Below are 57,671 nucleotides of genomic sequence, written 5' to 3' on the forward strand. Positions count from 1 at the left end.
AGCATCGACAGCCAGGGCGCGCTCGACGCCGGCACCGACCTGACCCTGCACAGCCAGGACGCGTTGCGCCTGGCCGGCATCGCCCAGGGCGGCAACGATGTGCTGCTGACCGCCGCCGGTGCGTTCGACAACAGCGCCCGCGTGGTGGCCGGGCGCGATCTGCAGGTGCAAGCGGCGAGCGCGGTCAACCGCGCTGCCGGCACGCTGGCCGCCGGCCGCGGGCTGGATCTGCACGTCGATGGATTGCTCGACAACGCCGGCCTGCTGCGCGGCGAACAATCGCTGCAACTGCAGGCGGGCAGTCTGCAGCACAGCGGCACGCTCTCCACCGGCCAGGCGCTGACGCTGCGCAGCAGCGGCGCGATGGACAACCGAGGCAACGTGATCGCCGGTGGCGACCTGCTGGTGGACGTGGGCAGCCTCAGCAGCAGCGGCCAGCTCGGCAGCCAGAACGGACAGGTCACGCTCACCAGCCAGGGCGACCTGCAATTGGGCGGCAGCGTGATCGCCGCGCAGGCCTTGAACGCCACCGCGCTGGGCGACCTGCGCCTGGATGGCGTGGCCAAGGCGCGCGCGATCGCCCTGAGCGGGCGCGATGTCGGCGTCGCCGGTGCGTTGCAGAGCGCGACCAACGCCACGCTGCAGGCGCAGCGCGCGCTGCGCATCGATGGTCAGGCCCTGACCAGCGGCGATCTGCAACTGCAAGGCGCCAGCGTCGCCACCGGCAATGCGGCGGTGCTGCAGAGCACGGCCGGCGCCATCACCCTGCAAGGCGGCAGCCTCGACAGCCGCGGCACGCTCGACGCCGCCACCGATCTGGCGCTGCGCAGCGATGGCGCCCTGGCCGTGGCCGGCGTGGCCCAGGCCGGGCGCGACGTCGCGCTCACCGCTGGCACCCAGCTGACCAATGCCGCGCAAGTGCTGGCCGGCCGCGACCTCAGCGTCGCCGCTTCCGGCATCGCCAATGCCCAAGGCGGCAGCCTCGCCGCGAAGGGCGCGCTGGCCCTCACCACTGCCGGCACCCTCGCCAACGCCGGCACCCTGCAGTCCGGCCAGGCCATGACCCTGCAGGTCGGCGACCTGCAACACAGCGGCCAGGCCTACGCCGGCGACACGCTGAGCCTGCGCGCCAGCGGCGCCATCGACAGCCAGGGCGAGCTGATCGCCAAGCGCGACCTGCAGCTCGACGCCGCGCGCATCGCCAGCACCGGCCAGCTCGGCAGCCAGAGCGGCCAGGTGGCGCTGACCAGCCAGGGCGACCTGACGCTGGGCGGCACCGTCGCCGCCGCCAGCGGACTCAGCGCGCAAGCGCAGGGCGATCTGCTGCAGACCGGCACGCTCAGCGCGCAGGCGCTGGAGCTGCGCGCCGCGCGCGACCTGTCGCTGGGCGGGCAACTCGCCACCACACAGGAACTGCAAGCGCAGGCGCAGCGCGACCTGCAGGTGAACGGCAGCGTCAGCGCCGGCCGGGACGCCACCCTGCAGGCCGGCGGCACCCTGCGCGGCGGCAGCCAGAGCGTGCTGCACAGCGCCGGCGCGCTGCAATTGAACGGCGCGGCCATCGACAGCCAGGGCACCGTCGACGCCGGCACCACCCTGGCGATGACCAGCACGGGCGATCTCGTCCTCGGCGGCCTGGTGCAGGCCGCATCGACCATCGACCTGCGTGCCACCGGCGCGCTCACCAACGCCGCCCAGCTGGTCGCCGGCAGCGACCTGAGCCTCACCGCCGCCAGTGCCACCAACAGCGGCAGCGGCACTCTTGCCGCCCTCGGCAACGCCACCTTCACCGTGAGCGGCCTGCTCAGCAACGCCGGCGCGCTGCGTGCGCGCCAGCGCCTGCAGTTGGACGTCGGTTCGCTGCAGCAGACCGGGCGCAGCTACGGCGTGCAGCGCCTGGCGCTGACCGCCAATGGCGCCGTCGACAACCGCGGCGACCTGATCGCCGGCAGCGCCTTGCGTGTGCAGGCAGCCAGCGTCGCCAGCAGCGGCCAGCTCGGCAGCGAAACCGGCGACGTGGCCCTGGTCAGCCAGGGCGATCTGAACCTGGGCGGCACCCTGGCCTCAGCCGGCGGGTTCAGCGCACAGGCCGGCGGCGCGCTCAACCAGAGCGGCGCCTTGAGCGCGGCGACTACGCTGCAACTGCAGGCGCACGGCGACCTGACCGTGACCGGCACCCTCAACGCCAACCAGGTCGTGCTCGGCAGCGACGCCAGCGTGCTCCAGCACGGCACCGTCAGTGGCGCGGACGTCGCGCTGCAGGGCCAGCGCATCGACAACGCCGGGCAGACCCTGTCCAGCGGCAACCTGCGCCTGAGCGGCGGCAACGTCTCCATCGGCGGCGTGGCCGCGGCCGGCGTGCGCGCCGATGGCAGCCTCGGCAACAGTGGCGCGCTGACCCTGCATGCCGATGGCACGCTCAGCGCCAGCGGCCGCCTGATCGCCGCCGGCAACCTCGCCGCCGATGCCGCGCAACTCGCGCTGGCCGGCAGCACCGCCCGCGTCGGCGGCAACGCCACGCTGACCGCCAGCGGCGACGTCGACCATCGCGGCGCCGACCTGCTGGCCGGCGGCCTGCTCACCGTGCGCGCCGGTGGCGCGCTGGACAACAGCGCGCTCAACGGCGTCGGCGGCACGCTGCAGGCGGCGGGCCTGGACCTGGGCGCGGCGACGCTGCGCAACGGCAGCGGCAGCCTGGTGCAGAGCGGCAGCGGCACCACCCGTATCGCCGTCACCGGCGCGTTCGACAATGGCAGCGGCCGCCTGGTCAGCAACGGCGGCGACCTGCAACTGGGCGCGGCGTCGATCAACAACGCGCAAGGGCGCATCGAACACGCCGGCAGCGGCACGCTCACGGTCAGCAGCAGCGGCGCCCTCGGCAATGCCGGCGGTCGCATCCTCACCCAGGGCCAGCTGCAGCTCAGCACCGGCAACACGCTCGATAACCAGGGCGGCGCCATCGCCGCCGCCGGCGATGCCAGCGTCACCGCGGCCGGCCTGGGCAACATCGGCGGCAGCGTGTCCGCACGCGGCTTGAATGTGCAACTGGGCAACGGCGCGCTCGACAATCGCCTCGGCGTGGTGCAGGCCACCGGCGGCAGCCTGGTATTGCGCGCCGACAGCCTCGAAAACCGCGGCGGCACCATGCAGGCGCTGAGCAGCGGTGGTGCGGGTGGCGACCTGCGCGTGGATCTGGCGCATACGTTGAACAACGACGCGGGCGTGATCGGCGCCAGCACCGATCTGACGCTGAACGCGGAGAACGCGAGCAACAGTGGCGGTACCTTGCAAGCCGGGCGCGACCTGGCGTTGACCGCGCGCGGCCAGCTCGACAATCACCAGAGCGGCCGCATCGGCGCCGCCCGCGACCTCAGCGTCGCCGTCACCGGGGCGCTGCTCAACAGCGGCGGCCAGCTCGACAGCGGCAACGCCATGACCCTGTCCGGCGGCCGCATCGACAACAGCCAGGGCAGCGTCGTCAACAACGGCGGCGGCCTGACCCGGCTCACCACCGGCGGCGACCTGCGCAACGTCGGCGGCAGCCTGGGCGGGCGCGGCAGCGTCGTGCTCGACGCCGCCAGCATCGCCAACGGCAGCGGGCAACTGGTGGCCGGCGGCGACCTGGTCGCCAACACCAATGCGCTCGACAACCAGGGCGGCAGCGTCTACGCCGGCGCCAGCATGCTGTTGCAGCGGAGCGGCGCCACGCTCCACAACCGCAACGGCAGGATCAAGGCCGAACAGGCGGTGCGCCTGACCCTGCAGAGCCTGAGCAACAGCGGCGGGCAGATCGGCGCCGGCAGCGGCGCCGGCGGCGCGGGCGACGTGGTGATCGACACCGTCGGCTTCGACGGCGGCGGCAGCATCCTCGGCCAGAACCTGCTCGACCTGACCATCCGCAGCGATTACACCCATCGCGCCGGTGCCGACATCACCAGCAACGGCGACTTCCGCCTGGCGGTGGGCGGCAACTTCGTCAACGCCTCGGCGCTGCAGGCCGGACGCAGCCTGGGCATCAATGCCAGCAGCATCAACAACGTGGCCGGCGCCAGCATGCGCTCGGGCAACGTGCAGTTGAACACCGGCGGCAGCGTCACCAACGCCGGCGACCTCTCCGCCAGCGGCAACCTGCAGGTCACCGCGGGGTCGGTGTCCAACACCGGCAGCCTGGTCGGCGGCAACGTGCTGGTGGACACCGGCACCCTGGTCAACGGCGCCGACCTGGGCGGCGCCACCGACAACGCCGCCTACGGCAGCGCGCTGATCGGCGCCACCAGCGGCATGACCCTGCTGGTGCGCGACCAGTTGGTCAACCGCGATGCGAAGATCTTCAGCCTGGGCAACATCGCCATCGGCGCCGCGCGCGACGGCAACGGCACGCTCACCGCGCGCACCGGCACGCTGGACAACGTCTCCGGCAGCATCGAGGCCGATGGCAGCATCCTGATTGCGGCGAACCAGATCAACAATCGGCGACGGGTGCTGAGTACGCAGACCGGCCCGCTATCGGATGCGGACAAGGCAGCGGCCAATGCGGCGATGCCGAGCGAACTGATCGAAGGCAGAGGGATCATCTATCCCAACCAGCCCTACTACATTCGCGTCCCTTACCAAGGGCCAAGCCCCGGCGTCTACCGAGAGTACTCGGTCGAACAACGCGAGCGGTTGATCGCGGCCAGCGCCGAAGGGCGCATCGCGGCGGGCGGCAACATCGCCCTTTCCGGCAGCGTGACCAACAACGCCTCGACGATTGCCGCCGCTGGTGCGCTGATGGTCAATCAACGCGGTGTCGCTGGCCTGTACGACGGCATGGTCACTGGCAGCGAGTCTGTGGCGAACCAGGCGCTGGCGTTGAAGCAGCAAGTGGTACAGCGCGATGTCGAGCACAAGGTCATCGCGTACATCGACGACTGTGCGATGACGCAAGTCTCCGGACCCAACGCACGCAAGAGTCCGATCTGCGGCTACAACCGCGAGAACAACGTGCTGTCGACCACAACGGTCGACTCCAGCTACATCGCCCTCGCCGCCAACATGACCGGCGGCCAGGGTGTCTCCATCAGCGGCGCCACCATCAGCAACGGCGCAGTCGGCAGCGACGGCCGCAGCATCGGCGGCGCCGCCTTCAACGCCACCCAAGGCGGAGCCCTGAACCGGTACGGCACGATGAGCGCCGACGGCGCCGGCGGTATCGCCGTGCAGGCGCAGACCGCTGCGACGCCGACCAAGGCCAACGTCGGCAACCGCATCGCCACCGCCAGCCTGGGTGCCATCCGCATCGACGACGGCCAGGCCACCCTGGCAGACGGCAGCAGCGTCACTGCGTCCCAGGTCCAGGCCAGCGGCGTGCAGGCCCAGCTCGGCGGCGCCGGCAGCGGCAGCCGCAGCCAGGTCCAGGCCGGCACCGCGCAGGCGGTGCTGACCGCCGGCAGCGTTCCCGGCCAGTACCAGCAGATCGACCCAGGTACCGGCCAAGTGCCGCAGGTGGTCGGTGGCGTCGGCGCGCCGTTGGGCAACATCGTGCTGCCGATGGGCGGGCTGTACCGCCTGGTCGGCAGCAACGGCGCCAGCGTCAACACGCTGGGTCGCGCCGCCAACGGCCTGGGCGGGGTCAAGGCCAATAACAGCGCCCCCGGCCGTCGCTACCTGATCGAAACCGATCCGCGCTTCGTCGACTACAACAATTTCATCAGCAGCGATTACCTGCTCGACAAGCTCGGTGTGGATCCGCAGTGGACCCAGACCCGCCTGGGCGACGGCTTCTACGAACAGCGCCTGGTCCTGGACCAGATCACCCAGCTCACCGGCCGCCGCTACCTGGGCAACTACGCCGACGGCGTGGCCCAGTACCGCGCGCTGCTCGATGGCGGCGTCGCCGAGGCCGGCACCCTGCACCTGAGCGTGGGCGTGGCGCTGACCGCCGACCAGGTCGCCGCGCTGACCCACGACATCGTGTGGATGGTGGAACAGGAATACCAGGGCCAGAAGGTGCTGGTGCCGGTGGTGTACCTGGCGTCGAAGACGGCGCTGACCCTGCGCAGCGACGGCGCGCTGCTGGCCAGCGACAACGGCGACGTCTCGCTCAACGCCACGGCCGGCCTGAGCAACACCGGCACCATCGGCGGCGCCAATGTCAGCGCCACCGCCGGTAACCTGCTCAACCAGGGCCGCATCGTGTCCAGCGGCACGGTGGCGTTGCAGGCCAATCAGGACCTGCTCAACCTCGGCGGCCAGATCGCCGGCCGCGACGTGCTGCTCAGCGCCGGTCGCGACCTCACCAGCACCATCCGCGACGCCCTCGCCGGCGGCGACCTGCGTTCGGGCATCACTGCCGGCAACAACCTGCTGCTGCAGGCCGGCCGCGACCTCAGCCTCACCGGCACCACCGTGCAGGCCGGCAACAGCGCCGCGCTGCTGGCGGGCAACAACCTCACGCTGCAGCCGACCGCCCTGCGCAACGAGTCCGGCCTGACCCGCGGCGGCGATGGCACCAGCCTGACCGTCGGCAACAACCTGTCCCTGCAGGCCGGCAACGACCTGCAATTGCACGGCGTAGCGATCGCCGCCGGCGGCAACGCCGCCCTGCAGGCCGGGCACGACCTGTCGCTGACCCCGGTCACCGACGCCAACGGCAAGGTCACGGTGCGTACCAGCATCGCCACCGGCGGCAGCCTGCAACTGGCCGCCGGCAACGACCTCACCATCAGCCAGGCGCAGGTCAAGGCCGATGGCAACCTGATCGCCGCGGCCGGGCACGATCTCAACGTGACCTCGGTGCTGGGCGACAGCCGCACCGTCACCGACCAGAGCCGCCAGGGCAAGACCAAGGTCGTCACCACCACGACCACCCAGGACATCGACCAGCAGGCACTCACCGCCGGCGGCAACCTGGTGCTCAGCGCCGGCCACGACGTCAACCTGACCGCCGCCAAGCTCGATGCTGGCAACGGTCTCGCGGTGATCGCCGGCAACGACCTCAACAGCACCACGCTGACCACGGTCGACAGCAGCACCACCCTGGAGACGCGCAAGCGCTTCAAGCAGACCACCAGCACCCGCGACGAGACCGTCCACGGCAGCGAGTTCACCGCCGGCGGCGACATCGCCCTGCAGTCCGGCCACGACGTGAACCTGACCGCGGCCAACGTGTTCACCGACAAGGGGGCCTTGGCCGTGTCCGCCGGCAACGACGTCAACCTGCTCGCCGAGCAGGAGCAGCACGACGCCGTGCAGGACATGCAGAAGAAGAAAAAGGGCTTCCTGTCCAGCAAGACCACGACGACGCATGACGAGTGGCACGACAGCCTGGCCGTCGGCACCTCGCTGGACGCTGGCAGCGTGCAGATCAAGGCAGGCAACGACATCGCCGTGGTCGGCTCGACCGTGCTGGCCCAGCAGGACGCGCGTCTGGTGGCCGGCAACGATGTGGCTATCGTCTCGGCGCAGGACCAGAGCAGCGAGGCGCACAGCAGCGCCCAGAAGAAATCCGGCTTCAGCGCCAGCTTCTCCGGCGGCGTGGCCAGCCTTGGCTACGGCAAGTCGCGCAGCAGCAGCGACAGCAGCACCGAGAGCACCACCCAGGTGGCCTCGGCGGTCGGTGCCAAGAACGGCAATCTGCTGATCAGTGCCGGCGATCAACTGACCATCGGTGCCTCCGACGTCGCCGCTGGCAAGGACCTGACCCTGGCGGCCAAGGACATCGCGCTGCTCGCGGCACAGGACACGGTGGACAACCAGTCCAATCAGTCGAGCAAGTCCAGCGGCTTCTCCATCGGCGTGACCTACGACCCGGCCGCGGCGTATCGCAGCGCACGCGATTCGGCGACCAGCAACATGCCCGACAGCGGCTCGACCATGGGCAAGCTCAGCCGGCGCGCCGAGGGCGATACGGCCGGCACCGCGGCCGCGCTGACGCCGGTGGTGATCCAGGCCGGTTCGCACCGCTCCAACGCCAACCAGAACGACAGCACCAGCACCGCGCGGGTGAGCCAGGTCAGCGCCGGCGGCAACCTGACCCTGCTCGCCAGCGACGGCTCGATCACCAGCCAGGGCACGCAACTGTCGGCCGAGGGCAACGCGCTGTTGCTGGCGAGCCAGAACATCGACCTGGGCGTGGCGCATACCACCGAGTCCAGCGGCAACGACAGCCGCGGCAAGGGCTGGAGCTTCAACAATGCGGCGGGCCTGCCGTTCGGCAACTACAACCAGAAGGGCAACGGCAACGGCCAGACCGACACCATCACCGGCACGCAACTGTCGGTGGGCGGCAACGCCAACCTGAGCACGACCCAGGGCGACATCACGCTGACCGCGAGCAACATCGCGGCACAGGGCGATGTAACCATGCACGCCGCCGGCGACCTGACCATCCAGAGTGGGCAGGACACCGCCGGCAACGCCAACGTCTCGGACAACAAGGCGATCGGCACGGTAGTCATCTCCGACACCGAGCGCTTCTCCGGTTATCACACCGAGAAGCACCGCGACGACAACGCCACGGTGACGCAGGTGGCCAGCAGCGTCGGCAGCCTGGGCGGCAACGTCAATCTGAGTGCGGGCGGCACCTATACGCAGAGCGCCAGCAACGTGGTCGCGGCCAAAGACGTGGACGTGACTGCCGCGTCGATCCAGTTGCTCACCGCCAACGACAGCCACGCCGCGTCCTCGCAGGACGACACGCTGAAAATCGGCGCGTTCGCGCGGGTGAAATCGCCACTGATCGACCTGATCAACAACGTCGATGCGGCACGCAACTCCGACGGCAGGCTGTCGGCGATGCAGGGCATGGCGGCAGTGGCCAACGGCTATCAGACCGCCAGTGCGATCAGCAGCATCGCGCAAAACGGTGGCAGCGGCGCGCTGGTCAGCGTGGAAGCGGGCGTGGGCTACGCCACCAGTACGGAGAAGTACAAGGCCGGCAGCCAGACCGCGCAAGGTTCGACCATCAGCGGCGGCGGCAACGTCAGCCTGACCAGCACAAGCGGCGACCTGCATGTGGTGCAGGGCAACCTGAAGGCCGGCGACACCCTGAGCCTGGATGCGGCACGCGACCTGGTACTGGAAGCAGGCAAGTCCTCGGGCTCGGAACAGAGCAAGGGCAGCAACGCCGGATTGGAAGTGGGTGTGGGCGCCTCGGTCGGCGCGCAGACCGGCGTCTATGCCTATGTGCAGGCCAGCGTCGGCAGCCATTCCTCCAACGCCGACAGCGCGACATGGAAGAACACGGAGCTGGCGGCGCAGAACATCTCCCTTACCTCGAAGGGCGATACCACGTTGCGTGGCGCAGTAGCCAAGGCCGACCGCATCGATGTGCAGACCGGCGGCGACCTGACCATCGAGTCGCTGCAGGACACCTCGAACATCCAGTCCAAGGAGAGCGGCTATGGCGGCCGCATCCAGGTGTCCTTTGGTACCGCGTGGGATGCCAGCGGCTACGCCAGCACGGCCAAGGCCAACGGCACCTCCACCGGCGTGACCGAGCAATCGGGCCTGTTCGCCGGCAAGGGCGGCTACCACGTCGACGCGGGCAACGTGAACCTGATCGGCGGCGCGATCGCCAGCACCAATGCGGACAACAGCGACCTGACTGCCAACTCGCTGACCTTCAGCGACCTGCAGAACCGGATGGGCTACTCGGCCAGCTCCGGCAGTCTCGCTGGCGGGTTCGGTAGTAGCGGCACGCCGGCCACCGATGCCAACGGCAACCCGGTGGCAGTGAGCGCGGGCGACCAGGCCAAGAACATCGGCAGCAACATCGCCAATGGGAACTATGGCGCAGCCAACAGCGGCGGGCTGGGCGGCGGACTGCCGATGTCCCAGAGCGGCAACGACAGCACGACCACGCGCGCCACGTTGACCGAAGGCAACATCACGATCGGCGGCAAGCGCACCACGGCGGCTGAGACGGGCATCAACACCGATGCCAGCAAGGCGAACGAAGCGCTGGCGACGCTGCCGGACGTGCGCAAGGTACTGGCCGAGCAGCAGGCGATGGGCGCGGCAGCCGGGACGGTGCTGGAGACCAGCCGGCAGGTGGCAGGTGACATCGCAGCCAACGCGGCACAAAAGACTGCCGAGGCGCGCGATGCCTACCTGAAAGGCCTCAATAGCGATGAGCAAGAGGCATTCGCAAAGCTGGATGCGACGGCGCAGCAGAACGTGCTGCTTAGTCAGAGCACGGCTTACAGCGACGCTTACGCCAAAGAAAAGCAATGGGGCACGGGTGGCGAATACAACCGTGCCTTGCAGGCAGTTACCACTGCACTGGTCGGTGGCGTGTCCGGTCAGAGCGGCACGCAGGTGGCGAGTAATGCGCTGGCACCGTATGCGGCGCAACTGATCGGGCAGACCTTCGACGCCAACCATGGCAGCGATCCGAACAAGTCGCTGCAGTTGCTGTCGCACGCGCTGCTGGGTGCGGTGTTGGCCGAGGCAAATGGAAGTTCCGCCGTAGGCGGTGCACTTACTGGAGCGGGTGGCGAAGCTGCAGCGCAATACCTGACCAAGACGCTCTATGGCGCCGACACCAAGCCGAGCGATCTATCCGAGCAGGACAAGCAGACGATCCTGGCGTTGTCGCAGGCGGTCGGTGCGTTGGTCGGTGGAATGACGGGCGGGAGCTTGAGTGACGCGGCGGTGGGAAGCACGGTCGCCAAGAATGCCGTTGAGAATAATTTCCTAGGTGATGAGCAAAAGAAGCAGCTTGAGGCGCTTCGTGCAAAGGCCAAGTCGGGCGAACTGACCGCGCAGGAAGCAAGAGATCTCGTCATCCTCGATGTCAGCGACCAAGTCAGCGATGGTTTGTTGCAGAAGTATCGTTCGGGAGAGCAACTAACCCCAGCACAGACGCAGGATCTGCGGATCTATCTCGGCGCATATGCGGCACAGAATGGCGCCGACGCAGCGTGGGGACTCATCAAAAATGGCTCGAATCCAAATTATGGATTTCCGTATGCGGGTTTGAGCGCAGACGAGCGCGCGTATGGCGATGCAAATTTCACTTGGAGAGACACGCTATTCGGGCACGACAAGAGCAGCAATGAACAAGCGTTTGTTGACGCGCGAAACAAGTCAGGCCTGTATTACAACACCGCTCCGAATGAGAGCTTGACTCCTAGCGGCCTGCAGTTCTCAAGCAATATGGCAATTCTCGATACGCTCGGGAACAGTGTAGCGGCGGGCTTAGCTTACATCGGCGCAAGCTATTTCGGAGCGAGTGATAGGACTCGCGATGCATTGACATTTACCGTTGGGCAGCTAGCTGAGATTGGCTCCTCTTTCGTGCTGCCGAAGACCGGCATATCACCTATTTTCGGTCAAACATCTATCGATGCATTGCCCATAAAAAATCTACCGCCGATTAGCGCAGTTGTTGATGATGAGATCGGGTCCCTGAATCGTATAGGACAGAATAATACAAACGCTTGGGCAAATTACTTCCATCAGCGAATTAATGAGCGCGCCAACGATGTGCCACTTCAGACTAGAACAACTAATGGCGTCGACCTGGATTATCGTCTGCCTGATCCTGCTGCAGGCTTGGATTATACGCCAAAGTTGTTGAGTTCCAATAATCCAAACATTGCAAATTCGCATCAGAATGGTTATGTGGAAGAACTGCGTTTGGCTAATACTGTTGCTAATCTGCCGGATCAAGTTGTAGTCAAATATGGTGATGCCGTTGGTGCGCATGGTGCCGATGTTGTTTCCGTAAATGTAGCAACAGGCGAGGTTACTTTGTGGGATAATAAGTTTCGTAGTAGCTCAAGTAGAGTTGGTTCTTCGCCTACTTTTTCGGAAGATTCAACTGCTTTAAATAAGGCGGTTGAGGGTGCTAGGATGGATATCATTAAATCTAATTTGCCTGATGAAATAAAGGAAAAGGCGATCCAAAATTTAGATAGTAGAAATTTTACCTCCAATACAGTTGGATCCGGTTCCGCGACAAATTCGACAATAGTTAAATTTCAAAATGGTCAAGTTATTAGCGGAGGGCGGAAATGATTTTTGATCCGGTTAAGTTAAGGGTCAATGGTTTTGGGCCTGGAATGCTTAAATTTTATCTAAAGACTGATGTTGAGGAGGGAGCGCCAATAGGGAATATAGCGGTTGGTAAAATATCAATAGTTGTGAATGCATGGTTGGTAGGCCTTCATCAGGAGGTAGGACCTATCATTCACTCTGCTAATCAATGGATAAATAGTGCGATTGAGAGCAAGGAAGAAAAGCGTTTTGGGCGTGATCCAAATATGCACAGGACCACGTTGCATTGGGGGCGTGCTATTGGAGAGTGGCTGGAAAAGAGTAATAATAATACGCGCTTGTGGGATGTAGCGCGCGTCTCAGAGGAAGCTCGTTGGTACTACAAAGAGCGCCCTTGGTCGGTGAAAGAAGTCCTCCAGCATGGTTTGGACGACTATATGGCGTTTGCCTGTCAGTGCGGCGAATTTCAAGCGGCGATCGAGATGTATGAGAGATGGAAGGAGATGCATGCCCCCATGTTGCTCTCCAAGGTGATAAAACCGGCCGACTTTGCTTATGCACTATGTCTTCACAAGACAGGAATGCAAAAGTTCTCAGATGAGGATTTATTTAAGGCGGGTCTAAAAATATTGCGGACGCATTTGCAGGAGAAATGGCTTGGAGGCGGTCAGTTCATACGTGCGGCGACGTGGCTAAAGATAGTGTATTGGGATAAGGATCAAAGTTTAAGCCCTCTATCGACAGTGTTGAAGGCTTATGAAAATATGCCGAAGGTTAAAAAGCCTGAATTTGTTAAATTAGAAGAATAGTTTTGCAACTAATTAATAGAATGTATCAAAGCGGGTGAAGTGCAATCACAGTTGCTATCTGTTCTTGGAAAATTAGAGTGCAAGTTCAACCGTCGTGCTGAGGACGTCGGCGGCGCCTGACTCTGCTTCGCCAGCGATGGCTCGATTACCAGCCAGGGCAAGCAACTGTCGGTGGGCGGCAACGCCAACCTGAGCACGACCCAGGGCGACATCACCCTGACCGCGAGCAACATCGCGGCACAGGGCGATGTGACCATGCACGCCGCCGGCGACCTGACCATCCAGAGCGGGCAGGACACCGCCGGCAACGCCAACGTCTCGGACAACAAGGCCATCGGCACGGTAGTCATCTCCGACACCGAGCGCTTCTCCGGCTATCACACCGAGAAGCACCGCGACGACAACGCCACGGTGACGCAGGTGGCCAGCAGCGTCGGCAGCCTGGGCGGCAACGTCAATCTGAGTGCGGGCGGCACCTACACGCAGAGCGCCAGCAACGTGGTCGCGGCCAAGGACGTGGACGTGACTGCCGCGTCCATCCAGTTGCTCACCGCCAACGACAGCCACGCCGCGTCCTCGCAGGACGACACGCTGAAAATCGGCGCGTTCGCGCGGGTGAAATCGCCACTGATCGACCTGATCAACAACGTCGATGCGGCGCGCAACTCCGACGGCAGGCTGTCGGCGATGCAGGGCATGGCGGCAGTGGCCAACGGCTATCAAGCGGCCAGCGCCATCAGCAGCATGGCCGGCGGCGCCGGCAGCGGCGCGCTGGTCAGCGTGGAAGCGGGCATGGGCTACGCCACCAGCACGGAGAAGTACAAGGCCGGCAGCCAGACCGCGCAAGGGTCGACCATCAGCGGCGGCGGCAACGTCAGCCTGACCAGCACCAGCGGCGACCTGACCATCGAGTCGCTGCAGGACACCTCGAACATCCAGTCCAAGGAGAGCGGCTATGGCGGCCGCATCCAGGTGTCCTTCGGTACCGCGTGGGACGCCAGCGGCTACGCCAGCACGGCCAAGGCCAACGGCACCTCCACCGGCGTGACCGAGCAGTCGGGCCTGTTCGCGGGCAAGGGCGGCTACCACGTCGATGCGGGGAACGTGAACCTGATCGGCGGCGCCATCGCCAGCACCAATGCGGACAACAGCGACCTGACTGCCAACTCGCTGACCTTCAGCGACCTGCAGAACCGGATGGGCTACTCGGCCAGCTCCGGCAGTCTCGCCGGCGGGTTCGGCTACAGCGGCACGCCGGCCACCGATGCCAATGGCAACCCGGTGGCAGTGAGCGCGGGCGACCAGGCCAAGAACATCGGCAGCAATATCGCCAATGGGAACTATGGCGCAGCCAACAGCGGCGGGCTGGGCGGCGGACTGCCGATGTCCCAGAGCGGCAACGACAGCACGACCACGCGCGCCACGCTGACCGAAGGCAACATCACGATCGGCGGCAAGCGCACCACGGCCGCAGAGACGGGCATCAACACCGATGCCAGCAAGGCGAACGAGGCGCTGGCGACGCTGCCGGACGTGCGCAAGGTACTGGCCGAGCAGCAGGCGATGGGCGCGGCAGCTGGGCCGGATGGGCTACTCGGCCAGCTCCGGCAGTCTCGCTGGCGGGTTCGGTAGTAGCGGCACGCCGGCCACCGATGCCAATGGCAACCCGGTGGCAGTGAGCGCGGGCGACCAGGCCAAGAACATCAGCAGCAACATCGCCAATGGGAACTATGGTGCAGCCAACAGCGGCGGGCTGGGCGGTGGACTGCCGATGTCCCAGAGCGGCAACGACAGCACGACCACGCGCGCCAAGCTGACCGAAGGCAACATCACGATCGGCGGCAAGCGCACCACGGCGGCTGAGACGGGCATCAACACCGATGCCAGCAAGGCGAACGAGGCGTTGGCGACGCTGCCGGACGTGCGCAAGGTACTGGCCGAGCAGCAGGCGATGGGTGCGGCGGCCGGGACGGTGCTGGAGACCAGTCGGCAGGTGGCTGGCGACATCGCGGCCAGTGCAGCGAAGAAGACTGCCGAGGCGCGCGATGCCTACCTGAAAGGCCTCAATAGCGATGAGCAAGAGGCATTCGCAAAGCTGGATGCGACGGCGCAGCAGAACGTGCTGCTTAGTCAGAGCACGGCTTACAGCGACGCTTACGCCAAAGAAAAGCAATGGGGCACGGGGGGCGAATACAACCGCGCCTTGCAGGCAGTTACCACTGCACTGGTCGGTGGCGTGTCCGGTCAGAGCGGCACGCAGGTGGCGAGCAATGCGCTGGCGCCGTATGCGGCGCAACTGATCGGGCAGACCTTCGACGCCAACCATGGCAGCGATCCGAACGCGGCCGCGCAACTGCTCTCGCATGCGCTGCTGGGTGCTGTGCTGGCCGAAGCCAACGGGAGTTCAGGCGCAGGCGGTGCGTTGGCTGGAGCGGGCGGCGAAGCTGCAGCGCAATACCTGACCAAGACGCTCTATGGCGCCGATGCCAAGCCCAGCGATCTATCCGAGCAAGACAAGCAGACGATCCTAGCGTTGTCGCAAGCGGTCGGTGCGCTTGTCGGCGGGATGACGGGGGGCAGCTTGAGCGATGCGGTGGTGGGAAGCTCAGTTGCGCGGAATGCAGTGGAAAACAACTGGTTGAAGGAGAACGAGAATGAACTGAAAAAGGTTGCGCAGGCGGAATGCGCCGCCGCGAACAAGCGGTCTTGTGAGATCGTTGATGCCATCAACGAGCTAGATAAAGCACGCGATGCCGACTACGCGATCAACGTGGATTTGGCCAACGCATTGATGGATGAGGAAGGAGGAAAACACACGCTGCAGCGGTTCGACCAACTGATGTCGGACTACTGGGCGGCAAACGGTGTAGATCCAGAGGATGCCATTTTCGCTAGCACGGTGTCCCGTACATTCCCCACGAATGGGCAGAAGCTCTACAACGCACTCGATAAAATCCCAGGCGGCGTGCCTGGCATGGGCATATTTGGGATGATGCTTCCAGGGATTCTGGATCAAACTGGAACCACCGTCGCCGCATGGCAAGATCTTTATAAGCCTGGTCAGGCAACTAACTACTTCACTGGTGCATCGGTATCGGGCACGTCTGCATTCGATGAGCGATTCCTCGGTGCTGCCACTGTCGCCGAGATCCTTCTGACATCGGGCGCAAGCACTGTTGCGCGGACGGGACTCAAAGAGGTTGCTGAAACAGCAGGTGGCACAGGAGAGAAATGGGTTATTCGCTCGGTTGATGGTACTGCTACGGCGAATGTGGTGGCAGATGTTTCGAAAGGCAACGCCATTGATACAGCTGTTTTGAATGGCTTTCCTGAACTCCCTCCGGGCTACGGTACCTTGAAGTCAGCTGGAGCGGGTGCCAATGAAACGGGTCAGCTGCCGAATGGATTTAGACGTATAGTTAACCCTGATGGCGAAACGGTTATACAGGGTCCTGCTGGTGAAATTTATGCGTCCGAGGAGACCCTTGAAGCTCTAAGGAGTTCTGCTGCACTTGGTAACGCACAGTCGGCTGATGAGGCGGTAAAGCTAACTTTTGACAAGGCAACTCGGACTTGGACCACCCCAGCAGGACTCGAATATGGACAAGGATCCGTACATGGAAATAGAATTAAACATGTTTTAGATCATGCGGTCCCCAACCCGAATAAAACTACTCATAGCGTTTTCAATGTAGATCGAAAACAAGTCTTGGGATTAATTGATCAGGCTTGGTTAACAAAAGGAAGCCCTGTCCCTGGAGATCCAGGTGCTTATATCGTCCCGATGGGACGCGTTGTTGGAACCTCTGGCGAACAAAACATCAAAATAATTGTACGCCCGGGAACAAATAAGGTAATAACTGCCTATCCTGTCAAGTAGGGTTAGAGATGCTCTGTCCAAGATGTGAACAAGGCGATATTTGCACAGCAAAAATTAAATCCACTGGGAGATTGCTGTACATCTGCCAAGAATGTGAAGCTACATGGTTCTCGTCTGAGGCTGTAGGACTCGAGCCATTCGTGGATTTCGGAACATACATGGAAACCCTAGGGCTTCCACCACTGTGGAGTTCGCTGGATGTAGTATCTGATTGTTGAAAGAGGCGAGTTTGTTGATATTGGAATTACTACTAAAAAGCAGTTCCAAGATTTTATTGAAAATATAGTCGCCGACCCCGCGGTTGAACGTCGCCAAGCGGTTGACGGGACGACTTATTATCGTGATTACTCAACAAAAACTATTGTAACGCGCGGGCGTAGAGGCGAAGCTACTGCATTTAGGCCAGATGTAGGTGGTGTTGGCTGGGAAAAATATTTAAAAACTCAGGTGTCTAATAAATGAAAGATAGCATCAATAATCCTGTTGAAATTAATATTTTTTGTCACCGAAAGAGAGCTTAGGTATTTTATATTTTGTGGAATAGCTTTAATTCAAAACGTACCGGAGGATTCACTTCCAACTTATTGCGGGCTTAGTAAAAATGAAATTATAGATGTATCTATGAGGCTTCGGGAGTTTGCGGACAGGAAGGGCACAGAAATTTAAGTTTTATATTTAGTTTTAAGTTTCGAGGGTGCTGTTCAATGCAAAAAGCGATTTGGCCAGCGGCGGCGTCTTACTCAGCAATAGATATATGTAGCTCAATCATGAGTGAGGCTTTAGATAGGATCTATATTTGGCGCTATCAAAATCGAAGATGACAGATGGATGAGCGTTTAGCGGGAGCCGATGCAATGAGGCGATTGCTAGGGATTAAGGCCGCCTTGTAGATCGGCCACGACCTGTCGCTGACCTCGGGCACCGATGCCAACGGCAAGGCCACGGTGCGCACCAGCATCGATACCGGCGGCAGCCTGCAATTGGCCGCCGGCAACGACCTCACCATCCGCCAGGCGCAGGTCAGCGCTGACGGCAAACTGATCGCCGCGGCCGGGCACGATCTCAACGTGACCTCGGTGCTGGGCGATAGCCGCACCGTCACCGACCAGACCCGCCAGGGCAAGACCAGGCTCGTCACCACCACGACCACCCAGGACATCGACCAGCAGGCGCTCACCGCTGGCAACGACGTCAACCTGCTCGCCGAGCAGGAGCAGCACGACGCCGTGCAGGACATGCAGAAGAAGAAAAAGGGCTTCCTGTCCAGCAAGACCACCACCACGCACGACGAGTGGCACGACAGCACCACCGTGGCGACCACGCTCAGCGGCGACACCGTGCAGATCGCCGCGGGCCATGATCTGCTCTCGCAAGGCGCGCAGGTTGCAGGCACCGGCAACGTGGTGGTGGCCTTCAGCAACGATCTGACGCTGGAGACGGAGTAGAACACGCATAGCGAAGAGCACGAGAAAAAAACCAAGAAGTCGGGCATGTTCGGCAGTTGCGAGCGTGATGCTAGGCAGACTGCTGTTGGCAAAGAGGGTCGCTCAACAGACGTCGGTGGACATATTCAAGGATGACAGTTCGGCGGAACTTGCCATAGGTTCAATCTTTTGCCCAAGACGAGAAGTTTAACAATTCTACTTGAAGTAAGTGGGAGAATGAAATTAGATGAGATATAAAACTATGATAATATCGGTTTGGTAAAGGTTATTTTTTAAAGGGACGCCCCGAAATCAGCAAGGCCTGATGCATTAACTATTGATTGCTCCGTAAATGGTGGGTGATGCGCAAAAATTTCAGAAGTGAGCCCGGAGGTTGAGTGTGGATAGAGAGATTTATATTCTGAATAAGATTGTTCGGCTGATGCAAGATTCCGCTCCTGATGATTATGTCGAGGCGATTTGCGAGTTTTCATACGAAAAGTATGATGACAGCTGGGCTGTAGGTTCTAAATACTCTTTTGTGAGAGAAGGAATTTACTTTGGCGAGTTATTGGATGATCCAGATGATGAGATTTCTGGTTTGGTCCGTGAGTTGCACCAAGCAATGAAGGGAAAAAACCGCAGAGGTTGGGAAAAATTCACGGTTAAATTAATTTCATCCGGAGTGGCAAAGGTGAATTTCTTCTATAATTCAAGTAAAAACCAGGAAATAATTTTGCCATAAAATCAATGCAAAAATCTTTAAACAGGGGTGCTGGGGTTATTAAATGAAATTAAATTGGGAAAAGTTTTCTTTAGCTCTCGGATGCGCAGCCGATAGTCCTGAAATGGCTGAATTGCTCACTGAAATAAATGAGCGACCTATTTCTTCTTCTGATCCTGATGGGTATGGCGATTCGAACTTAAGGACTGATTATTGGCAGTTTTTTCATAGCGGCATGGAATTTGGGTTCCGCTGCAATACTTTGAGTTTTATTCATTTCTTCATAGAAGAACAGGATGAATTTTCCTTTTACCAGGGAGATTTGTTCGGAATGAGTAGCAAAAGTTGGGCTGAATCTTCAATTCTTGACAAGTTTGGGCTCCCGAATGATTTTGGAGGAGGTGGATACGATGCTTTACTTGGGCATGTTAAAAGATGGATAAAATATGACGTTGATGGCCATGGAGTGCGATTTGAAATCTTATCAGATGGCGGAGTTGGAAAAGTAACCCTAATAGCGTAGCGATGCCGGAAAGATCCATTGGGGAAAGTAATTCTAGCCCTATTAAAGCGGATGCTCATAATTGAATCGCAAAGTAGAGAAATGTTTTGATCGTATGCCTGGAAGGGGGGGTAATTTTTGCTTTGATGGGTTACTGAGATTTTTCTTAGCAGGCGATATAAATTGGACTTCAGCTTGGTCTTCTTGCAGTGGCCTGAATTTTGATTGGTCTGAAGCAATTGCTTATGACATATTTGGGACTGTCTACGCGGTTGATGATTCCGGTCAAGTCTATGTTTTTAGTTTAGATTCTGGCGACAAGTCTTATTTGGAAGTCGACCTTGATGGTTTTTTTAGTGCCATCGAATATGATCCAATATCGACAATTAGAAGCAACGTGTATGAAGAAGCTATACTGCGGCTGGGCAGGCTAAATTATTTTGAAAATTACGCATTGAAAGTAGAAGAGGCTTTAGGTGGCGAATTTTGTGTCGATAACATGTATATCTGTGAAAGAGTAAAGCACGCATCGATTTTGGGTGGAATAGCTCGTCAAATCAGAAACTTGCCTGTAGGAACGCGGTTGATTCCGCGAGATTGAATTTTTCAATCGTTTATCGAGTGATACGGGTTGGAGTTTATTTTAAAATTATTATTGCTGTTCTGACGCAATTTGCTTGCGGGTAATGGTATCCCCGGCAGCCGCTATTTGATCGAGACCGATCTGCGCTTCGTCGACTACAACAATTTCATCAGCAGCGACTACCCGCTCGACAAGCTTGGCGTGGATCCGCAGTGGACCCAGACCCGCATGGGCGCTGCAGGCCGGCCGGGATCTCAGCCCCTCACCGGCACCACTATGCAGGCCGGCAACAGCGCCGCGCTGCTGGCGGGCAACAACCTTACGCTACAGCCAACCGCACTATGAGACGAGTCCGGCCTGATGCGTGGTGGCGATGGCACCAGCCTGACCGTTGGCAACAACCTGTCAAGCAAGACACCAAGATCGGTACGGCAGCAGCCCGCAGAGCCGAAACTCTCAAGCAGTATGCTTCGCCCCTGACCAGTAAGAAGCCAATACCATGACCGACACCGCCGCCGTTCCCGTTCTCTCCGCCATCGAAGCCCGCGCCCTCGGCTGCCTGATCGAGAAAGAGGCGACCACGCCGGATGCGTATCCGCTCACGGTCAATGCGACGGTGGTGGCGGCCAATCAGAAGACCTCGCGCGAGCCGGTGATGACCTTGAGTCCGGGCGATGTGCAGCATGCGCTGCGGCAACTGGAGGGGCGCGGGTTGGTGCGGCAGCAGTTCTCTTCGCGCGCCGAGCGCTACGAGCATCGGCTGGCGTCGGCGCTGGACCTGACCCAGCAACAGGTGGCCCTGCTCGGCCTGCTGCTGTTGCGCGGTCCGCAGACCGCCAACGAGTTGCTGACGCGTGCCGAGCGCATGGCGCGCTTCGCCGATGCGGATGACGTCCGCCATCAGTTGGAACGGCTGGCGCAGCGGCAGTTGGCGGTGCAGTTGCCGCGTGCCAGCGGGCAGCGCGAGGACCGTTACATGCACTTGCTTGCCGGTCCGGTGGACGCGGAGGCACTGGCCGCCACGTTCAAGGCGCGGCCGACCGCCTCGGGCAACGATGAGTTGGAAGGGCGGGTGCAGGCGCTGGAGGCCGAGGTGGCGGAGCTGCGCGAGATCGTGGCGCAGTTGCAGGCGCAGCTCGCGCACGAGTGACGCTGCGTGGATGGGCTTCTAAACGAAGCCTCTGGTTAACCAAAGAACGCTCATGTAGGAGCGGCGGCAGACCCCCCGCAAAACCGCGGCAAGGCGCGTTACTACAGGTGCCCTAAACATCAAGGCACGCACCAAGCGCAGCGCCCCGCGATCGCAGGATCACTCCACCTCCACCTGCGGAATCACCGCCAGCATATCGGTGACACCGACATCGGCACCCGCCTGGCTCAGCAGGGTGGTGGCCTGGCCGCGATGGTGGGTCTGGTGGTTGAAGAAATGCAGCAGCAGGTCGCCGAAGCGCCGGCCGTGCGATTCGCCACGGGTGTTGCGATAGCGCAGCGCCACGTCGAGGTCGTCGGCACGCAGTTGCGACATCCACTCGGCGATCGTCGCATCCAGGGACTCGCGTTGCGTCCGCAGGTCCGCCAGGCAGTCGGCCTGCGGCGCATCCAGGGCGGTGGGGACCGGCGTGGCGGCGATGGCCTGCAGCGCCGGGTGCCGTGCCGGATGCTGGGCGAAGCGCTGCAGCCAGATCGTATCGGCCACCACCAAATGGTTGAGCGTGCCCAGCAGCGACCCGAAGAAGGCGCCGCGCGGCTCGGTGATCGCGGCGTCCGGCAGGGTCGCTGCCGCGGCGTAGAGACGCTGGTTCATCCATTGGCTGTAGTTGGCGAACAGCCGCAGTGTGTGCAAGGTGTCCATGCTCAGGCGTGCTCCTCGGGTGCATCCAACTCGCAATGATACAGTTCGACCTCGGCCGCCTCCGGACTCAGGCGCACCCGCCCCTGGGCGACGAAGCCCAGCGCGGCGAGCAGCCGCAGCGAGCGCGCATTGCCCGGAGCCACGATGGCGTAGACGCGCGGCAGCGCGAGCACGGTGCGCGCGTAATCCAGCACCGCGCGCGCCGCCTCGCTGGCGTAGCCCTGGCCCGCATAGGGTTGCAGCAGGGCATAGCCCAGATCAGGGCCGGGAAGGGTCGGTCGCAGCACCAGCCCCGCCACACCAAGCCAGGCGCCGTCGTCGCGACGCTCCACCGCATACAGGCCGAAGCCGTGCTCGGCGTAGCTGCGCACCGACCCATCGGCGAGATAGCGGCTGGCCTGCGTTTCGTCCCGCACGCCGCGGTCGCCGATGTGCGCCAGGAAGCCGGGGTCGTTGAGCAGGGCCAGCATCGGCGCGGCGTCGCTTTCGGGGTCCAGTCGGCGCAGTACGAGGCGCGCGGTGGCGATCACGGTGGACATGCGGCGTTCCTGCGGGTCGAGGCGTCAGCGTGGCGCCGTCGCCGTGGCTTGGCAAGGGCGCAGGCGCAGCGCGGTTCCCGGCGTAGACGCTCCGAATGCCGTGACTCCGGAAAGCACGAATGCCCCTACGCAAATGCCGTGCACCCGACATCCCGGTCACATGTAACAAACGTCTAGTTAACAGCTTCACATGGGGTGCCGGTATTCTGACGCCCATGCGACCCATCCCCCGTCTCGCCACCTTCCTGTCCCTGCTCTCCCTGGCCGGCCTCGCCGAGGCCCGTGGCGTCATCGAAAAGGTGCAGATCCAGGGCCTGAACAAGGACGAGGACGCGGCGATGATCGAGAACATCCAGGTCTCGCTGTCGCTGTACGACGCCATCGGCAAGGACCAGGGCGAGTCGCGCCTGGAGTACCTGCTGAGCCAGGCCGAACGGCAGACCAGGCAGGCGCTGGAGCCGTTCGGCTACTTCACTCCCAAGATCACCGTCGACGCGCCACGCCAGGACGACAGGCTGACCGTGGTGGTGCATGTGGACAAGGGCGAGCCGGTGCGGGTGCGCAATTTCCAGGTGGGCATCACTGGCCCGGCCGAGGACGACCGCTACCTGGGCGAGGACCTGAAGAACTTCCGGCCGCGCAAGGGCGACATCTTCGTCAGCAGCGTCTACGAGACCAGCAAGGTCACCATCACCCGGCGCCTGGCCGAGCGCGGCTACTTCGATGCCGACTTCACCCAGCGCAAGGTCGAGGTGACCCGCGCCGACCACGCCGCCGACATCGACCTGAGCTGGGACAGCGGCCGCCGCTACAACATGGGTCCGATCCGCTTCCACCAGGACTACTTCAACCAGAAGCTGTTCGATCCGCTGGTGTACTGGAAGGAAGGCAGTTACTACCACGAGGGCAAGCTCGACCGCCTGCGCGAGTCGCTGGTCAAGCTCGACTACTTCAGCGTGATCGACATCCAGCCCAAGCCGGAAGAAGCCGACGCCAACGGCGACGTGCCGGTGGACGTCAATCTCACCCGCGCCAAGCGCAGCATCTACACCGCCGGCCTCAGCTACGGCAGCGAGAGCGGCGCCGGCGTGCGCCTGGGCGTGGACCGCCGCTACGTCAACGCGCGCGGGCACAAGCTCAGCACGCAGCTGGACTACGCGCAGAAGCGCAAGAGCTTCATCACCAGCTACCGGATCCCGGCGTTCCGCTGGCTCGACGGCTGGTACACCACCTCGCTGCGCGTCTACGACGAGCAGACCGACTACATCGACCTGCGCAACGTCAAGCTCACCGGCAGCCGCAGCGGCCAGATCAACGAGCACTGGACCGCGATCGCCTCGATCAACGCGCTGCGCGAACGCTGGCGCTACGCCACCGATGAGGTGTTCGACGGTGCGCTGTACCAGACCTCGACGCTGTTCTATCCGCAGATCGAAGCCGACTACGTCGGAGTCGACGACAAGGTGTTCCCGCGCAAGGGCTTCAGCGGCAACATCAGCCTGCGCGGTGGCGCCGAGGGTGTGGGCTCGGATGCCAGCTTCGTGCAGGCGCACATGCGGGTGAACTGGTTCCACGGCATCGGCGACAACGACCGCCTGATCCTGCGCGGCGAAGCCGGCAGCACCTGGACCGACGCGCTGGTGGCGATGCCGCCGAGCCTGCGGTTCTTCGCCGGCGGCGACAACAGCATCCGCGGCTATGCGTTCCGAGAAGTCGGCCCGCGCACGCCGCGGCCGGACCGTTTCGCGCTCGGCGCCAAGCACATTCTCACCGGCAGCGCCGAGTACGAGCATTACTTCAAGGGCGGCCCGTGGGGTGGTGCGGTGTTCGTCGACAGCGGCAGCGCCTTCGACGACACGCCGGACTGGCACACCGGCGTCGGCTTCGGCCTGCGCTGGCGCTCGCCGGTCGGCCCGGTGCGGGTGGACATCGCCCATGGCTTGAACGATCCCGACTCGCAGTTCCAGCTCTATCTCAACATCGGAGCCAACCTGTGAGCGCGCCGATCGAGCCGACGTCGCCCTCCGCACCGCCGCCGCGGCGCCCGCGCTTCTATCGGCGCAAGCGCTTCTGGTGGGGCTCGGCGCTGACCATTGCCGGCCTGGTGCTGCTGGCGGCGATCGCGCTGTACTGGCTGCTGCAGACCGTGGCCGGGCGCGACGTGCTGCTGGCGCAGGTGGTGGCGCGGCTGCCGGCCGGCTCCACCCTCACCTGGGAACGCGCCGAAGGACCGCTGGCCGGGCCGCTGACCCTGCACAACCTGGATTTCCGCTACAACGAGATCCACTTCACCGCCGAGCGCGCCTACCTCGATCCGGACATCCGCCCGCTGCTCGGGCGCAAGCTGCAACTGGACGCGCTGGAACTGACCAACGCCACGCTCAACCTGGCCAAGAGCGACGAACCGTTCGAACTGCCGCGCTGGCCGCAGTCGCTGCCGCAGATCGAAGTGCCGCTGGCGCTGCAGGCCGACCGCATCGCCATCGATGGCCTGCGCATCACCCAGGCGCAGCAGCCGATGATCGACATCCGCACGCTGCGCGGCGGGGTGGAAGTGGCCAACGGCGAGTTCCGTGCCACCCAGGTGGTGGTGAACAGCGACCGCGGCGATTTCCGCGTCAATGGCGATTACCTGCCGGGCCAGGACTACAAGGCCGAGCTCACCGCCAGCGCGGTGCTGCCGGCCGCGCGCGGGCGCACCCCGGCGCGCCTGGGCCTGGTCGCGCGCGGCGACCTGGACAAGATGGAAGTGGCCATCGCCGGCAACGCACCGGCGCCGCTGCGCGCCACCCTGGTGTTCACCGGCCGCACCGATCCGGTGTGGGAATTCGCCGCCAGCAGCAAGGCACTGGATCCGTCGCTGCTGGTGCCGCCGGCCGACGATGCGCCGGCGTCCGTGCCGCTGGCCTTCGACCTGCGCGCCAAGGGCAAGGGCGGTAACGCCGATCTGCAGGGCGAACTGTCGCGCGACGGGCAGAAAATTGTTCTTGATCCCTCGCACCTGAGCCTGGACAACCAGGTGCTCACCGTCGCGCCGCTGCAGCTGCGCGCCTTCGACGGGCAACTGCGCCTGCGCGGCACCGCCGATCTGCGCGACCCGGACAACGCGCAGTTGCGCTTCGCGGTCAACGCCAGCGGCATGAGCTTCGCCACCGCGCCGGATCCGTCCACCCCGGACGCGCCGGCGGTGCCGATCAAGCTGGTCGAGGCCAACCTGGGCGTGGCCGGCACGATGAAACAGTGGGCCACCTACGGCGAAGCCACCGTCGCCCGCGGCAAGGACAGCGCCAAGTTGCAGTTGGACGTGCGCGGCGACGATCGCCAGGCGCAGCTGAAGCAGGTGCGCGCGACCATGCCCAGCGGCACGCTCGACCTGGGCGGCAAGGTGGCCTGGGTGCCGGAGTTGAACTGGGACGTGCAAGGCACGCTGGCCGGGTTCGACCCCGGCTACTTCGCACCGGGCTGGGACGGCAAGCTGTCCGGCACTTTCGCTTCGCAGGGCAAGCAGTTGCCGGCGCGGCCGGACGGCAGCGCCGCCGGCTATCAGGCCACGCTCGACATCCCGCGCTTGAACGGACGCCTGCGCAGCCGCCCGCTCGACGCCAACGCCAAACTCGCCCTGCAGGGCAGCCAGGGCGAGGGCAAGCTGCAACTGAGCCTGGGCGACAGCCGCCTGCAGGCGCAGGGCAAGGTCGGCGACCAGCTCGATGTGGACGCGCAGCTGCAACCGCTGCAACTGACCGACCTGCTGCCCGGCGGCGCCGGTAGCCTGCGCGGCAGCGTGCAGGTCAAGGGCCGCCGCGATGCCCCCGATCTCACCGCCGACCTCACCGGCAGCGGCCTGAAGTGGGACAGCTACAGCGCCGACAGTCTCAGCCTGCGCGGGCGCCTGCCCTGGCGCGGCAACGGCGGCGAACTCGCCCTGCGCGGCAGCGCGATCAATGCCGGCGTGCTGCTGCAGACGCTGAGCGTGGATGCGCGCGGCGCGGTCGAGAATCTGCAACTCGATGCCAAGACCGAGAACGACATGGGCGCGCTGGCCCTGGCCGGGCAGGTGCGACGCGATGGCGCGCGTTGGCAGGGCGCCTTGAACACGCTGCGCATCGCCCCGGCCAAGGGCGAACCGTGGCAACTGCGGCAGGCGGCCAACTTCAGCGTGGCCGGCAGCGCCTTCAGCCTGTCCGAGAGCTGCCTGGCCCCGGGCAGCGGCGGCGCCTTGTGCGTGTCCGCCGATTGGCCGAAGCAGGGCCTGACCCTGCGCGGCGACGCCCTGCCGCTGGCGCTGGTGCAGCCATGGCTGCCGCCCAGCAACGGCCGCAAAATGTACCTGCGTGGCGACCTGTCCATCGACGGCAGCTTCAAGCCGGCCGGCAACGCCTGGCAGGGTTCGCTGCGCCTGGCCTCGCGCGAAGGCGGGCTGCGCCTGGGCGACAACGCCCGCGGCGAACTGCTGCGCTACGACCAGTTCAGTTTCGTCACCGACTTCAGCGCCCAGCACATCCACTCCAAGCTCGGCATCGGCTTCCAGGGCGACGGCTTCGTCGACGCCACCGTCGACACCGGCTGGGACGCGTACGCGCCGTTGACCGGCGAGATCTACATGAACATGGCGCGGCTGTACTGGCTGGAGCTGTTCTCGCCGGATCTGGTCCGGCCCAAGGGCCTGATCGAAGGCCACGTCAGCCTGCGCGGCACCCGCTCGCAGCCGGCGATGGGCGGCGACGCCACGCTCAGCAACTTCACCGGCGAACTGCCGGCGCTGGGCCTGACCCTGAGCGAGGGCAAGGGCCGCTTCGATGCGCAGCCGGACGGCTCGGCGCGCATCGTCGCCTCGGTGAAGTCCGGCGAGGGCACGCTCAACGTCGACGGCGGGCTGTCCTGGTACGGCGACCGCACGCCGCTGCAGTTGAACATCCGCGGTACCAACGTGCTGGTCTCCAACACCGCCGAACTGCGCGCGGTGGCCAACCCCGACCTGCAGTTCGGCATCGCCAACAAGACCATGATGCTGAGCGGCCAGGTCACCGTGCCCTCGGCCGACATCGACCTGGAGCGGCTGGACCGCGGCACCTCGCTGTCCGAGGACGTGGTGGTGCTCGACCCGGCCGACCCCGAGGCCACGCCGACCTCGCCGCTGGAAATGGACCTGCGCGTGACCCTGGGCGACCAGGTCAAGATGGCCGGCTTCGGCCTCAAGGGTGCGCTGACCGGCGCCATGCAGGTGCGCTCGCGGCCGGGCCGCGAAACCACCGCCACCGGCGGGCTGGACGTCAGCGGCAAGTACAAGGCGTATGGGCAGGACCTGACCATCACCCGCGGCCAGCTCACCTGGAGCAACAACATCGTCTCCGACCCGCGCATCAACATCCGCGCGCAGCGCCAAGTCGGCGACGTCACCGCCGGCATCGACGTCACCGGCCGCGCCACCGCCCCGCATGCGGACGTGTGGTCGGACCCGTCGATGTCGCAATCGGAGGCGATGTCCTACCTGGTGCTGGGCCGCAGCCTCAGCAACACTAGCAGCGCCGAAGCCGACCAGGTCACCGCCGCAGCCAGCGCCCTGTCGGCCGGCAGCGGCCTGCTCGCCTCGCAACTCGGCGCCAGGCTCGGTTTCGACGACGCCGGCGTCAGCCAGTCGCGCACCCTCGGCGGCTCGGTGGTGGGCTTCGGCAAGTACCTCTCGCCGAAACTCTACGTTAGTTACGGCGTGTCGCTGATCGGCAGCGGCTCGGTCTTGACGCTGAAATATTTGCTGGGCCGCGGCTTCGACGCCGAGGTGGAATCGAGCACGGTGGAGAACCGTGGGTCGGTGAATTGGCGGAAAGAAAAATAGAGCCACCTCCTGCAACGGATCTATCGAGTTCTCATGAACCCCCAAAGCCGCGCACACAGGATTTTGCGCCCACTAGAAAATTTCGTTACATCGAGGGAAGCTTGCTCTATCCCCGAAGAGTTCAGAGACGTGTCGCTTGGTGAATTTATTGGGCTCTATAGAAATCGAGCCGAGCATGTTGGAGACGTCGCGTTCTTCTCCGAGGGGATGGCGTGGAGGGAAAGTACGGAAGTGCTTCAAGTCAAATATGGCGAAATTCTCTACCATTCACTTCCTAATGAGAAAAAGAGCCTAAGTTTGCTCGTTCGACTTTCCTCGGGTAGAGAGGTGCTGATGCCTGTTACAGGCGTCAAGGACGGTAAATTCTTTGACGCGCTAGCGGTCACTAGATTTCTGTATAGGGTCGTTGAAGATCTTCAAAGAAGAAGATGATCCTCAAACGGTGACGCATGCATCGTGTGCTCACTGCAACGGCTTCGGTAGCGTTTCGATGAGAAGGCGTTGTCGCGTGCTCCCAGGATGCGAATAAGGCTGGCTGGTACAAGCCGGGTGCTAAGGTCGAGCCCTGTCTTGTTCCTGAACCGTTCCATGCCCATTACTGCCAAACTTGCTGCCTCTCTCAGCCCTAAGTCTGATAGATGCAAGAAGCTCGATGTTGTATCAAATTACCTTGGAAAGGTTGGGGATAAGAGTGGAGTAATGATCACTCCTTTATCGCTTGCGAAGAACACGTTGGCTAGCGCAGAGTCTAATGTAAACATCAAAATTGATCTAAAGCAGATGCGAGTTTTTCGTCGGCGTACTTGCGTGCAAATCCGGGAAAATCTGCCGGTGATATTGGCGCGAGAGGTTCGGCGGCACTGGCTCATGAGGGGCGCCACGAGCTCGACTATCAGAGAGTTGGGTGCCCGAACTCTAGAGCGACGGAATATAGGACTGAAATGAATAAGTATCAGACTCAGGCCGCTGTCGGGCAGGGTTTAGGCATGAATCTCGGGGTTTCTACTCCGCAAGAAGTTGCCGCTGGTACTGATGCTTCAACCGATACATGGTGTCAAGGAAATCCTGCATGCAACTGAATCGACTCCTTGCTGTTGCTTTCAGTCTTGCTGTCCAGATTGAATTGCCACCAATCGCGATGGCAACTGAACTGCGGCCTATGTCTGGACATTCCGGCGTCGCCATTTCTTCAATTTGCGAGTTGACACAGAGAGGGAAGGAGGCCAGCGGAGCGCAAGTACGAGTCCGAGCGATTTTTACCAGTGATCTGCTAGAGCGAAGCGTAATCACTGATCCGAAATGCCCCTCAGTGGTTGTCATCCCATTTGACGCTGAAGAGTCAAAATTGGATGTGGAGAGTATACGGCGTTTCGATGTTGCTGTGGCAGGAAAACTTTCAGACCGTGCGATTAGAGTTTTCTCAGTGGATGTTTCAGGGATATATGTTTGGCGTGGCGGCGAGAAGCCAGCCGGCTCGATCTACATCGAGAAGGTGTGGTGCTTTAAGAGGCGAAATGCCGACTAAAGAACTTGTTGGATGATTTCGGCACGGTCACGACAAGGCCCGCGTCGCTGCGGGCCTTGTTGTTTTTTGGGTTGTCTTGTGTGGCTACTGATGCGCAGCGATGATCGAATCCAGCACCTGAAAAATCGCTCGCTGCTTGGCTTTGGGCAACGCTTAGGAGAACAGGTAAGGAGAACAGGGGTCATAGTGCATTTTCTTGCGGAGTAATGGGGTCGGGTTCATTTATTAATAGCAGGAATTTGTGTATAGGGGCTTAGGAAGTGAGCTGACCCTGCGCTATTTTTTGTCTCAAGCATTCTGGATCTTTCTTGGTAAAGATCACACCCACTGATGAATGGATCGGCGTCTTGGTTGCTGCGATCGCATTGGCCGGCTAAGGTCGCGGTCATGTTCTTTGCCTCGACCTCTGCATGCCCTTGCCCAACTGCCTTGCCGCATCTCTCACTCTAAGCCTAGCCCTCACCACCACTGCCCACGCCGACGAAGGCATGTGGATGCCGTCGCAGATGCCGGAGCTGGCCAAGCCGCTGCACGAGGCTGGCTTCCAGGGCGATCCACAGACGTTGGCGGAGGTGACCCAGCCACCATTGAGTGCGGTGGTGAAGGTCGGGGGCGGTACCGGGGCGTTCGTGTCCGCGGACGGGTTGCTGTTGACCAATCACCACGTCGCCTACGGGGTGATCCAGTACAACACTTCGGCCAAGGAGAACCTGATCGAGAATGGGTTCATCGCGCGGGATCGCGCCGACGAGCGCGCGGCCAATCCGGATTTCCGGGTGCTGGTGACGGTGGGCTTCGACAAGGTCACCGATCAGGTGCTGGGGCCGGCCAAGGGCAAGACCGGGCGCGCCTACTACGATGCGGTGGATGCGGCGAGCAAGCGGATCGTCGCCGACTGCGAGCGCGAGGCTGGGGTGCGCTGCAGCGTGGCCAACATGTATTACGGCACCGATTTCTACCGGATCCGTCAACTGGAACTGCGCGACGTGCGCCTGGTGTATGCGCCGCCGCGGGCGATCGGCAACTACGGCGATGAGATCGATAATTTCATGTGGCCGCGGCACAGCGGCGATTTCACCTTGCTCCGCGCCTACGTGGGCAAGGACGGCAAGCCGGCGGACTATAGCGTCGACAACGTGCCCTACCAGCCACCGGCGCATCTGCAGATCGCCACCGATGGGCCGAAGGCCGGGGATTTCGCGATGCTGGCTGGTTACCCCGGCATCACTTACCGGCATCGCACTGCGGCCGAGTTCGCCGAGCAGGTGGAGGCGACGCTGCCGCAGCGGGTGGCAGTGCTGGACCAGTTGATCGAGGTGATCGAGGCGGCGGGCAAGGCCGATGCGGAGGCGCGCACGCGCTATGCGTCGCAGCTGCAGTCGCTGAAGAACAACCGCAAGCGGGCCGCCGGCGAACTGGAAGGGCTGCAGCGCAGCGATGCGGTGCGGCTGCGCGCGGAGGACGAGCGCGGCATGCTTGCGGCGACCCACGGTAGCGATGCGCGCGATATCGCGGCATTGCAGAAGATACTTGGCCAGGCGTCGGCGTTGCGCGAGCGCGATCTGCTGTTGGGCTTGATCGCCACGCAGACTCAGGCACTGCGTTCGGCGCTGACCCTGGAGCGGCTGCGGCTGGAGGCGGTCAAGCCGGACGATCGGCGCGAGAGCGGCTACCAGCAGCGCGACCTGGCGCTGATCGAGGGCATGCTCAAGCAGGTGCAACGGCGCTATTCGCCGGCCGTGGAGAAGGCGCTGCTGACCACGCTGCTGACGCGCTACCAGCAGTTGCCGGATGCGCAGCGGGTGCCGGAGTTCGATGCGGCGTTCGGGCGGACCCCGGCGCAATTGCAGGCGGCGCTGGACAAGGCTTATGCCGGCACGGCGCTGGGCACCGAGGCCGAGCGGCTGTCGCGCTTCGCCGCTGCGCGCGAAGGCAAGGCGCCTGCGGCCGATCCGTTGCTGGCGCTGGCTGCCGCGTTGGTGCCGGCGCAGCTGCGGCTGGACGACGAGCGCAAGGCGCGCGAGGGCGAGCAATTGCGGTTGCGCCCGGCTTATATGCGTGCGCTGTTCGCCTGGCGCAAGCAGCAGGGTCGTGCGGTGTATCCGGACGCCAACAGCACGCTGCGGATCAGCTATGGCCGCGTCGAGCCGCTGGCACCGCGCGATGCGGTCAGCTTCGCGCCGCTGACCACGGTGGCCGGCATCGTCGAGAAGAACACCGGCAAGGAACCGTTCGATGCGCCCAAGCCGCTGTTGGCGGCGATCGCCAGGGGCGATTTCGGCAGCACGGCCGATCCGCAGTCGAAGACGCAGCCGGTGAACTTCCTGACCAACCTGGACACCACCGGCGGCAACTCCGGCTCGCCGGTGCTCAATGCGCGCGGCGAGCTGATCGGGCTGAACTTCGACAGCAATTGGGAGGCGGTCAGCGCCAGCTGGTGGTACGACCCGCGCTACAAGCGCGCGATCCATGTGGACATGCGCTATCTGCGCTGGTTGATGGCCAAGGTGTATCCGGCGCCGCAACTGCTGAAGGAGTTGAACGTTCCGCAGGAGTGAGTGGAGCAGGTTGGGGAGGCGGGCGTCGTTTGGCGTTGCTTCGAGCAGAATAGGGCAGGGCATGTGATGTGCCCTGTACCCTGATGCGGATGCGGCATGGTCTGATCGCCGTCGCAGCGACGAACATGCTTTGTACCCGCGCTGATGCATCGATACAGGACCGCCACCGCTCACCGCGATGCGCTGCCGCGATCGGGGGACCAGGACAATGATCCTGGTCCTGGAGACTCCATGCGTCGGGACTGAAGTCCCTCCCACAAGCTGCAGCATGCGCTGCGGTCGGCGAGATGGCGTGTTCGATTGAGACCGTGGAGATGCGGATGCACCGGTGGTGGCTCACGACCCGACCGCGTTGCAGGGCTTAGACTGACCGCATGGAGTTGCTTGTCGCCAAGCCCTTGCCGCGTGCTTTCTATGCGCGCGATGCCCGCGTGGTGGCGCCGGAGCTGTTGAACAAGCTGCTTGTCACAGCCGACGGTCGCTGCGGGCGCATTGTCGAGGTGGAGGCCTACTGTGGTGCCGAGGATCCGGCGGCGCACTCGTTCCGCGGCATGACGCCGCGCACGCGGGTGATGTTCGGCCCGCCTGGACATCTGTACGTGTACTTCATCTACGGCATGCACTGGGCGCTCAATGCGGTGTGTGGCGGTGCGCCGGGGCATGCGGTGCTGATCCGCGCCTTGGCGCCGGTGGCCGGGATCGAGGCGATGCAGTCGGCACGCGGTGCGGCGCGCGCCGCCGATCTCACCCGTGGGCCGGGGCGCCTGGCCAAGGCGCTGGGTGTGACGGGCGCGGACAACGGGCTGGACCTGATCACGCGGCAGTCGCGCCTCTGGCTGGGACAGGACGGGACGCCGCCGCCTGTTGCGCCAGTCGTCACCACACGGATCGGCATCAGCAAGGCGATGGACGCGCCGTGGCGCTGGCATGTGCCCGACGAGCCGAACGTGTCGCGCTTCGTGATAAGTCGGGCGAAGCGCCGCGGGTAGCGTGGCGCTTGTAGGCATCGTCGCACTACACGCTGCAAGAGGGTCGGCGCCTCGCCCGCCGTCACGAGTGAAAGGCCGCAATGCGGTGGTGACGGAAGGCGCTTTGGCCCGGAGACGAACGCATTCCCTCAGGGACCTTCGCTTCGTTCGTCGCGGCTGACGCCGTTCCTACGCTGGGAAACCTGCGTCACCACCGCCACAAACGGGCGAATGGCTGAGGATATGCCGACAAGGCGCACCTAGGCGCTCGCGGCGCTCGCATCCAGCTGCGCGATGGCATCGGCCACGACCGTGGCGAACGGTGCGTCCACGTCCACCGAGATCACGTCTGCCTCGTCCAGCGGCAGTTCCAGCGTGTCGAGCTGGCTTTGCAGCAGGGCTGGTGGCATGAAGTGGCCGTGGCGCGCGGCCAGGCGTTCGGCGATGACATGCGCGGCCGCGTGCAGGAACACGAAACGCATCGGCACCCCGGTGTCCCGTAGCTGCTGCCGGTGCGCTTTGCGCAGGCCGGAGAAGGCCAGCACGACGCTCTGCCCGGCATCGACCGATGCGCGCAGGCGCTGCGCCAGCGCCGCGACCCAGGGCGCGCGCTGCGCGTCGCTGAGCGGGATGCCATGCGCCATCTGCGCCTTGGCGGCGGCGCTGTGGAAGTCGTCGGCGTCCAGGAAGGTGAGTCCGTAGTGGGCCGCCAGTGCCTGGGCAACGCTGGTCTTGCCGCTGCCGGACACGCCCATCACGACGATAGCTTCGGCGCGTTGCGGCGGGGATGAGGGGATGTGAGTCACGCGCTGCGGTCCCGTGGGGTCGCCCGCATGATGCCAGCGTGGGCGTTGTGTGGACGTCAGCGCTTCTGTACCGGGTCTTGCGCTGTTGTTGAGATGTGCGCCGTGGCAACTGGGTTCTGTGTGGATCCTGGCGTCGGGGCTGAAGCCCCTCCCACAGGGACTCCAGCCAGCACTCCTGGTTCCGCACCCCGTGCTTGCCTCTTCCCGCGAGGTGTTTACATCGTCACGTTCGCCGTCTCGACCAGATCGTCCCACTGCAGTCGCGTGCCGGACGCATCGTCGCTGTGTTGCAAGGTGCGGCGAACGGCGCGACGCATGGCGCGGCTGATCCAGTTGTGCAGGTCGCGGCCGGAGTGGCCTTCGCTGCGCTCGGCGACCCAGGCCGCCGCAGCGTCGGCGTCGAGGTCCAGCGGCTTGCCGCGCAGCAGGCGCGAGACGATGGCGACGCGCGCTGCGTGATCGGGGAGGGCGATGACGATCTGTCGATCCAGCCGCGACAGCAATGCCGGGTCGATCGCCGCGGCATGGTTGCTGGCGGCCAGCAGGAACACCTGGCCCGCGTGGCTGGCGACGCCGTCCAGTTCCTGCAGCAGTTGGCCGACGATCTCGCGGGTGTACGCGTCGTCGCCGTCGGCACCGCGTGCCGGCGCGACGATGTCCAGTTCGTCGACGAACACGATGCACGGCGCCTGCGCCCGCGCGCGCTCGAACGCCGCCTGCACGCGCTGGCCGGACTGGCCTAGGTAGCCGGCCTTGAGGTCGGCGCTGCTCAGCGCGATGAAGGCCAGCCCGGACTGGCTGGCCAGGATCCGTGCGACCTGGGTCTTGCCGGTGCCCGGCGGGCCGACCATCAGGATCCCGCGCGGGACCGGCACGCCGAGCGTGGCCAGGGTCTCGGCATTGCGCAGTTCCTTGCCCAGGCCGACGAACTCCTCGACGGTGGCCGCCGGCAGCACGATGTCGTCCCAGCCGAGCGTGGCGACGGCAGTGGAGCCTTTGCCGCGCAGCGCGCGCAGGTGCGCGAGCAGGGTGGCGTTGTCCAGCGTGCCGTCCACACACTCGGCGGCGACCCGCGCGACCAGCGTGTGCAGGTCGCGACCGGACAGGCCGGTGCTGTCGGCGATCGCCTGCGCGTCCGGCTCCAGCGCGAAACCGGCCCGTCGCAGTTCGGCGCCGAGAATGCGCGCGCGCGCCGCGGCGTCGGGCAGGCCGATGGCGATGCTGGCGGTGAAGCGCGACAGGATCGCATCGTCCAGCAGCGCCGGGCGGTTGGTCGCGCCGATCACCAGCACCTGGCCGTGCGCGGCATGGAAGCCGTCCCATTCGGCGAGAAAGGTCTGCACCAGTTCCGCACCAAAGCTGTCGCTGTCGGCGCCGCCGCGGCGCGCGAACACGCTCTCGCATTCGTCGATGAACAGGATCGCCGGCGCGCGCTCGCGGCATCGTTGCCAGATCGCCTGCACCTTGGGGCCGGTGTGGCCGACGTGCGCGGCCTTCAGGTCGGCCACGCCCAGCGCCTCGAAATGGCAGCCGGCGTGGCGCGCGAGCTTGCGCGCGATCAGGGTCTTGCCGGTGCCCGGCGGCCCGTGCAGGAGCATGCCCTTGGGTGCCGGCTGGCGCCCGGACACGAACAGGTCCACCAGCTTCAGGATCTGGTCGAGCGTGGCGTCGGGCAGGGCGACGTCGGCCCAGTGCCGTTGCACCGCATCCAGGCTCTGCAGCCGTTGCTGCAGCGCGCGTTGCTGGCCGCGCGCGACCTCCCAGGCCTGCACGTGGTCGTGCAGCGCGGCGATCGGTGCGACATCGACGGCGGCGTCTTCGGCCAGTGCCAGCGCCAGCGATTGCAGCGACGGCGGAGCGTCGGCGGCCAGATCGGCGTCGAGGAGGATCAGGGCCGCTGCATGGCGGGCATCGGGCAGCACGATCAGCGCCTGCAGGCGCGGGTCCTCGCTGCCGTCGTGCAAGGCCAGCAGCCGCGCACCGGACAGGTCGCCCTGTGTGGCAGGAATGGACCAGCGCCCGTGCAGGGCGCGCTGCGGCCATGGCGCGCGGGTCACCGGATAGGTCGACCCTGGATCGTGCTGCCCGGCATCGGCCACCTGCACCAGCGCCAGCGGCAGGCGTGCGAACGCCTGCAGTGCGCGCCTTTCGGCATGGCTGTGGTGCCACGCCAGCAATTGCGCACCGGCGACGACCAGCAGACCGTACGCCAGCAACGAGGGCAGCAGGCTTTGCAGCAGCAGGCCGCCATCGCCGTGCAGGCCGACCTGGCGCCACCAGACGAGGAAGCTGCGCGTCTCGCCCAGCCAGTGTGCGCTGGTCCACGGCAGCACCAGCACCAGCATGCCGATCAAGGCCGCGCGCCAGCGCCAATCCGGCAGCAGCGGCCGCAGCAGCAGCGCCGGTCCCCAGGCGCGGCGGCGCTCGCGCCGTACCGCCGCCCGCGCCGCACTCCTGGCGTGCGCAGCGAACCGGCGCCGGATCGCGGCCACCGCCTGCTCCACCGCCGGCAGATGCCGCTCGATATCCGCATCGGCCTGCGCCTGGCGCGACTGCGCCTGCTGCACCTGCGCAAGCAGACGCTGCGTCTGCTGTTGCAGCGACGGCGGGGGCGTCGGCACGGCGGCCGGGATGCCGGACATCAGCGGGGGCAGGCGCAGGTGGTCACCGCGCGCATCTTAGCCCGAGCGCCGGTGGGGCTGCTGTGGCTGGTTGCAGGTTGGATTGCCCTTGCTGGTGCGGTTGCTTTGGTTGTTGCCTTTGCCTTATCGGGTTCCCTTCCGAAGCGGCGGCCAGCGTGGGGAAAAACCCCGAAGGGGCGGCGCACATGGATGTGCGCCGTCCGCGGCAGGGGCAGGATGCCCCTTCCGCGGATCCCCGGGCTGGACGCGGACCCGGAGCGCGTTAGCGCGGAGGGCGCGAGGCAGGGTGTGCTTTCTTTTGGTTACTTTTCTTTGCACAAGCAAAGAAAAGTAACTCGCCGCAAGGCGAAAGCTCTGCCTTGCCGTGGCTGCAGCGCTAAAAGTGCCCTACAAATCAACAGCAGAAGCAGAAGCAGAAGCAGAAGCAGAGCCAGCGGCATGCCTGCGTCTGCCGCGGACATTGGATGCCGCACCGCTACCGAGCGGTGATTCTGCTTAACTGGGCTGCGTGCAAAGGGGGCGCAGGAAAAGAGGCGAGAAGCGCCGTGCTCGCCGTTGGGGGGAGCGCTTGCGTGTAGGCGCAGCCGCCTCACCTGCCTCGCGGCGCCCAACCCGGTGCACACGCAGCCCAAGCGAGACGCAGCGAGCCGAACTCCCGGCTACGCGGAAACGCATCGCACCCTCTAGACTGCACGCATCGTCATGGGGGCTAGCCTTTGGTTTCCAGTTGGATCCTGCTGCTGGTGTCGGTCGGCTATGCGGCGCTGCTGTTTGCGGTGGCGTGGTGGGGCGATCGCCGTCCGCTGTACCCGGAGCGGCCGTGGCTGCGGCCGGCGGTGTACAGCCTGGCGCTGGCTGTGTACTGCTCGTCGTGGACGTTCTACGGCGCGGTCGGCAGCGCGGTGCGCAACGGCGCCGGCTACCTGCCGATCTACCTAGGCCCGCTGCTGATGCTGCTGTTCGGCTGGCGCATCGTCGAGCGCCTGGCGCTGATCGCGCGTAGCGAGAACACCGTGTCCATTGCCGATTTCATTTCCTCGCGCTACGGCCGCTCGCGGCGCCTGGCCGCGCTGGTGGCGGTGATCGCGCTGGTCGGCGTGGTGCCGTACCTGGCGCTGCAGTACAAGGCGGTGGCGATGAGCCTGCAGGTGCTCAGCGGCCAGTCCAGCGCCGGTGCGCCGTTCTACGCCGACCCGGCGTTGTACGTGGCCTTGGGGATGGCGTTGTTCGCCACCCTGTTCGGCACCCGCCAGGTCGACGCCACCGAGCATCATCACGGCATGATGCTGGCGATCGCGCTGGAGTCGGTGGTGAAGCTGCTGGCGATGGTGGCGGTGGGCGTGTTCGCCTACGTGTGGCTGTCCGTGCGCGACGGCGGCCAGGTGATGGCGTCGGCACGCACGCTGTTCCAGAACACCCCGCCGGTGGGCTTCATCTCGCAGACCCTGCTCAGCTTCCTGGCGCTGGTGTGCCTGCCACGGCAGTTCCACGTGGCGGTAGTGGAGTGCAGCGACGTCGGCGACATCCGCAAGGCGCGCTGGCTGTTCGGTCTGTACCTGGTGCTGATCTCGGCGATGGTGGTGCCGATCGCCGCCGCCGGCATCGCGCTGTTCGGCGGCGGCGACGTGGCCGACGACAGCATCGTGCTGGCGCTGCCGTTGGCCGAAAGCCGCACCGCGCTGGCGCTGGTCGCCTACGTGGGCGGGTTCTCCGCCGCCACCGGCATGGTCATCGTCTCCAGCATCGCGCTGGCGACGATGATCAGCAACGACCTGGTGATGCCGGTGCTGCTGCGCCGCCGCGGGCACCAGGCGGCCGGTGCCGACGTGGCCTCCAAGGTGCTGTGGATCCGCCGCCTGGCGATCCTGCTGCTGGCGCTGATCGCCTACGGCTATTACCGCAGCAGCAGCAACGACAGCACGCTGGCGTCCTACGGCCTGATGGCCTTCGCCGCGGTGGCGCAGTTCGCACCGGGCGTGATCGGCGGGCTGTACTGGCGCGGCGCCAGCCGCAAGGGCGTGGAGACCGGCATGGTGCTGGGCTTCGCCACCTGGATCTACACGCTGCTGCTGCCGGCACTGACCCAGGCCGGCTGGCTGGCGCCGGCGTGGCTGCTGGACGGGCCGTTCGGCATCTCCTGGCTGCGCCCGCAGCAGTTGTTCGGCATGAGCGGCTGGGACCCGCTGGCGCACGGCACGTTCTGGTCGCTGCTGGTCAACGTCGGCACGATGATGCTGGTGTCGGCGCGCTGGCGCCCGGGCCTGGACGAGCGCCTGCGTGCGGCACCGTTCCTGGAGCCGTACTCGCAGCGCCCGGCGGTGGCCGGCGACTGGCTCGGGCAGGTGCGCGTGGTGGACCTGCAGGCGCTGGCCGAGCGCATGGTCGGCGAGCGCCATGCCCGCCGCGCCTTCGCCGAACAGGCGCAACTGCTCGGCCGCGAGCCGCAGCCCACTGCGGTGGCCGACCGCGTCTGGGTGCAGTTCACCGAACGCCTGCTTGCCGCCTCGATCGGCGCGGCCTCCGCGCGCCTGGTGCTGACCAGCCTGCTGCGCGGCTCGGGCATGGACCTGGGCGAGGTGGTGGCGGTGCTCGACGAGGCCGGGCAGGAGCTGCGCTTCAACCGCGAGATCCTGTCCACCACGCTGGAGAACATCAGCGCCGGGGTCAGCGTGGTGGATCCGGCGATGCGCCTGACCGCATGGAACCGCCGCTACCAGCAGATGTTCGGCTATCCCGACGGCATGCTCTACGTCGGCCGGCCGGTCGCCGACCTGATCCGCTACAACGCCGAGCGCGGCGAACTCGGCGGCGGCCAGGTGGAGGATCAGATCGCCCGCCGCATCGCGCACATGCGCGCCGGCACCCCGCACGTGTTCGAACGCACCCGCAGCGACGGCAAGGTGATCGAGATGCGCGGCCAGCCGCTGCCCGGCGGCGGCTACGTCACCAGCTACAACGACATCACCGACTACAAGCGCGCCGAGCAGGCGCTGCTCGAAGCCAACGAGACCCTGGAGCAGCGCGTGGCCGATCGCTCGCGCGAGGCCGAGCTGGCGCAGCAGTCCAAGACCCGCTTCCTGGCCGCGATCAGCCACGACGTGCTGCAGCCGCTCAACGCCGCGCGCCTGTTCGCCTCGGCCCTGCGCGATGCGCACCAGAACGAGGAGCAGCGGCATCTGGCCGAGCGCGTGGATGCCTCGCTGCGCGCGGCCGAGGAACTGCTCGACGGCCTGCTCGACGTGTCGCGGCTGGATGCCGGCGGCCTGCGCCCGACCATCGAGGACGTCGATGCCGGCCTGCTGCTGCGCGAACTGGCTGCGCAGTACAGCCCGATCGCCGCCGGCCGCGGCCTGCGCCTGCACGTGTACGCGCGCCCGCTGTGGGTGCGCAGCGATCGCCGCCTGCTGCGCCGCGTGCTGCAGAACTTCCTCGCCAACGCGCTGCGCTACACCCGCCAGGGCCGCATCGTGCTGGGCATGCGCCGCCGCGGCGCGGCGCTGGAACTGCAGGTCTGGGACACCGGCCCCGGCATCCCGCCGCACCACATGCAGCAGATCTTCGACGAGTTCCAGCGCTACCAGCAGCCGTTCGACTGGGGCGAGCAGGGGCTGGGCCTGGGCCTGTCGATCTGCCAGCGCATCTCGCGCCTGCTCGGCCACGACCTGGATGCGCGCAGCCGCGTCGGCCACGGCAGCATGTTCTCCATCACCGTGCCGCGGGCGGCGCCACCGCCGCAGGCGCTGCAACGCGCGCCACGCGCAGCGGCCGCGGCCGATTCGCTGGCCGGGCTGCGCGTGCTGTGCGTGGACAACGATCAGGAAATCCTCGACGGCATGCGCGCGCTGCTCGGCCGTTGGCAGGTGGAGGTGATCTGCGCCAGCACCGTCGACGAGGCGCTGGCGCAGGCCGCGTGCGCGCCGCAGGTGATGCTGGTCGATTACCACCTGCACGACCGGCTCGACGGCCTGGAGACCCTGGATGCGCTGCGCGCGGCGATGCCCGGACCGGTGGCCGGCGCGCTGCTCACCGCCGACGGCCGCGACGAACTGAAGCTGCAGGCCCGCGAGCGCGGCTACCGGTTGCTGACCAAGCCGGTCAAGCCGGCCTCGCTGCGCGCCTTCCTCACCGCCTACCACGATCCGATCTAGGAGCGGTCGCGCGCCTTCGTAACGGCAATGTATGGGTTGTGTGGCAGCCGTCGGCGCGACCGGCGTGGCGCACGGCGCGGGCGGGCGGCTAAGGTGGAGGACCAACCACGACTCGCCTGCGCATGACCTCCCTGGACGACACCGCGATCCCCCCGCTCCCGGACCTGCTGGCGGCGCTGGAGGCCGGCCAGGCGCAGACCCTCGAACGCGGTGCCCGCGCCTACCTGCGGCAGCGCCCCGACGATGTCCTGGCCAGCAGTCTGCTGGCGATGAGCCTGCAGATGCAGGGCCAGCCGGCGCCGGCCGCCGCGGTGTACCGCGGGCTGGCCGAGCGCGAGCCGCACGAGGTCGCGCACTGGAACAACCTGGGCACGGCGCTCCGCGAGGCCGGCGAACCCGGCCCGGCCGGCGAGGCCTATCTGCGCGCCCGCGCGCTGGCGCCGGACGATCCGCTGCCGCACCACAACCTCGGCCTGCTGGCGATGGACGCCGGCGATTACGCCGCGGCCCGCGAACACCTGCTCGATGCCCACGCGCTGGCGCCGCAGGCGCCGCCGCTGTGCGTGCACGCGGCGATGGCCTGCCATGAGTGCGGCGACTTCCAGCGCGTGCAGGCGCTGATCGCCGACTGGCAGCAGTGGCCGCCGCTGGATCCGGACACCACCGTGGAACTGGCCTGGCTGCTGTCGCAGGGCGGCGAGACCGACACCGCCTGCGGCCTGCTGCGCGCCTGCGCCGAGGGGCCGATGGCGCAGCCGGCGCGGGCCTGGTCGCGGCTGGTGCTGGTGCTCGAGCGCGCCAACCGCCTGCCGCAGGCGCGCGAGGCCGCCGCGCAGCTGCCGCCGCCGGAGCGCATCGACGACCCGGACGTGCGCCAGGACGCCAGCAATGCGCTGGCGGTGCTGGCCATGCGCGAGGGCCACTGGCAGCAGGCGCATGCGCTGCTGCGCGGGCTGTTGGCCGATGGCAGTGCGGTCGACCGGCGCAAACAGAGCAACCTGTTCTTCGCCCTGGCGCGGGTCTGCGATCGCCTCGGCCTTCACGACGAAGCGCTGCATGCCTGCGCGCAGGGCCATGCCGGCCAGGTCGAGGGCCTGGCCGCGCTGGTGCCGGAGCTGGCGGCGGCGGACGCACCGCCATTGCCGGTCGCGCAGGCCCGCTGGGATCCGGCACGCCATGCCGCGGCGCGGCCGGTGACCGCGCCGGCCATGGCCGACTCGCCGATCTTCGTGGTCGGCTTCCCGCGCTCGGGTACCACCTTGCTGGAACAGATGCTCGACGCCCACCCGCAGTTGATGGCGATGGACGAGCGGCCGTTCCTGCAGGGACTGGCCGACCGCCTGGAGGCGCGCGGCGTGGCCTGGCCGGACGGACTGGGCGAGCTCGACGATGCCGCCTGTGACGCGCTGCGCGCCGAGTACTGGCAGGCGGTGCGCGGGGTGGTGCAGCTGCAGCCGGGCCAGCGCCTGGTCGACAAGAACCCGTTGAACCTGCTGCGCCTGCCGCTGATCCGGCGCCTGTTCCCGGAGGCGCCGGTGATCCTGGCGCTGCGCCATCCCTGCGACGTGCTGCTGAGCTGTTACATGCAGGCGTTCCGCTCGCCGGCCTTCGCCCTGCTGTGTGCCAGCCTGCCGCGGCTGGCGCGCGGCTATGCCGACGCGATGGAGTTCTGGCTCTACCACGCCGCCTTGCTGCAGCCGCGCGCGCTGGAGCTGCGTTACGAGGACCTGGTGGCCGATCCGCAGGCGCAGGTGGCGCGTCTGGGGCAGTTCCTGCAGCTGCAGCAGCCGGAGCGGCTGCTGGACTTCCAGCGCCACGCGCGCGCCAAGGGCTTCATCAGCACGCCGAGCTACGCGCAGGTGGTGGAGGGCATCAACCGCAAGGCCCTGGACCGCTGGCACGCCTATCGCGACGCCTTCGCGCCGGTACTGCCGGTGCTGCAGCCGTTCCTGCGACGCTGGGACTACCGCGTCGACTGAGCGTTGCGTGTTGTCTGAACCGTTCCCGTCTGCCGGTTGAACAGCAACAACGCAGCGTGCGCTGTACCGCGCTTGAAGCGGTGTTTTTGTCAGGGGATGGCGCACGTTGGCACACCGAAACAACACCCTTCTTATAAAAAACTAACAAGTGCCTGACGGTCCTGTAATGGACCGCTGGCCCGAGGCATCCATTTCACCCGCCGCGCGTTTCCGCGCCCGGGATGGTTCGCGCCTGCGTGCAGCCGGCGCTTGTCGCACATCACATGAGGTCTTCCCGATGTCCGTAGCAAAGAACAGACTCGCTCACGCCGTTTGCCTGGCCATGGCGACGCTTCCCGCCACGCTCTATGCGCAGAGCGCCACACCGGCGGCGTCCGCGTCCGGCGACGCGCCGGTGACACTGGACAAGCTCACCGTCACCGGTTCGCTGGTGCGCCGCGTGGATGTGGAGACCGCCAGCCCGGTCGCCGTGGTCGATCGCCAGCAGATCCAGCAGAGCGGCAAGCAGACCCTGGGCGATCTGCTGCAGGCGCTGCCCGGCATCGCCGGCGCCGCGACCAACCCGCAGGTCAACAACGGCGGGGGCGACGGCGCCTCGACCATCTCGCTGCGCGGCCTCGGCGACGAGCGCACGCTGATCCTGATCGACGGCCACCGCATCCAGAACAACGACGTCAACTCGATCCCGGCCAACATGATCGACCATGTCGAAGTGCTGAAGGTCGGCGCCTCGGCGATGTACGGCTCCGACGCCATCGGCGGCGTGGTCAACTTCATCTTGCGCAAGAACTTCGAAGGCGGTGAAGTCTCGGCCAACTACGGCCAGACCAGCCGCGGCGACGGCGCGCGCCAGGGCGGCAGCTTCACCTTCGGCAAGACCTGGGACCGCGGCAACGTGGTGGTCGGCCTGGACTACAACAAGCAGAAGGACGTCTCTACCGCCAACCGCGCGTTCTCCAAGTACGCGATGTACCTGTCCAGCGGCAGCGTCTACAAGGGTGGTTCCGCACGGACCCCGACCGGCTACTACAAGCTGCCGGCAGCGACTCTGGCGGCCAACGGTTGCAAGCCCGATGGCGCGCTGACCGGCAACGGCAACGGCGGCTACAAGTGCTACAGCTCCTCGGCTGATTCGTACAACTACGAGGCGCAGAACCTGCTGCTGACGCCGCAACAGCGCGTCGGTGGCTTCGTGCTCGGCAGCTTCAACATCACCGACTCGATGCAGGCGTACGTCAACGCCTACCACAACCACACCATGTCCAACTTCGCGATCGCGCCGCTGCCGCTCGACGCGCAGAACGACGGCATCACCGTCGCCGCCAACAATCCGTACAACCCGTTCGGCGTGGAGTTCGGCCCCAACGGCTACGAGTATCAGACGCGCTTCACCTCGCTCGGCCAGCGCGAAGGCTTCTACGACACGGCCACCGATCAGGATGTGATCGGCCTGAAGGGCGGCATCGGCGACAGTAGCTGGGTGTGGGACGCCAACTTCAACTACGGCCACTACCGCCAGCGCAACTGGAGCCACGGCTACGTCGATTACGCCGCGTTGCAGAACGCGATCAACAGTGGGCAGGTCAACATCCTGGATCAGGGCAGCCCGGCCACGGTCGCCTGGCTGAACAGCAACGAATCGATTCCGCGCCAGGAAACCACCACCATCATGCGGCAGTGGGAAGCCAGCGCCAACGGCAGCCTGTGGGAGATGCCGGCCGGCGCCGCGCAGCTGGCAGTGGGCGCGCTGTACCGCAAGGAGAGCCTGAACTCCACGGTGTCGGCGAATGCGCTGATCAACAGCGACAACACCTGCGCGGTCTCTTCCGAAGCCTGTTCCTCGCCGCTGAGCGGCAGCTTCAACGTCAAGGAGGCTTACGCGCAGTTGTTCATGCCGGTGCTGGAGCAGTCCTCGCCGATCGGCGCGCTCAACCTGACCCTGAGCGACCGCTACTCCGACTACAGCAGCGTGCGCTCGGGCAATAACAGCGCCTCGTTCCAGGTGGAGTGGCGGCCGATCCACGACCTGATGGTGCGCGGCACGGCGGCGCAGGTGTTCCGCGCGCCGACCATCACCGACATCTACCAGGGCCCGACCGCAGACGCGCCGAACTTCATCGATCCGTGCGTCGGCTATAGCGGCAGCGGCCATGCCAACGCCTGCGCAGGCGTGCCGGCCGGCTTTAGCGGCACAGGCCTGTCGCAGACCAACGCGATCAAGTCGGGCGCCACGTATGTCGGCTACCAGCTCAAGCCGGAGAAGGGCACCTCGTTCGACTACGGCCTGGTCTACAGCCCCGAGTACGTGCCGGGCCTGTCGGTCAATCTCGACTGGTGGAAGGTCAAGCTCAACGATCTGATCCAGCCGATCTCCGCGCAGACCGTGGCCGACCTCTGCTACAACGATGACAACAGCCCGTACTGCAGCTACATCCACCGTTACGCCGCCGGTACCGTCAGCGCCGGCAACATCGACCACATCCAGACGCCTGTGGTCAACATCGGCAAGCTCAACACCCAGGGCATCGACCTGGGCGCGAGCTACGCGCTGCCCGACACCGACTACGGCAAGTTCACCGTGGCCGTGGACAGCACCTACCTGCACCGCTACGACATCGACACCGGGGACACGGTGGTGCACATGGCCGGTCGCTACAACTCGTCCTACGGCAACTACGCGCACTGGCGCGCGCATGCCCTGGTCGGCTGGAAGCTGGGCAACTGGGATGCGAGCTGGACCACGCGCTGGATCGGCAAGATGCAGGTCGGCAGCGGCGACCTGAGCCAGAACATGTCCGCCGATGCGGCGTTCAAGGGCGTGGTGCTGGACTACGGTAGCTACATGTACCACAACCTGCAGGTGGGCTACGACATGGCCGGGGCCAACCTGCGCCTGGATCTGGGCGTGGACAACCTGACCAACAAGCAGCCGCCGATGATGTACCAGAACAACGTGTTGAACGCGAACACCGACGTGAGCACCTACGACACGCTCGGCCGCTACTACTGGATGCGGGCCACCTACCGCTTCTGAGTGGAGCCGGTGCCGCCCGCCTGTGCGGGCGGCACCGAAGCATGCGACACGGCGCGTCCATGCGGGCGCGCCGTTTTGCTATGGGGGCCAACGGTACCGATGGGCATGAACCACACCGACCTGCGTCACTACGTCCGCGTCTACGACGCGGCGCTGTAGCCGGGCTTCTGCGCGCATCTGATCGCGCAATTCGAACAGACCTCCGCCCAGCACAACCGCAACGGTGCCGGCCAGCGCGCCGGGCTGGACGACGGCGCCTGGACCGAACTCAACATCAGCCGTCTTGCCGATCCCGCATTCCAGGGCTTCTTCATCGAGCAGGTGCGTGCGGCACTGGTCCGCTACAACGCCGATCTCGGGCTGACCGCTGAGGTGCCGTGGCGTCCGGGCTTGGCCGACCTGCGGATCAAGCGTTACCGCGCCGATGCCGGCGAACGCTTCCAGCCGCACTTCGACGCCTGCGATGCGGAGACCGGGCGTTACCTGGTGTTCCTGTGGTATCTCAACGACGTGGCCGAGGGCGGGCACACCCACTTCCTCGACCTGGACCTGGAGATCGCGCCGCGCGCCGGTCGCCTGCTGGTCTTCCCGCCGTACTGGATGTTCCTGCATGCCGGCCTGCCGCCGCGCAGCGGCGACAAGTACATCCTGTCCACCTATCTCGAAGTCACTGCCAAGCCGGCCTGACCCAAGGCGCCGGCAGTGCGGGACGGACACGCACCGTCGCCGCACATCCCCAATCCCGGTCGCACCAGCGCCCCGTCGATCAACCTGCACCATGCAGATGTTCGAACAGGATGGTGCTGCCGATCGCGATCAGCAGCGCGCCGCCGACGATCTCCGCGCGCTTGCCGGCGAGCGCGCCGAGCGCGCGGCCGAGCATGATGCCCAGGGTGACCATGGTCAGCGTGCACAGGCCGATGATCGCCGCGACCTCGACGATGTTCACGTCGAGGAAGGCCAGGCCGACGCCCACCGCCATCGCGTCGATGCTGGTGGCAAAGCCGGTGGCGGCCAGGTTCCAGAAGCCGTGGCGCTTGGGCGCGGCCTCCTCGGGCGTGTCGGACTCCGGCTTGAGGCCGGCGACGATCATGTGCACGCCCAGTGCGCCGAGCAGGCCGAAGGCGATCCAGTGATCGAAGGCGACCACGTACTTGGACGCGGCCTGGCCGAGCACCCAGCCCAGTGCCGGGGTCAGTGCCTCGATGCAGCCGAAGATCAGGCCGGCACGCAGTGCGTCGGCCCAGCGCGGGCGTTGCATCGCCGCGCCCTTGCCGACGGCGGCGGCGAAGGCGTCGGTCGACATCGCGATGCCGAGCAGGAGAATCGAAAGAAACGACATGGGGGACCGTACCGGGACAGGCGACAACGACGAGCGCGCGCGCCCGGCCTTCGCCTTGCGCACTCGCCGCTGGTCTCGCCAACCGAACTGGCTGCCCGTACCACGGCGCATCGGCCGAGTCTGTTGATACGGGCGCTGTCCGCGCAGGGCGGACAGCAGGCTACTCCCCAAGGGGACGCGCAGTCTAACAGCGCCCAACTGCGTCGAACATCCCTGGAACGCACGCGAACCTGCAGCTTATCTTGATAGCTGCGGCTATATCGACGGTGGATCTGAGGCGGTACGGCACGCGTGTGTGCGTGATAGGTCGAGGATGCCTACTCCCTGCGCATGTGGCTCTCGCCGTGTCACTCAGCCATAGAGCGCGAGGTGCGAATGTGTGCGCCACTTCAGGGCAGCGCCACGGACGTGTCCTCAGTTCCCGGATGCAGCAATCGACGCATCGCCGCCGCGTGGGGTGGCTTCCGTCGCGCCGAAGAGTGCGACTGGCGCTCAGCGTTCGGCGCGTCGGGACTGAAGTCCCTCCCACAAGGAGGTAGCCAGCGCGCCGTGTAGGCACGGGCAGCGGACGCGCACGCGCTGCATCCGCACCGCTCGCGCCTTCGACAGGCGTCGCCGCGGCTCAGTCCTCTTCCGGCGGCAGCACGATGGCGTCGCTGTCGATGGCCAGCTTGCCGGCCAGCAGCACCGCCTGGGTGCGGTTGGTGACGCCGAGCTTGCGCAGGATCGCGGTGACGTGCGCCTTGATCGTGGCCTCGGACACGCCCAGGTCGTAGGCGATCTGCTTGTTGAGGCTGCCGGCACCGAGCATCTGCAGCACCCGGAACTGCTGCGGCGTCAGTTCGCGCAGGCGCTGCCCGACCTCGCGTTCGGCGCGGTCGGTGGGCGGCACGTTGTGCGCTTCCGGCGGCGCCCAGTGCTCGCCGTCCAGCACCGTGCCCAGGGCCAGGCCGATGGTGTCCGAGTCGGCCGACTTGGGGATGAAGCCGAACGCGCCGTGGTCCAGCGCGCGCCGCATCACCGTCGGCTCCTCGCGCGCGGACACCACCACCACCGGCAACTGCGGATGCAGCGCGCGCATGTGCACCAGCGCGCTGAAGCCTTGCGCGCCGGGCATGTTGAGATCCATCAGCAGCAGATCGGCATCGGCATGGCGATCGGCCAGCGCGTACAACGCCTCGACGCTGTCGGCCTCGTACAACTGCACCCCCGGCATCACCCGCTGCACCGCCCCACGCAGCGCCTCGCGGAACAGGGGATGGTCGTCGGCGATCAGCAGGGTGGGCATGGGTGAGGCCGGGAATGGGGAAACGGGAATGGGGAATGGGAACGGCAAAAGCGGAGTGTCGGGTGCCTAAGATCTCGAAGCGACCAGGGAATGGCTTTTCCCATTCCCCATTCTCGATTCCCCATTCCCGACGCGCGTAGCGCGTCAGCGCGCCAGCCGTTCGTTCACCAACGAATCCACCACCGACGGATCGGCCAGGGTCGAGGTGTCGCCGAGCTGGTCGGGGGCGTTCTCGGCGATCTTGCGCAGGATGCGCCGCATGATCTTGCCCGAGCGGGTCTTGGGCAGGCCGGGCGCCCACTGCAGGTGGTCCGGAGCGGCGATCGGGCCGATCTCCTTGCGCACCCAGGCCACCAGTTCCTTGTGCAGGGCCTCGCTCGGTTGCTCCTCGGCGACCAGGGTCACGTAGGCGTAGATGCCCTGGCCCTTGATGTCGTGCGGGAAGCCGACCACCGCCGCTTCGGCGACCTTGGGGTGGGAAACCAGCGCGCTCTCCACTTCGGCGGTGCCGATGCGGTGGCCGGAGACGTTGATGACGTCGTCGACGCGGCCGGTGATCCAGTAGTAGCCGTCGGCATCGCGGCGGCAGCCGTCGCCGGTGAAATAGCTGCCCGGGTAGGTGCGGAAATAGGTGTCGATGAAGCGCTGGTGGTCGCCATAGACGGTGCGCATCTGCCCCGGCCAGGAATCGCGCAGCACCAGGTTGCCCTCGGTGGCGCCTTCCAGGATCTCGCCATCGGCGCTGACCAGCGCCGGCTGCACGCCGAAGAACGGCAGCGTCGCCGAGCCGGGCTTGAGGTCGATGGCGCCGGCCAGCGGGGTGATCAGGATGCCGCCGGTCTCGGTCTGCCACCAGGTGTCCACGATCGGGCAGCGGCCGTCGCCGACCACGTCGTAGTACCAGCGCCAGGCTTCGGGATTGATCGGCTCGCCGACGCTGCCGAGCAGGCGCAGGCTCGTGCGCGAGGTCTTCTTCACCGGCGCCTCGCCCTCGCGCATCAGCGCGCGGATCGCGGTCGGGGCGGTGTAGAAGATCGTCACCTGGTGCTTGTCGATGACCTCCCAGAAGCGCGACACGCTCGGGTAGTTGGGCACGCCCTCGAACATCAGCGCGGTGGCGCCGTTGGCCAGCGGCCCGTAGACGATGTAGCTGTGGCCGGTAACCCAGCCCACGTCGGCGGTGCACCAGTAGATGTCGTCCTCGCGCAGGTCGAACACGGTCTCGTGGGTGTAGGCCGCGTACAGCAGGTAGCCGGCGGTGGTGTGCAGCACGCCCTTGGGCTTGCCGGTGGAGCCGGAGGTATAGAGGATGAACAGCGGATCCTCGGCGTTCATGCGCTCGGGCTCGCATTCGGCCGGCTGGCTGTCGACCACGTCGTGGAACCAGCGGTCGCGCGGGGCCTGCATGTCCACCGCACCGCCGGTGTGGCGCACCACCAGCACGGTTTCCACGCTGGTGGTGCCCGGCAGCTTCAGCGCCGCCTCGACGTTGGCCTTGAGCGGGATCTTCTTGCCGCCGCGCAGGCCTTCGTCGGCGGTGATGATCAGCTTGCTGCCGCAGTCGATCACCCGGTCGGCGATCGAGTTGGGCGCGAAGCCGCCGAACACCACCGAGTGGATCGCGCCGATGCGCGCGCAGGCCAGCATCGCCACCGCCGCGTCGGGGATCATCGGCAGGTAGATGGTGACGCGGTCGCCCTTGCGCACGCCCAGCGCGCGCAGGGCGTTGCCGAGCCGGCACACGCGCTCGTACAGCTCGCGATAGGTGACGCGGTAGGACGGCGCGTCCGGGCTGTCCGGCTCGAACAGCAGCGCGGTCTTGTCGCCGCGGGTGGCCAGCTGCCGGTCCAGGCAGTTGACGCTGGCGTTGAGTTCGCCGTCGTCGAACCAGCGGATATGGAAGTCGTCCAGGGCGAAGCTGACGTCCTTGATCCGGGTCGGCTTCTTGAACCAGTCCAGGCGCTCGGCCACCTTGCCCCAGAACGCCTCCGGCTGTTCCACCGATGCCTTGTACTGGGTCTGGTATTGGGTCTTGTCGACCCGCGCACGGGCGGCGAACTGCGGATCGACGGGATAGAGATCGGCCATGGTTCCCTCTGCATTGAACGGGGCGCCGCATGCGGCGGCGCGTCAACGCGCAGTGTGCCGCATCCGGCGTTAAGCGCACACGCGCCGTGCCTTAGACGATGGTCGTAACTCAGCCGACGTTCGACTAATGGCCAATAGGCGCGGCCGGTGCGGTCGCGCACGCTGGGCTACGGCCGTGCGCATGCGTGCGGCCATCCATTATTCGGGAGGGAGTAATGAGCAACCGCATCGCATCCCTGGCGCGTCGCCCGTTGGCGGCCGCGCTGTTGGTGGCCTTGGTCGCGCCCGGCGCGGCCTTCGCCCAAGGCAAACCCTCGGCGCGCGAACAGGCGCTGGAGACCCGCGTGGCCGAACTGGAACGGCAGGTGCAGCAACTGCTGTCCGCGCAGCAACAGCAGCAGGGGCAGATCGCGCAGACCCAGACCGAGGTCGCCGCGGTCCGCTCGACCCAGGCCGCGCCGCCGCCGCCGCCCCCGGCACCGCCGGCCGGCAAGGCGCCGATCCAGGTGACCACCATCACCCCGGGGGCCACGCCCGGCACCACCTTCAAGGTCGGCGGCTTCATCAAGGCCGACTTCCTGGCCACCCGCACCGGCGACGGCCAGCTCGCCGACGACGCCACCGGCCGCGCGCTGTACCTGCCCGGGCAGACCCCGGTGGGCGGGGCCAAGTCCGGCACCGACTACAACGCCCACGCCAAGTTCTCGCGGATCAACTTCGGCGTGGACAGCGTCACCGAAGGCGGCAACAAGGCCGGTGCGCTGGTGGAACTGGATTTCTTCGGCAATGCATTGGGCACCCAGACCGCCACCAACACCTACGGCGCCACCCTGCGCCACGCCTACATGTACTGGAACCACTGGCTGGCCGGTCAGACCTGGTCCAACTTCATGGATCCGGCGGCGCTGCCGGAAGCGGCCGACTTCATCGGCCCCACCGACGGCGTGGTGTTCGTGCGCCAGGCGCAGCTGCGCTACACCAACGGCGGCTTCAGCATCGCCCTGGAGAATCCGGAAACCACCCTGTACACGCGCAGCGTGGCCGGCGTGGTCAGCACCGCCAGTTCCGACCGCGGCGCGCTGCCGGACCTGACCGTGCGCTACGGCTGGAAGGGCGACTGGGGCAGCTTCGGCGTGGCCGGCGTGGTCGGCCAGCAGAAGGTCGACAACCGCGCCACCGGCGCCGATGCCAGCAAGGCCTCCGGCGGCCTGACCCTGGGCGGCAAGTGGGTAGCCAGCGACAGCGACAGCCTGTTCTACCAGCTCACCGGCGGCGAAGGCATCGGCCGCTACATCGGCCTGGGCATCGCCCAGAACGCGGTGTACGACGCCGCCGACCGCGACCTGGACACGGTCGGGGTGGTCGCCGGCTATGTCGGCTGGCGCCACGCGTTCTCGCCCAAGCTGCGCACCAACCTGATCTACGCGCGCAGCGACTACGACAACGACACCGCGCGCACCGGCCTGGCCGTGACCAAGAGTGTGCAGAGCATCCGCGGCAACGTCTTCTACTCGCCGTTGCCCAAGGTCGATATCGGCGCCGAGCTGATGTACGGCAAGCGCGAGATCGAAAGCGGCGCCAAGGGCGACATCACCCGCCTGCAGTTCACCACCAAGTACAGCTTCTGATCCGCGCCGCGGCCACTTACCGGAGCCATCTCATGAGCCTCTCCAACGACGCGCTGATCGCCAAGATCGACGCCAATCCGAAGTACCACGCGCTCAAGCGCCAGCGCAACGCGCTGGGCTGGACGCTGACCGTCCTGATGCTGCTGGCCTATTTCGGCTTCATCGGCCTGATCGCCTTCGACAAGGCGTTCCTGGCCCAGCCGATGGGCAGCGGCGTCACCACCATCGGCATCCCGATCGCGATCGGGGTGATGGTCTTCACCATCGCCATCACCGCGATCTACGTGCGTCGCGCCAACACCGTGTACGACCAGCTGACCGCCGACATCCTCGAGGACGCCCGCCAATGAGCAAGCACCTGCGCTTCCTTCTGCTGCTGCTGGCCGCGCTGCTGCCGGCCGGCGTGGCCCTGGCCGCCGGCGGCGATGTCGGCCAGACCGACAAGCAGCCGACCAACTGGGTGGCGATCGGGATGTTCGCCTTCTTCGTCGCCGGCACGCTGTGGATCACCAAGTGGGCGGCGAAGAAGACCCGCTCGGCGTCGGACTTCTACACCGCCGGCGGCGGCATCACCGGCTTCCAGAACGGCCTGGCGATCGCCGGCGACTACATGTCGGCGGCCTCGTTCCTGGGCATCACCGCGGCGGTGATGACCAACGGCTACGACGGCCTGATCTACGCCATCGGCTTCCTGGTCGGCTGGCCGATCCTGACCTTCCTGATGGCCGAGCGCCTGCGCAACCTCGGCAAGTACACCTTCGCCGACGTGGCCGGCTACCGCTTCGCACCGACCGCGATCCGCAGCTTCGCCGCCTCCGGCACGCTGGTGGTGGTGCTGTTCTACCTGATCGCGCAGATGGTCGGTGCCGGCGCGCTGATCAAGCTGCTGTTCGGCCTGGACTACTGGGTGGCGGTGAGTCTGGTCGGCGTGCTGATGATGGTCTACGTGCTGTTCGGCGGCATGACCGCCACCACCTGGGTGCAGATCATCAAGGCGGTACTGCTGCTGACCGGCGTGACCTTCATGGCCGTGGCGATCATGTGGCACTTCAACTTCAGCTTCGAGGCGCTGTTCGCCGAGGGCGTGCGGGTGAAGACCGCGGTGGCCGCCAACGGCGGTGCCTCGCCGGAAGACGCGGCCAGTGCCGGTCTGTCGATCATGGGCCCGGGCGGCTTCGTCAAGGATCCGATCTCGGCGATCTCCTTCGGCATGGCGCTGATGTTCGGCACCGCCGGCCTGCCGCACATCCTGATGCGCTTCTTCACCGTCCCCGATGCGAAGCAGGCACGCAAGTCGGTGCTGTGGGCCACCACCTGGATCGGCTACTTCTACATCCTGATCTTCATCATCGGCTTCGGCGCCATCGCCCTGGTGTTGACCAACCCGCAGTTCGCCGACGTCGCCACCGGCACCATCCACGGCGGCAAGGGCGCGGCCAACATGGCGGCGGTGCTGGTCGGCAACGCGGTGGGCGGCAACGTGTTCATGGGCTTCATCTCCGCGGTGGCCTTCGCCACCATCCTGGCGGTGGTCGCCGGCCTGACCCTGTCCGGCGCCTCGGCGGTGTCCCACGACCTGTACGCCACGGTGATCAAGAAGGGCAATCCCGCCCCGGGCTCTGAGCTGAAGGTGTCGCGCGTCACCACCATCGCGCTGGGCGTGATCGCGGTGCTGCTGGGCATCGTGTTCGAGAAGCAGAACGTGGCCTTCATGGTGTCGCTGGCCTTCGCCATCGCCGCCTCGGCCAACTTCCCGGTGCTGATCCTGTCGTTGCTGTGGAAGAACTGCACCACCCGTGGTGCGGTGATCGGCGGTTTCCTGGGCCTGATCTCCTCGCTGGTGCTGACGGTGCTGTCGCCGTCGGTGTGGGTGGATACGCTGGGCAACCCGACCGGTTCGGCGCCGTTCCCGTACACCTCGCCGGCGCTGTTCTCGGTCACCATCGGCTTCGTCGGCATCTGGCTGTTCTCGGTGCTGGACCGCAGCGCGCAGGCCGGCAAGGAACGCGTCGCGTTCAAGGCGCAGCAGATCCGCGCCGAGACCGGGCTGGGCGCCTCGCGCGGGTCGGGGCACTGAGCACGCGCGCCTAAGCAGGACGCGGCCATCGCCGCACGCGACGCCGGCCTTCGGGCCGGCGTCGTCGTCTGTGCGCTGAGGCGGCGTTACCATGAGCGCCCGCTGCCTTCGTCGTGCCAACGCATGCGCTACCGCTGGATCCTGTTCGACGCTGACGACACCCTGTTCCACTTCGATGCCTTCGCCGGCCTGCAGCGCATGTTCGCCGGCTACGGCGTGCAGTTCGGCGAAGCCGAGTTCGCCGAATACACGGCGTGCAACCGGCCGCTGTGGGTGCAGTACCAGAACGGCGCGATCACCGCGCTGCAATTGCAGCAGCGCCGTTTCGCCGGCTGGGCGCAGCGCCTGCAGACCGCGCCGGAGACCTTGAACACGGCGTTCCTGGCGGCGATGGCCGAGCTGTGTGCGCCGCTGGACGGAGCGGTGGACCTGCTCGACGCCTTGCGTGGGCGCGCGCGCCTGGGCCTGGTCACCAACGGCTTCGGCGCGCTGCAGAACGCGCGCCTGCAGCGTACCGGGCTGCACGACCGCTTCGAAGTCATCGCCATTTCCGAGGTGGTGGGCGTGGCCAAGCCGCACCCGGGGATCTTCGCGCACGCGCTGGCGCAGCTCGGCGACCCACCGCCGGCGCAGGTGCTGATGGTCGGCGACAACCCGCAGGCGGACATCGCCGGCGGCCTGGCCGCGGGCCTGCACACCTGTTGGTTCAATGCGCACGGCGCCGCCGCGCCGGAGGGCGTCGTGCCGCACCACCAGGTCGCCTCGCTGGCGCAATTGCAGGCATGGTTGCTGGAAGAGCCGGCGGCGCTGTAGCACATCTGCTCGCGTGCCTGGCGCCATCGGGTCGGGACTGAAGTCCCTCCCACAGGTGGAAACTTCAGTTCGCGGCGATGCCGGCGCGTCCCTCGTGGGAGGGACTTCAGTCCCGACCCCGGAAGGGTGGGGGTTGCCGGTCCCGAGACGGGATGCCGCATCATCTCGCCCGGTCGCTGCTGCTCTCTTGTGGGAGGGACTTCAGTCCCGACGCGAGCCACCGTCAGACCCGGGGTCTCGGTCGCATGCTGCCGACCCCCGACGTGGCGCACGACAGCCGCGACCGCCGTCGTATAGTGCGCCCATGCCGATCTCCGACGCCGACGCCGCTTCCGCCGACACGCCACTGGCCGCCTTGCCAGTCACCCTGCAGCGTCTGCGCGCGGCCTGGCAGTCGGCCAAGCCGGAGCGGGCGCAGCGCCGCGAGGACCTGCTGCGGCTGCGCGCGGCGCTGAAGCGGCGGTTGCCGGAGATGGCCGATGCCATCGCCGCCGATTTCGGCCACCGCTCGCGCCACGAATCGCTGATCGCCGACGGCATGACCGTGCTCGGCGAGATCGATCACCTGCTGCGCCATCTGAGGCGCTGGATGCGCCCGCAGCGGGTCGGCGCCGGCTGGCGGCTGTGGCCGGCGCGTGCGGAAGTGCGGCCGGTGCCGGTCGGCGTGGTCGGGGTGATCGCGCCGTGGAACTACCCGGTCAACCTGGCGCTGATCCCGCTGGCCACCGCCATCGCCGCCGGCAACCACGTCTACCTGAAACCCTCCGAGCACACCCCGCGCAGCGCGCAGTTCCTGCAGTCGCTGCTGGCCGAGGTGTTCCCGCCGCAGCGGGTGGCGGTGGCGCTGGGCGGTGCCGAGGTGGCGTCCGCCTTCGCCGCGCTGCCGCTGGATCACCTGGTGTTCACCGGTTCCACCGCGGTCGGCCGCAAGGTGATGGCCGCCGCCGCCCCCAATCTGACCCCGCTGACCCTGGAGCTGGGCGGCAAGTCGCCGGCCATCGTCTGCGCCGACTACCCGCTGGACCAAGCCGCCGCGCGCCTGGCCACCGGCAAGTGGTTCAACGCCGGGCAGACCTGCATCGCCCCGGACTACGTGCTGATCGACGCCGGCCGCGAGGCGGCGCTGGTGCAGGCGCTGCGTGCGCAGGTGCTGGCGCGCTACGGCGATTTCGCCAGCGCCGAGGACTACACCCGCATCGTCAACGAGGGCCAGTACCGGCGCCTGCGCGGCTACCTGGACGATGCCCGCGCGCGCGGCCTGGAGGTCATCGAACTGGCCACGGTGGCGCGCGAGCGTGCCGAGCGCGAACGGCTGATCGTGCCCACGCTGGTACTGCAGCCGGGCGACGACGCGCTGCTGATGCAGGAGGAGATCTTCGGCCCGATCCTGCCGGTGCGCAGCTACCGCTCCCTGGACGCGGCCATCGCCGAGATCAACAGCCGCGACCGGCCGCTGGCGCTGTATCCCTTCAGCCATGACCGCGCGCGGATCGAGACGATCCTGCATGCCACCATCGCCGGCGGGGTCACCGTCAACGACAGCCTGCTGCATTTCGCCGCCAACGCGCTGCCGTTCGGCGGCATCGGCCCCAGCGGCATGGGCGCCTACCACGGCCGCGCCGGCTTCGACGCCTTCAGCAAGGCGCTGCCGATCCTGTGGCAGTCGCGCCGCGCCGGCAGCGACCTGCTGAAGCCGCCGTACGCGCGGATCGCGCGCATGCTCTCGTTCCTGGTGCGGTGAGCGGGGCATAGCCGACGTCCAGATGCGGGTGCATGGCGTGGCGATAGGGCACCTGCGTGCAGGCGCGGCTTCAGCCGCGACGAGGCATTGGCGGTAGAGCGTCGCGGCTGAAGCCGCTCCTGCAAGGCCTGCCTCAGCCGCGATCGGCGAAGCTTCCGATGCGGCGCCACGCCCCGTGGCCTCGCACGCGCGATCCACCCCTGGGCCGTGTCCGCAGCCCCGTCACCGGGAAGCAGTGCGACCCGCACTGTCCAAAATCGCGGCGCAGTCCACAGTCCAGGACGGGGTCGCACCCTGGAAATAAATAATTCACAGTAAGTTATTAGGTTCTCGCCCGACGCCGCCGCCGATCACGGCGGCTCAGGCTCCTGCGCGAGACGTCCGTGCGGAGCGCAACACACGAGATGCCGCCATGCGTCGACCTGACCGGCGCTCGTCCCCCGTGTCTCCCCCTTTCCCTCAGAACCGGACGCAGCCCAATGAAGATCGCATTCGTTCCCTCGCCCCTGTCGCGCGCCTGTCGCGTGCTCGCCGCCCTGACGGTCCTGGCCGTCGTGCCGCAGCTGGCCATGGCCAACTGCAACGACACCGTCGGCACCAAGATGAGCAACATCCTGTTCGGCGACAGCAGCGGCGACACCGTCGTGCTGGCCCACCGCGGTCTGTGGGGCAAGTACGGCAACTTCCCCGACATGCCGGAAAACTCGCGCGGTTCGCTGCAGCTCGCCAACGACCAGTGCATGGACGGCGTGGAGCTGGACATCAAGATGACCAGCGACGGCGTGCCGGTGGTGCTGCACGACTGGAACCTCGGTCGCACCACCAACGTGTGGACCAGCCGTGCCGGCGAAACCAAGTACGACCCGATGAGCAACCAGGGCTACAACCCGTCGATCACCGTGACCC

General features: G+C 65.9%; 32 protein-coding genes (2 of these 32 cut by a window edge). 25 read left to right on the forward strand and 7 right to left on the reverse strand.

Annotation, left to right across the window (positions count from 1 at the left end; genetic code table 11):
- From CEK69_RS04775 to CEK69_RS04825, 10 genes are all read left to right on the forward strand, one after another.
- A protein-coding gene (locus CEK69_RS04775) for a hemagglutinin repeat-containing protein (protein ID WP_152244184.1) crosses the window boundary here: on the forward strand, positions 1-12,003 show its 3' portion. 3,627 nt of this gene lie to the left of the window's left edge; the window shows 12,003 of its 15,630 coding nt (coding positions 3,628-15,630); its start codon lies off the left edge, out of view; its stop codon occupies positions 12,001-12,003.
- Positions 12,000-12,791 (forward strand): hypothetical protein, encoded by a 792-nt coding sequence (locus CEK69_RS04780; protein WP_226975039.1) that lies wholly within the window; start codon positions 12,000-12,002, stop codon positions 12,789-12,791. The genes CEK69_RS04775 and CEK69_RS04780 overlap by 4 nt, the downstream gene beginning before the upstream one ends.
- A 171-nt stretch (positions 12,792-12,962) precedes the next feature.
- Positions 12,963-14,423 carry a hemagglutinin repeat-containing protein gene (locus tag CEK69_RS21200; RefSeq protein ID WP_255424808.1) on the forward strand — a complete coding sequence of 487 codons (1,461 nt, stop codon included), beginning with the start codon at positions 12,963-12,965 and terminating at the stop codon, positions 14,421-14,423.
- A gap of 43 nt (positions 14,424-14,466) precedes the next feature.
- Entirely contained in the window at positions 14,467-16,671 is a 2,205-nt protein-coding gene (locus CEK69_RS21205; protein ID WP_226975040.1) for a VENN motif pre-toxin domain-containing protein, read from the forward strand.
- 908 nt (positions 16,672-17,579) lie between these two features.
- Entirely contained in the window at positions 17,580-18,116 is a 537-nt protein-coding gene (locus CEK69_RS04800) for a hemagglutinin repeat-containing protein (protein ID WP_152244188.1), read from the forward strand.
- A gap of 379 nt (positions 18,117-18,495) precedes the next feature.
- A complete protein-coding gene (locus tag CEK69_RS04805) occupies positions 18,496-18,840 on the forward strand; it encodes a hypothetical protein (RefSeq protein ID WP_152244190.1) in 345 nt (114 codons plus the stop codon).
- Positions 18,841-18,943: 103 nt separating this feature from the next.
- Positions 18,944-19,342 carry a hypothetical protein gene (locus CEK69_RS04810; protein WP_193313901.1) on the forward strand — a complete coding sequence of 133 codons (399 nt, stop codon included), beginning with the start codon at positions 18,944-18,946 and terminating at the stop codon, positions 19,340-19,342.
- A 61-nt stretch (positions 19,343-19,403) separates the two neighbouring features.
- Positions 19,404-19,922 (forward strand): hypothetical protein, encoded by a 519-nt coding sequence (locus tag CEK69_RS04815; protein WP_152244194.1) that lies wholly within the window; start codon positions 19,404-19,406, stop codon positions 19,920-19,922.
- Between the two features lie 108 nt (positions 19,923-20,030).
- Complete coding sequence (locus tag CEK69_RS04820; protein WP_167522039.1) at positions 20,031-20,249, forward strand: hypothetical protein; 219 nt, start codon at positions 20,031-20,033, stop codon at positions 20,247-20,249.
- A gap of 154 nt (positions 20,250-20,403) precedes the next feature.
- Positions 20,404-21,054: a DUF480 domain-containing protein gene (locus CEK69_RS04825; protein WP_152244198.1), complete on the forward strand. Its 651-nt coding sequence runs from the start codon at positions 20,404-20,406 to the stop codon at positions 21,052-21,054.
- Positions 21,055-21,213: 159 nt separating this feature from the next.
- On the opposite strand, the gene CEK69_RS04830 is transcribed toward CEK69_RS04825, so the two are convergent.
- The gene (locus CEK69_RS04830; protein ID WP_152244200.1) at positions 21,214-21,756 is read right to left on the reverse strand and encodes a DinB family protein; all 543 of its coding nucleotides are present in this window, start codon (positions 21,754-21,756) and stop codon (positions 21,214-21,216) included.
- 2 nt (positions 21,757-21,758) lie between these two features.
- Positions 21,759-22,295, reverse strand: coding sequence for a GNAT family N-acetyltransferase (locus CEK69_RS04835; protein WP_152244202.1), 537 nt, complete (start codon positions 22,293-22,295; stop codon positions 21,759-21,761).
- 215 nt (positions 22,296-22,510) lie between these two features.
- Between CEK69_RS04835 and CEK69_RS04840 the strand changes: the two genes are divergently transcribed.
- The 5 genes from CEK69_RS04840 to CEK69_RS04860 all read left to right on the forward strand — a co-directional run bounded on the left by CEK69_RS04840 (position 22,511) and on the right by CEK69_RS04860 (position 33,200).
- Entirely contained in the window at positions 22,511-24,292 is a 1,782-nt protein-coding gene (locus CEK69_RS04840; protein WP_152244204.1) for an autotransporter assembly complex family protein, read from the forward strand.
- Entirely contained in the window at positions 24,289-28,128 is a 3,840-nt protein-coding gene (locus CEK69_RS04845; RefSeq protein ID WP_152244206.1) for a translocation/assembly module TamB domain-containing protein, read from the forward strand. The genes CEK69_RS04840 and CEK69_RS04845 overlap by 4 nt, the downstream gene beginning before the upstream one ends.
- A 1,069-nt stretch (positions 28,129-29,197) precedes the next feature.
- Positions 29,198-29,653 (forward strand): hypothetical protein, encoded by a 456-nt coding sequence (locus tag CEK69_RS04850; RefSeq protein WP_152244208.1) that lies wholly within the window; start codon positions 29,198-29,200, stop codon positions 29,651-29,653.
- A gap of 488 nt (positions 29,654-30,141) precedes the next feature.
- A complete protein-coding gene (locus tag CEK69_RS04855; protein WP_226975041.1) occupies positions 30,142-32,211 on the forward strand; it encodes a S46 family peptidase in 2,070 nt (689 codons plus the stop codon).
- A gap of 374 nt (positions 32,212-32,585) precedes the next feature.
- On the forward strand, positions 32,586-33,200 hold the full coding sequence (locus CEK69_RS04860) for a DNA-3-methyladenine glycosylase (protein WP_152244212.1): 615 nt from the start codon (positions 32,586-32,588) through the stop codon (positions 33,198-33,200).
- Between the two features lie 239 nt (positions 33,201-33,439).
- On the opposite strand, the gene CEK69_RS04865 is transcribed toward CEK69_RS04860, so the two are convergent.
- Complete coding sequence (locus CEK69_RS04865) at positions 33,440-33,934, reverse strand: gluconokinase (protein ID WP_152244274.1); 495 nt, start codon at positions 33,932-33,934, stop codon at positions 33,440-33,442.
- 266 nt (positions 33,935-34,200) lie between these two features.
- The gene (locus CEK69_RS04870) at positions 34,201-36,627 is read right to left on the reverse strand and encodes an AAA family ATPase (RefSeq protein ID WP_152244214.1); all 2,427 of its coding nucleotides are present in this window, start codon (positions 36,625-36,627) and stop codon (positions 34,201-34,203) included.
- Between the two features lie 716 nt (positions 36,628-37,343).
- Here CEK69_RS04870 and CEK69_RS04880 point away from each other — a divergent pair.
- The 4 genes from CEK69_RS04880 (at position 37,344) to CEK69_RS21210 (ending at position 46,475) form a co-directional block, all read left to right on the forward strand.
- On the forward strand, positions 37,344-40,775 hold the full coding sequence (locus CEK69_RS04880; protein ID WP_152244216.1) for a PAS domain-containing hybrid sensor histidine kinase/response regulator: 3,432 nt from the start codon (positions 37,344-37,346) through the stop codon (positions 40,773-40,775).
- Between the two features lie 122 nt (positions 40,776-40,897).
- Positions 40,898-42,754 (forward strand): sulfotransferase family protein, encoded by a 1,857-nt coding sequence (locus tag CEK69_RS04885; RefSeq protein ID WP_152244218.1) that lies wholly within the window; start codon positions 40,898-40,900, stop codon positions 42,752-42,754.
- A 322-nt stretch (positions 42,755-43,076) separates the two neighbouring features.
- Positions 43,077-45,788 (forward strand): TonB-dependent receptor, encoded by a 2,712-nt coding sequence (locus CEK69_RS04890; RefSeq protein WP_152244220.1) that lies wholly within the window; start codon positions 43,077-43,079, stop codon positions 45,786-45,788.
- Positions 45,789-46,109: 321 nt separating this feature from the next.
- On the forward strand, positions 46,110-46,475 hold the full coding sequence (locus CEK69_RS21210; RefSeq protein WP_226975042.1) for a 2OG-Fe(II) oxygenase: 366 nt from the start codon (positions 46,110-46,112) through the stop codon (positions 46,473-46,475).
- A 79-nt stretch (positions 46,476-46,554) separates the two neighbouring features.
- On the opposite strand, the gene mntP is transcribed toward CEK69_RS21210, so the two are convergent.
- The 3 genes from mntP to acs form a co-directional block, all read right to left on the reverse strand.
- A complete protein-coding gene (gene mntP, locus CEK69_RS04900) occupies positions 46,555-47,130 on the reverse strand; it encodes a manganese efflux pump MntP (RefSeq protein ID WP_017908356.1) in 576 nt (191 codons plus the stop codon).
- A gap of 622 nt (positions 47,131-47,752) precedes the next feature.
- Positions 47,753-48,418 carry a response regulator transcription factor gene (locus CEK69_RS04905; protein WP_010342764.1) on the reverse strand — a complete coding sequence of 222 codons (666 nt, stop codon included), beginning with the start codon at positions 48,416-48,418 and terminating at the stop codon, positions 47,753-47,755.
- A 144-nt stretch (positions 48,419-48,562) separates the two neighbouring features.
- A complete protein-coding gene (acs, locus tag CEK69_RS04910) occupies positions 48,563-50,506 on the reverse strand; it encodes an acetate--CoA ligase (protein WP_152244222.1) in 1,944 nt (647 codons plus the stop codon).
- 215 nt (positions 50,507-50,721) lie between these two features.
- On the opposite strand from acs, the gene CEK69_RS04915 reads away from it, so the two are divergent.
- From CEK69_RS04915 to CEK69_RS04940, 6 genes are all read left to right on the forward strand, one after another.
- Complete coding sequence (locus CEK69_RS04915) at positions 50,722-52,134, forward strand: DcaP family trimeric outer membrane transporter (RefSeq protein ID WP_017911419.1); 1,413 nt, start codon at positions 50,722-50,724, stop codon at positions 52,132-52,134.
- 32 nt (positions 52,135-52,166) lie between these two features.
- On the forward strand, positions 52,167-52,484 hold the full coding sequence (locus tag CEK69_RS04920) for a DUF485 domain-containing protein (protein ID WP_017915354.1): 318 nt from the start codon (positions 52,167-52,169) through the stop codon (positions 52,482-52,484).
- Complete coding sequence (locus tag CEK69_RS04925) at positions 52,481-54,211, forward strand: cation acetate symporter (protein WP_152244224.1); 1,731 nt, start codon at positions 52,481-52,483, stop codon at positions 54,209-54,211. Before CEK69_RS04920 ends, CEK69_RS04925 begins: the two co-directional genes overlap by 4 nt.
- A gap of 123 nt (positions 54,212-54,334) precedes the next feature.
- Positions 54,335-55,024 (forward strand): pyrimidine 5'-nucleotidase, encoded by a 690-nt coding sequence (gene yjjG, locus CEK69_RS04930; protein ID WP_152244226.1) that lies wholly within the window; start codon positions 54,335-54,337, stop codon positions 55,022-55,024.
- Positions 55,025-55,328: 304 nt separating this feature from the next.
- A complete protein-coding gene (locus CEK69_RS04935; RefSeq protein ID WP_152244228.1) occupies positions 55,329-56,765 on the forward strand; it encodes a coniferyl aldehyde dehydrogenase in 1,437 nt (478 codons plus the stop codon).
- Between the two features lie 479 nt (positions 56,766-57,244).
- A protein-coding gene (locus tag CEK69_RS04940; protein ID WP_152244230.1) for a glycerophosphodiester phosphodiesterase family protein crosses the window boundary here: on the forward strand, positions 57,245-57,671 show its 5' end (the start). It continues 677 nt past the right edge of the window; the window shows 427 of its 1,104 coding nt (coding positions 1-427); the start codon lies at positions 57,245-57,247; the stop codon falls past the right edge of the window.

Source organism: Xanthomonas sp. LMG 12462 (assembly GCF_009192885.1).
Lineage (GTDB): Bacteria > Pseudomonadota > Gammaproteobacteria > Xanthomonadales > Xanthomonadaceae > Xanthomonas_A > Xanthomonas_A sontii.

Excerpts from the sequence above, each read along its gene's own strand:
- CEK69_RS04780 (WP_226975039.1), top strand. The coding sequence starts at position 12,000 with ATGATTTTTGATCCGGTTAAGTTAAGGGTCAATGGTTTTGGGCCTGGA.
- CEK69_RS04810 (WP_193313901.1), top strand. The coding sequence starts at position 18,944 with ATGGCTGAATTGCTCACTGAAATAAATGAGCGACCTATTTCTTCTTCT.
- CEK69_RS04825 (WP_152244198.1), top strand. The coding sequence starts at position 20,404 with ATGACCGACACCGCCGCCGTTCCCGTTCTCTCCGCCATCGAAGCCCGC.
- CEK69_RS04830 (WP_152244200.1), bottom strand. The coding sequence starts at position 21,756 with ATGGACACCTTGCACACACTGCGGCTGTTCGCCAACTACAGCCAATGG.
- CEK69_RS04835 (WP_152244202.1), bottom strand. The coding sequence starts at position 22,295 with ATGTCCACCGTGATCGCCACCGCGCGCCTCGTACTGCGCCGACTGGAC.
- CEK69_RS04840 (WP_152244204.1), top strand. The coding sequence starts at position 22,511 with ATGCGACCCATCCCCCGTCTCGCCACCTTCCTGTCCCTGCTCTCCCTG.
- CEK69_RS04850 (WP_152244208.1), top strand. The coding sequence starts at position 29,198 with ATGCAACTGAATCGACTCCTTGCTGTTGCTTTCAGTCTTGCTGTCCAG.
- CEK69_RS04855 (WP_226975041.1), top strand. The coding sequence starts at position 30,142 with ATGTGGATGCCGTCGCAGATGCCGGAGCTGGCCAAGCCGCTGCACGAG.
- CEK69_RS04860 (WP_152244212.1), top strand. The coding sequence starts at position 32,586 with ATGGAGTTGCTTGTCGCCAAGCCCTTGCCGCGTGCTTTCTATGCGCGC.
- CEK69_RS04865 (WP_152244274.1), bottom strand. The coding sequence starts at position 33,934 with ATGGGCGTGTCCGGCAGCGGCAAGACCAGCGTTGCCCAGGCACTGGCG.
- CEK69_RS04870 (WP_152244214.1), bottom strand. The coding sequence starts at position 36,627 with ATGTCCGGCATCCCGGCCGCCGTGCCGACGCCCCCGCCGTCGCTGCAA.
- CEK69_RS04885 (WP_152244218.1), top strand. The coding sequence starts at position 40,898 with ATGACCTCCCTGGACGACACCGCGATCCCCCCGCTCCCGGACCTGCTG.
- CEK69_RS04890 (WP_152244220.1), top strand. The coding sequence starts at position 43,077 with ATGGCGACGCTTCCCGCCACGCTCTATGCGCAGAGCGCCACACCGGCG.
- mntP (WP_017908356.1), bottom strand. The coding sequence starts at position 47,130 with ATGTCGTTTCTTTCGATTCTCCTGCTCGGCATCGCGATGTCGACCGAC.
- CEK69_RS04905 (WP_010342764.1), bottom strand. The coding sequence starts at position 48,418 with ATGCCCACCCTGCTGATCGCCGACGACCATCCCCTGTTCCGCGAGGCG.
- acs (WP_152244222.1), bottom strand. The coding sequence starts at position 50,506 with ATGGCCGATCTCTATCCCGTCGATCCGCAGTTCGCCGCCCGTGCGCGG.
- CEK69_RS04915 (WP_017911419.1), top strand. The coding sequence starts at position 50,722 with ATGAGCAACCGCATCGCATCCCTGGCGCGTCGCCCGTTGGCGGCCGCG.
- CEK69_RS04920 (WP_017915354.1), top strand. The coding sequence starts at position 52,167 with ATGAGCCTCTCCAACGACGCGCTGATCGCCAAGATCGACGCCAATCCG.
- CEK69_RS04925 (WP_152244224.1), top strand. The coding sequence starts at position 52,481 with ATGAGCAAGCACCTGCGCTTCCTTCTGCTGCTGCTGGCCGCGCTGCTG.
- yjjG (WP_152244226.1), top strand. The coding sequence starts at position 54,335 with ATGCGCTACCGCTGGATCCTGTTCGACGCTGACGACACCCTGTTCCAC.
- CEK69_RS04935 (WP_152244228.1), top strand. The coding sequence starts at position 55,329 with ATGCCGATCTCCGACGCCGACGCCGCTTCCGCCGACACGCCACTGGCC.